Source organism: Streptomyces sp. SAS_272 (assembly GCF_052543235.1).
Map to the genome: position 1 here is coordinate 114,863 of NZ_JBMNDR010000002.1, position 56,934 is coordinate 171,796.

Genomic DNA, 56,934 nt, shown 5'->3' on the forward strand with positions numbered 1-56,934 from the left:
GAGGGTGAGAAACCGTCGGCTGAGGGTGAGAAACCGTCGGCTGAAGTGAGGCGCCGTCGGCCCCGGTGGGGCGCCGTCGGCGGTACGTTCGGCTTGGGCCGGTCTTGGACATCCTTGACCGGCCCATGGCCTGTATGCGGTTACGCCCGTAACTGGCGGAAGCAAGCATCTACGCGGGTAGTTGCCCCTCCTTCCCCACCAGTTCCTGGAGCCCCGAATGCCCCTCAACCCGACGAACGACCCCATGAACCGCCGTGAGTTCGTGCGGAAGTCGGCCGTCACCGGAGCGGCCGTGGCCGTGGCCGGCGCGGTCGGTTCCGGTACCGCCGAGGCCTCCACCGGGCCGCACGGCCATGCCCCGGCGAAGACCCCCCGCACCTGGTCCTTCTCCATCCTCGGCACCACCGACCTGCACAGCCACGTCTTCGACTGGGACTACTACACCGACGCCGCGTACACGGACGGCAAGGGCAACTCGGTCGGCGTCGCCCGGGTCGCCACGCTCGTGAAGCAGCAGCGCGAGGCGAAGGGGGAGGATCGCGTCCTGCTGGTCGACGCCGGCGACATCATCCAGGGCACCTCGCTGGCCTACTACTTCGCGCGCGTCGACCCGATCACCGGGACCCACGGCAGGAAGGGGCCCCAGCACCCCATGGCCGTCGCCATGAACCACATGCGCTACGACGCCGCCGCGCTCGGCAACCACGAGTTCAACTACGGCATCGACGTGCTGCGCAGGTTCGAGAAGCAGTGCCGCTTCCCGCTGCTCGGCGCGAACGCCCTCGACGCGAAGACGCTGCGGCCGGCCTTCGCCCCGTACACGGTGAAGAAGATCCGTGTCCCCGGAGCGCCCGACATCAAGGTCGGCATCCTGGGCCTCACCAACCCCGGCATCGCGCTGTGGGACAAGGACAACGTCAGCGGCCGGATGGTGTTCCCGGGGCTGGTGGAGCAGGCGAAGAAGTACGTGCCGAGGCTGCGCGCGCTGGGCTGCGACGTCGTCTTCCTGACCGACCACTCGGGCCTCGACGGATCCACCTCCTACGGTGACGCGCTCCCGTACGTCGAGAACGCCTCCAACCTCGTCGCCGAGCAGGTTCCCGGCATCGACGCGATCCTGGTCGGCCACACGCACGTCGAGGTGCCGTCGTACACGGTCAAGAACGCGGAGACCGGCGAGGACGTCCTGCTGTCCGAGCCCTACTGCTGGGGCTACCGGCTCAGCGTCTTCGACTTCGAACTCGAACTGCGCCACGGACAGTGGAAGGTGACCGGGAAGACGGCCCGGACCCTCGACCCCAAGGGGGTCGACGAGGATCCCGAGATCAAGAGACTGCTCCGCGCCGACCACGACCTCGTCGTGAAGTACGTCAACACGCCGGTCGGCACCTGCACGGCCGACCTCTCGGCGGCGGAGTCCTGCTGGAAGGACGTCCCCATCATGGACTTCATCCACGAGGTCCAGACGAGCACGGTGGCCGCCGGACTGTCGGCCGCCGACGCCGCCCTGCCCCTGATCTCCGTGGCCGCGCCCTTCAGCCGCACCGCGGACATCCCGGCCGGCGACGTCACCATCCGCGACATCGCCGGCCTCTACATCTACGACAACACCCTGTACGGCAAGAAGCTCACGGGCGCCCAGCTCAGGGACTACCTGGAGTACGCGGCGAAGTACTACCACCAGGTGCCGGCGGGCACGGCGGTCGACACCGCGACCCTCACCAACGCCAACAGCTTCTGGGACTACATGTACGACACGGCTGCGGGCGTCTCGTACGACATCGACATCGCGCAGCCCGAGGGATCCCGGATCAGGAACCTCACCCACAACGGCGCAGCGGTCGCCGACGACCAGGTCTTCGTCGTCGCCGTCAACAACTACCGCGCCAACGGCGGCAGTGGCTACCCGCACATCGCGGGGGCCGACATCGCCTACAGCTCCACCAACGAGATCCGGCAGCTGATGATCGACTACGTGACGGCGAAGGGTGCGTTGAACCCGGCCGACTTCGCCGTCGCCAACTGGAAGCTGACGCAGGCCGGAACGGCGGTCTTCTGACGGGTCCCGCGTCCGGACGGCACGGGGTGAGCGTCGCCCCCGACCTGGACGCGGAGGCGCCCCCCGTCCGCACGATCAGGCCGCCGCACCGGCGGTCACCGAGGTCAGGCGTCCGCCCGCCGGTGTCGGGCGGACGCCCTGTCGCACGTCCTCCTCGCCGCTCTCCCCAGGGGCAGGTGGGGAGAAATGCCGTATACGGGACTACCCTGAGGGTGACATCCGTGTGGGCCGACCAGAAGAAGGTGACTGCGATGCGCGTGATGCTCAAGGCGTGCATGGACACGGAGAAGGCGAACGAGGCCATCCGCAGCGGGACCCTGGGGAAGCTGATCCAGGAGTCGATGGAGCAGATCAAGCCCGAGGCGGCCTACTTCACCACCGACCACGGCAAGCGCACCGCCTACGTGTTCTTCGACATGCAGGACAGCGCTCAGATGCCCGTGCTCAGCGAGCCGTTCTTCCTCAACCTCGGGGCCGAGGTCACCTATACCCCGGTGATGAACGCGGAGGACGTCGAGAGGGGCCTGTCCCAGCTCGGCCGTTGACCGGCCGGCCGGCTCAACTGAAGACGATCATCGACCCCTGCGCCAGACTCCGTGTCGCCGCCGCGTGCAGCCCGAGCCAGACGTGCCGCTCGCGGGCGAAGGGGCTCGGGTCGTACGGCGCCGGAACAGCCGGCTCCTCCAACTCGGTGGGGCCGGCGGGCGGCTGGGGGGCCGTCGGAGGATTGGCCGGATCGATGCCGATGGACGGGGCGACGAACTCCAGTTCCCGGAGCAGCGACTGCGCGGAGCCCAGAGGGCCGCCGCCCGCGAGGAGTTCGTCGTTCGACAGCGGCTGCGGGAAGTCCACGGGGACGTACGCGCCCGCGTGGTCGTAGTGCCAGACCAGGTGGGACTGCTGGGCCGTCCCCTGGAACATCTCCAGCAGCTGCTCGTAGTCGCCGCCCAGCTCGTCCACCGGCGTCACCGGCAGCTGGCACACCTGGAGCAGGTAGACACGGCGCAGGAAGTGCAGGGCGTCGTAGTCGAAGCCCGCGACCGGAGCGACCTCGCCGGACAGGCCCGGCATGTACTGGTACACCGGAACCGGCGGGAGTCCCGCCTCCGCCAGCACCTTGTTGTACTGGGCGAGTTCGTCCGCGAAGGGATTGTCGGGGGTGTGGCACAACACGTCGACGAGCGGCACCAGCCACAGGTCACAGGCCAAAGAGAGCTCCTCACTCAGTACGTTGACCGGTCAGGGAAGACTAGTCGGTGCGGCACGCGTCAGCTCCCCTCGTGCAGATCCCATACCCACACTCCGGCCACCCGCCTCCCCGGCCGGCCGACCAGTTCGTCCACCGTCTCACGCAGCCGGTCCGCGTGCCGCCGAGGGGCCAGCACGAGCGCGCCCGCACGCCAGTACGCGAAGTCCTCGCGGGCCTCGGCGCGGGCCTGGGCGTCGACCACCGGGACCACGCCGGTCAGACGCACGTCGCGCAGCAGACTCGCCGTGAAGCGCAGCGGGACGCCGTAGACGCCGGTACGGTCGCCGTCTCCGGAGGGGCCGTTGAAGTAGCCGCCGGGCATCCGGAAGCCGAGACCGGACGCCGTCTGCCAGTGCAGGGCCTCGGCGTCCTCCGGTTCGGCGAGCGGCACCGGGACCAGCGTCTCGCCGGGCCGGACGTACGCCTTCCAGACGCCGTCCGCGAAGAACGCGGGCGTCTCGGCGCGCGGCTCGGATCTCAGCGGGGCGGGGACGAGGGGGAGCAGCGCGACGCAGACGGCGAGCAGCCCCGCGTACTGCGTGCCGAGCCGGCGGGCTCGGGCCAGCCGCTCGACCGCCAGGGCGAGCAGCGCGCCGAGCGCCGGGGCGCAGACCAGCGCGACCCGGCTCTCGATGACCGACTCGAAGAGCGGGAGGCCGGCCAGCGGGGCCCAGGGGCCGGGCACGGTGACGCCGGTGAGGGGCACGGCGATGTGCGGGCCGAGGGACAGCACCGCCGCGGCCACCGCGGTGCAGGCCAGCGCCTTGACCGCGGGCCGTCGCCAGAGCCGCGCGGTGATCGCGAACGCGAGCAGCACCAGCGGCCAGCCGTAGAAGGCGTTCTGCTCGGTGGGGTTCAGGGACAGCGCGTCGGCGCGGCCGGCGTCGCCCGCGATCAGCGAGCGCCCGGCGAACGAGACGAGCGCGCGCGGGGAGTTGGCGACTCCGGGCGCGGAGCCGTGGTCGATGCCGGTGTAGCTCTGCGGCCCGGAGAACTGCCAGGCCAGCGGATACAGGACGAGGGGCAGGCAGACGGCTGCGGCGATCGCGAGACCGTTCAGCAGCGGGCGGGCCGCAGTGCGGGCCACGTCGGGGCGGACGGCGCCGTAGGCCACGGCGAACAGGAGCATGCCCAGGGCGGCGAGCAGCAGGGACTCCTGGCCCAGGAAGAACTGGTAGGCCGCCATCAGACCGAGGACGACCGCGTCGCGGGTGGTCCGCTGCCCGGTCGTCAGCCGCAGGGCGCGCTCGATGATCGGCGGGATCATGAAGAGCACGACGAAGTTCGGGTGGGCGTTGGCGTGGCTGACCATCGGCGGGGCGAACGCGGCCAGCGCGGCGCCGGTGAAGGCGGCCGCCCGCTGCGTCACGAGCCGCCGCAGGATGAGCCGGTACCAGGCGACGGCGGTCGCGGCCAGGCCGAGCGTCATCACCAGGCTGAGCGTGACCGCGGGCCCGAACAGCAGGGTCACGGGTGTGAGCGGCACCGACAGGCCCGGCATCGTCGTGTTGGCCATCAGGTTCACGCCGCCGGGGAAGCCCTGGAGGTCGGTGAAGAGGGGGTTGCGCAGGTGGGCGACGTTGTCGGCGGTCACCGCGAAGAACCACTCCCACTGGTTCTGGTCCTGGAGGGAGTCGGTGAGCAGGCGGTGCGCCGGGTCGAAGAAGCGGCCGGAGAAGAGGGTGACGGCCAGCGCGAGGAAGAGGACGGCGGCCAGGACGTCCGCGGGTCTCGGCGCGGGGAGGCGCAGCCGGACGAGGTCGCGCAGGAAGCGGAGGTAGTCCGCCGGGCGGACCTTCGAGCCGGGCTGGTGCGACCAGTGCACGGGCACCTCGGCGACCGGCCAGTCCGCCTGCCGGAAGTGGCGCAGCACCTCCACGTCGATGGCCCAGCCGTCGAGGCGGGAGGCGGCGAAGGCGGTGCGGGCCTTGTCGCCGTCGAAGAGCTTGAACCCGCACTGGGTGTCGTACGTCCCGGGCAGCGTCGTCCGGCGTATGAGCAGGTTGCCGGCCGCGCCGAGGAGTTCGCGCATCCGGTGCTGGCGGCTGCCGAGGGTCGCGCCGGGGACGGCCCGCGAGCCGATCGCCGCCGCGTGTCCGTCGGTGAGCGCCTTCTCGAGTCGCGCCAACTCCTCGACGGGGGTGGCGAGGTCGGCGTCCGTGACCAGCACCCGGCGGCCCCGGCTGGCGGCGACGCCGAGGCGCAGGGCGTGGCCCTTGCCCCGGCGGCCCGTGCCGGAACCGGTGACGAGCCGGATGCGCGGGTCGCGGCGGACGGTGACGAGTTCGCGGGTGGCGTCGGTGGAGCCGTCGTCGGCGACCACGATCTCCCAGCTGCGCCAGGGGCTCCCGGGGGCGTCCAGGTGGCGGCTGACCGCGTCCAGGGTGGGGCCGAGCCGTCGCTCCTCGTTGTAGGCGGGGACGACGACGGACAGCGCGACGGCCGGGGCGGCGGGCGGCGCGGTGGGGGCGTGCACGGCAGGGGCGTCCGCCCGGCTCATCCCGCGGCCAGCCGCTCGATGAGGGTGATGGACTCGTCGTTGTACGCCGCGAGCATCCTGCGGGCGGCGGCGGTGTCGCGGTGGTACAGGGCGTCGATGAGTTCGGTGTGGCCGGACCACAGGAAGCCGCGCAGATCGCTCACCCGGCGCAGGTGCTGCACCGTGCACACCCAGGACTGCACGCGCAGCCGGTGCAGGAAGTCGGCGAGGTAGGCGTTGCCGAAGAAGGCGCTCAGCTCGCGCCAGAAGCGCAGGTCGTAGCCGATGAGGACGGTGAGGTCGCCGGCGGCGGCGGCCCGCCTCGCCTCCTCGCCGCGGCGGCGCACGGCGGCGATGGCGGCCGCGGTCCGCGGGTCCTCGAAGTCCCGCTGGTCCTGGCGGCCCCCGTCGAGGGCGATGAACATGCCCTCGATGATCAGGTTGCGCGCCTCGATCATGCCGCGGTAGTCCTCGACGGAGTACTCGTGGACCCGGAAGCCGCGGTGCTGGTCGGCGTCGAGGAGGCCCTGTGCCGAGAGGTCGACGAGGGCCTCGCGGACGGGGGTCGCGGAGACGCCGTACTGCTCGGCGATCTCCTTCACCGTGAACTCCTGCCCGGGCTGCAGCCGTCCCGCCAGCACCTCGTCGCGAAGCGCGTCGGCGATCTGCTGGCGCAGGGTGCTGCGCGTCACGGCGCCGTTGCCGGTGCTGCCGGGCATGGTCGAGGCGTCTCCTCGTCGGGTGCGGAAAAGTGGCGTGCTCGTCGTTATGTACGAGCACGCCACCTTACGCGTTCGACGAAATCAAGCCCCTTCGAGGGAATCCCGCGGACATCCCGCCGGTGTCCCGCCGGAACGCGTCGGGAATCCGTGGGACTCCGGGGAAGCGGGCCCCGGGGCGGGGCGCCGGCCGGGCCCTACTCGGTGAACTCGTCGGCCGCCGAGAGCGCCGTGTCGAGGGCCGCGAGTCCTTCCTTGACCTCCGACTCGGAGACGTTGAGCGGCGGCACGAAATGCGTGCGGTTCATGTTCACGAACGGCCACACTCCGGCCTTCCTGGCCGCCGCGCCGAACGCGGCCATGGCCGCGTTCGCCTCGCCGGTCGCGTTGTACGGCACCAGCGGTTCGCGGGTCTCGCGGTTCTTCACCAGTTCGACCGCCCAGAACATGCCGACCCCGCGCACCTCGCCGACGCTCGGGTGCCGCTCGGCGAGCGTCCGCAGCCCCGGCTCGACGACGGAGGCGCCGAGGCGCTTCGCGTTCTCGACGACGCCCTCCTCGGCCATGACCTCGATCGTCGCGACGGCGGCCGCACAGGCCAGCGGGTGCCCGGAGTACGTCAGACCGCCCGGGTAGGGCCGCTTGCCGAAGGTGTCCGCGACGGCGCCGGAGATCGCCACGCCGCCGAGCGGCACGTATCCGGAGTTCACGCCCTTGGCGAAGGTCATCAGGTCGGGCACGACGCCGGACAGGTCGGCCGCGAACCATTCGCCGGTGCGCCCGAACCCGGCCATGACCTCGTCGAGGATGAAGACGATCCCGTGCCGGTCGCAGATCTCGCGGACGCCCGCGAGGTAGCCGGGCGGCGGGACCATGATGCCGGCGGTGCCGGGGATGGTCTCGAGGATGATCGCGGCGATCGTCGCCGGCCCCTCGAAGGCGATCGTCGTCTCGAGGTGTTCGAGGGCGCGCGCGGTCTCCTGCTCCTCGGTCTCGGCGTAGAAGCGGGAGCGGTACAGGAAGGGCGCCCAGAAGTGCACGACGCCGGCCGTCGCGGTGTCGGAGGCCCAGCGGCGCGGGTCACCGGTGAGGTTCACGGCCTGCTGGGTGCCGCCGTGGTAGGAGCGGTAGGCGGAGAGCACTTTGGCGCGTCCGGTGTGCAGCCGGGCCATGCGCACCGCGTGCTCGACGGCGTCGGCCCCGCCGTTGGTGAAGAAGATCTTGTCCAGGTCGCCCGGGGTCCGCTCGGCGATCAGCCGGGCCGCCTCGGAACGGGCCTCGATCGCGAAGGCGGGCGCGAAGGTGGTCAGGCGTGCGGCCTGCTCCTGTATCGCGGCGACGACCTTCGGGTGCTGGTAGCCGATGTTCGTGTAGACGAGCCCGCTGGTGAGGTCGAGGTAGCGGTTGCCGTCGTAGTCCCAGAAGTACGACCCCTCGGCGCCGGCCACGGCGAGCGGGTCGATGAGCTCCTGGGCGGACCAGGAGTGGAAGACGTGCGCGCGGTCGGCGGCCTTCACGGCGGCGCCGGCCCGGGGGTCGGTCTGAGGGGTCATGTCAGTGAGCGTAAATGTCCGCGATGCGGAAGCGGTATCGGCGTCCTGTTCCGTGGACGGGGCGATTCCGCGACAGGTTGTCGGGCGTGGGGGAGCGGTGGCGGCGAAGGCGGGGGCGGGGGCGGAGGACGGACGTCGGAGGCCGGCGGGGAGCCGGGCCGGAAGGTGTTGACAGCAGACTGTCGAAATGACAGTCTGCTGTCATAAACCTCGAGGACGGTCGAGGTCCGAGGCCTCAGGAGGAGCCATGAGCGGCAAGCCGGTGCATCTCGCCGTGTACGACACGTTCGCCGACTGGGAGACGGGTTTCGCGACGGCCTACCTCGCCCGCGGCGGCCACCGGATCCGCACGGTCGGCGCGTCCGCGGCGACGCCGGTCGTCAGCATCGGCGGCCTGCGGGTCCTGCCCGACCTGGCGCTGGACGACGTACGGCCCGAGGACAGCTCCCTGCTGATCCTCCCGGGCGCCGACCTCTGGGACACCGCCGACGACCTCGCGCCCTTCGCCCGCAAGGCGCGGGAGTTCCTCGCCGCCGGCACCCCCGTCGCCGCGATCTGCGGAGCCACCGCCGGGCTCGCCCGCGAGGGTCTGCTCGACGAGCGCGACCACACGAGCGCGGTCTCCTTCTATCTGGCCGCCACCGGCTACCGCGGCGGCCACCGGTACACCGAGGCGGACGCGGTGACGGACGGCGCGCTGGTCACCGCCGGCCCGACCGAGCCGGTCGCCTTCGCCCGCGAGATCCTGCGCCTCCTCGGCGTGTACGAGGGCGAGGTGCTGGACGCCTGGTACCGGCTGTTCCACGACTCCGACCCGCAGGCGTACGCCGTCCTGGAGAACGCGACGGCCGGCCGGTGAGCGCGGAGCGCCAGGAGCTGCTGAGCCGCAGCGCCCTCGGGGTCTTCCGGCTCAACGGCCAGTTCCTCGCCGTCGCGGAGGGGCTGGCCGGACCGTCCGGGCTCTCCGCCGCCCGGTGGCAGGTGCTCGGCGCGGTCCTCGGCGACCCGCTGCCCGTGTCCGGCATCGCCCGCGCGATGGGCGTCACCCGGCAGAGCGTGCAGCGGATCGCCGACCTGCTGGTCGAGCGCGGGCTCGCCGAGTACCGCCCCAACCCCGCCCACCGGCGCGCCCAGCTGCTCGCCCCCACCGAGGCGGGGCGGGCCGCGGTCGCCCGCATCGGGCCCGGGCACGCGGCCTTCGCCGACCGACTGGCGCAGGCGTTCGGCGAGAAGGAGCTCGCCGAGGCCGTACACGTCCTGGAACGCCTGTCCAAGGTGCTGGACGGACTGGAGCAGCCCGTTACGGAACCGTAGACATCGCGCCGCACAACTCCCCGAACGGCCGGATTATTCTCGGCTGGATTGCACATGTCTCGATCACACATGTGCGGGAAAGGCGGCGCTGCGATGGAGAAGCTGGGCCAGGGAGACCCGCAGCGCATCGGCGGTTACCGGCTGCTCGCGCGGCTGGGCGCGGGCGGCATGGGGCAGGTGTACCTCGCCCGCTCGGACCGCGGGCGGACGGTCGCCGTGAAGCTGGTCCGGCCGGAGCTCGCGGCGCGTGAGGAGTTCCGGGCGCGGTTCCGGCAGGAGGTGCGCAACGCGCAGCGGGTCGGCGGGTTCTGGACCGCGCCCGTCCTCGACGCCGACACCGAGGCCGCCGTTCCCTGGGTCGCCACCGGCTATGTCGCCGGGCCGAGCCTCCAGCAGGTCGTGAGCCACGACCACGGTCCGCTGCCCGAACGGTCGGTGCGCATCCTCGCCGCCGGGCTCGCGCACGCCCTCGCCAACATCCACGCCGCCGGCATCGTCCACCGCGACCTCAAGCCGTCCAACGTGATGGTCACCATCGAGGGGCCGCGCGTCATCGACTTCGGCGTCGCGCGGGCGCTGGAGAGCGTGACCGGCGACAGCCGGCTGACGCAGACCGGCGCGGTGATCGGCTCGCCCGGTTTCATGGCCCCCGAACAGCTCCGGGGTGCACCGGTCACGCCCGCCAGCGACGTCTTCTGCCTCGGCTCGGTCATCACGTACGCCGCCACCGGCACCCTGCCGTTCGGCTCCGCCGACAGCGGCGTGCCCGCCCTGATGTTCCGCATCGCGGAGAACGAGCCCGACCTCGCGGGCGTCCCCGAGGGCATCGCCGACCTGGTCCGCGGCTGTCTGCGCAAGGACCCGGGAGCCCGCCCCTCCCTCGACCGCGTTCTGGAGCTCACCGGCGTCGACGACACCGTCTCCGACGGCCGCTCCCGCGACCCCTGGCTGCCCGGCGCCCTGGTCGCCCAGCTCGGCCGGCACGCCGTGCGGCTGCTGGAGGTGGAGGACCCGGAGGGCACGGACGCCTCGGCGGGCACCGCCCGGTGGAACCCCACCGCTCCCTTCGAGGCCGCCCCACAGCATTCCGGGCCGCGCGGCGACGCGCACGCGCCGGACCACCGGCCCACGCTGGTCGCGGGGCCCGGCGGCGTGCCGCAGCAGACGCATCCGTCCGGCGCGGGCCCCGCGCCGGCCCACCCGGCGTACGGCTTTCCCTCGCAGCATCCGCAGCATCCGCAGCAGGCCGCACCGCCCGCCCCCGGGTACGGCCACCTTCCGGCGCCGGGCGTGCCGGCCCCCTACAACCCGTACGCGGCGGACGCCGGCGGCACCCCGCCGTACTCTCCCTTCGGGACGGACGAACCCACCGGTCCCGAGGACCCGCCGGGCCGCAGCCGCCGCGCCACGGTCCTGCTCGTCCTGGTCGCCCTGGTGGTCGCGGTCGCCGCCGGCGGCTCGGTGTACGCGTTCATGAACGGCGACGGCGACAGCGCCGCGGGCCCGTCGCCCAGCCCCTCCGTCTCCCGCGCGGCGGGCTCCTCCTCGCCGCAGGACAGCCCGTCCTCGTCCGCCTCCGCCTCCGCGTCCCCGTCCGCGTCGCAGGACGGCGAGGTCCCGGCGGCCTACCTCGGTGACTGGACCGCCACGATCAGGAACGAGACCGGCACCAACAAGCGCCGGCTGACCATCTCGCAGGGCGAGGTGGGGGACACGGTGCTCGCCCTCGCCGCGGACGGCGACTCCTACCACTGCGAGTTCAGCGCCGTCCTCGCCGGGCGGCCCGACGGCGACGGCCCGCTGCGGATCGGCCCGTCCAAGGTCACCGCGGGCAAACCCCTCTCCTCCTGCACCCCCGGCGCCGCCTCGGAGGTCGCCCTCCTTCCCGACGGCAGCCTGCAAAGGGTCAACACCGGCACCGGGGAGAAACTGACGTACACCCGCGGCACGGGCGCGTCGAGCGGCTGAGAAGAGACGCGCGGCTGAGAAGGCACGCGCGGCTCAGGAGAGACGTGCGGCTCAGGAGAGACGTGCGGCTGAGAGAAGAAGTGCGGCTGAAGTTCGGCCAGGGACGCGGGGCTGCGAAGCGGCGCCGGGCGGCCCCGGGCGGGGCGGCCGCCTCTCAGGCCGTCGCGGATGTCAGCGGGGCTCCGGCGGGCGCTGGCGGGGCATGTTCGGCCGGGCGTTCGCTCCCGGCGGCGAGGGGAACCTGCCCGGGCCGCCGCCGGCGTCCACCCGTCCGCCGACGGCGACCGCCGTCTGGATGCCCAGCGGCGCGGGACCGGCGCGGAACTCCACCATCCAGTCGGCCGTCTCCGCGCGCACCAGGTCGGTGACGTCGTCCGAGAAGCGGCGCAGCACCGCCAGGCACCGCTCCGCGGCCTCGCTCGCCGTGCCCTCCGCCGGGCCCAGCACCTCCCGGACGCTCTCCGAGGCCCAGTCGAACTGCAGCACCTGCAGCCTGCGCTGCACGGCCTGCGCGGTGGCCACGTCCCGCATCCAGCCCGAGGTCACCCCGAAGAACCGGTCCACCGCCAGGCACGCCACCGCCAGCAGCAGCGCCAGATACCCCCAGGGCGCGACGCCGCCCATCACCCGGGTCAGGTCCAGCAGCGGCAGCGCGGCCCCGCACACCGCCCCGGCGGCCGCCCCGGTGCGCAGGGCCCGTGCGCCCCGCCGCTTCCACACCCGGTCGGCCAGGTACCAGGCGGCGGTCTCCAGCGCCCCCCGCTCCACCCACCGGTACAGCTCCTCCAGCCGCTCGGCGGGCTCGCCCCAGTCCCCCAGGGGGAACGCCCGTCCGGTCAGGTCGCCCGGCCGCAGCCCGGCCGCGCCGCCCTCGCCCCGCCCGTCCTGAGGCGGTCCTTCGGGCTGCATCTCCGGCTGCTGAGCCACCCGCACTCCCTCCCGATCCCGACTGTTCCGACCGATCGACCGATCCGGCCGCTCACGTTGCGTGACGCCCGCGGCGTGCGTGACAGCCGATGCTGATGTGCCGGACCTTTCCTACCTCCCAATGGGTGGCGAAGAGGAAGGTTTCGCCTCTTTTACGCCTGGAAGTGGGCCTTGATCAGGTATAGGACTCGCGCACAACTCACTCGAAAGAGTGCTGGGGCGACACCCGCACAGACCACGTAGGCTCGTGCCGAGCGGCAGGAAACCGTTCGCAGGTGTGCCCGACAGTCGTAGAACACAGGAGCTGATCGTGATTCCCGGTGGTGGCCAGCCCAACATGCAGCAGCTGCTCCAGCAGGCCCAGAAGATGCAGCAGGACCTGGCCCGCGCCCAGGAGGAGCTGGCGAACACGGAGGTCGACGGGCAGGCGGGCGGCGGACTGGTGAAGGCCACGGTGACCGGCTCGGGCGAGCTGCGCGGGCTGAAGATCGACCCGAAGGCGGTCGACCCGGAGGACACCGAGACCCTCGCCGACCTGATCGTCGCGGCCGTCCAGGCGGCCAACGAGAACGCGCAGACCCTGCAGCAGCACAAGCTCGGTCCGCTGGCCCAGGGCCTGGGCGGCGGCAGCGGCATTCCGGGCCTGCCTTTCTAGGGCCGGTCCGCCTTACGCGGACCGGCCTCGGCCGACTACCGTACGTACCGCAAGGAACCTCAGGAAGGACGGCAGTCCGTTGTACGAAGGCGTGGTCCAGGACCTCATCGACGAGCTGGGGCGGCTGCCCGGCGTCGGTCCCAAGAGCGCGCAGCGGATCGCCTTCCACATCCTGCAGGCGGAGCCGACGGACGTACGGCGGCTGGCGCACGCTCTCCTGGAGGTCAAGGCGAAGGTCCGCTTCTGTGCGACCTGCGGCAACGTGGCGCAGGAGGAGCTGTGCGGCATCTGCCGCGACCCGCGCCGCGACCCGAGCTGCATCTGCGTCGTGGAGGAGCCGAAGGACGTCGTCGCGATCGAGCGCACGCGCGAGTTCCGCGGCAAGTACCACGTCCTGGGCGGCGCGATCAGCCCGATCGAGGGGGTCGGTCCCGACGACCTGCGGATAAGGGAACTCCTCGCGCGGCTGGCCGACGGCACGGTCACGGAGCTGATCCTGGCCACCGACCCGAACCTGGAGGGCGAGGCCACCGCCACGTACCTCGCCCGCATGATCAAGCCCATGGGCCTGAAGGTCACCCGCCTGGCCAGCGGCCTCCCGGTGGGTGGCGACCTGGAATACGCGGACGAGGTGACCCTCGGTCGCGCCTTCGAGGGGAGACGACTCCTAGATGTCTGACGCCACGCTGCACGCGACCGGCCCCAACCCGGACGACTTCGCGGTCCAGATCGCGGACCAGGTGGAGAGTTTCCTGGTGGCCGTCACCGAGGTGGCCAAGGGCGACGAACCGGGCTCGGCGGTCCCCTTCCTCCTCCTGGAGGTCTCCCAGCTCCTGCTGGCCGGAGGCCGTCTCGGCGCCCACGAGGACATCGTCCCCGACGAGCGCTACGAGCCCGACCCGGGCTTCGAGCCGGACGCCGACGAGCTCCGCGAGAATCTGGCCCGCCTGCTGGACCCGGTCGACGTCTACTCCGAGGTCTTCGACCCCTACGAGCCCCGCAAGGCCCCCGTGCCGGCCCGGATCTCCGACGACCTCGCCGACGTGATCGCCGACCTGCGTCACGGCATGGTCCACTACCGCGCGGGCCGCGTCACCGAGGCCCTGTGGTGGTGGCAGTTCTCCTACTTCTCCAACTGGGGCTCCACGGCGTCGGCGACGCTGCGCGCCCTGCACTCGGTCCTCGCCCACATCCGCCTGGACCAGCCCCTGGAAGAGCTGGACGGCCTCGACACCGACCAGTCCCCCCTGGGCGACGAGACCCTGGAGTTCGAGGCGGGCCGCGTGATGGCCGAGGAGATCGGCGAACAGCTGGGCGTGCGGCCCCGCGCCTAGGGCCTCTGGCCGGGCCTCTACGGCCCGCGGCTGTGCTGTACGGCCCGCGGCTGCGCCCTACGGGACGGGCGGGTCCGTCAGATGGGCACGGCCGTCCCCGTGACGCCGATCCCGCTGTCCCGTCCGCCGGGCACGAAGACCGTGAGAGTGCTCGGGCGGCCCATGTCGGCGCCCTGATGGATGGTCAGGGTCGCCGGCGGTGAGACGAGTCCGAGCTCCCGCAGACAGCCGCCGAGGGCGGCGGCCGCCGCTCCGGTGGCCGGGTCCTCGACGACCCCGCCGGGCGGGAACGGGTTGCGGGCGTGGAAGACGGTGGGGGACTCCCGCCAGACCAGGTCGACGGTGGTCCAGTCCCGGCGTGCCATGAGGGCGGCCAGGGCGGGCATGTCGTAGTCGAGGTCGGCCAGCCGGCCGCGGTCCGCCGCGGCGATGACCGGATGCCAGGCCCCGGCGTAGGCCACGCGGGGCGGCAGGGCCGGGTCGAGCTCGTCGGCGGACCAGCGCAGTGCCGCCAGCAGTTCCGTCAGATCGTCGTCGGCGAGGGGCTCCGTGCGCGGGGTGACGCTCACCAGGGTCGCCACCGTGGTGCCGTCGTCGGCCAGGGCCGTGGTGACGGGAACCGTCCCGACGCCCGTGTGCAGGACCAGCGAGCCCGTTCCGTGCCGCTCGGCGTGGGCGACCGCCGTGGCGATCGTCGCGTGGCCGCAGAACGGCACTTCGGCGAGCGGACTGAAGTACCGGACGGCCAGAGCGCCGTCGTCGGAGGGCACGGCGAACGCCGTCTCGGAGTAGCCGACTTCGGCCGCCGTCGCCAGCATGGTCTTCTCGTCGATGCCGGTGGCGTCGAGCACCACGCCGGCGGGGTTGCCCCCGGCCGGGTCGGTGCTGAACGCCACATAGCGCAGAACCTCCATGGGGCGACCGTAGCGCTTCGTGGCGAGCGGGCGGGTGCCGTCCGAGAATTGGCAGGTTCTTGAACGTCCCCTGTACGGCGGCTGTACGGGCCCTAACCGGCCGGACGCGAATCTTGAGTCATCCAACAGCACCGAGCCGCACAGGAGTTGCGATGACCCGCACGACCCGCATACGCGTCGCCCTCGTCACCGCCGCCGCCGTCGTCACCGGGGCCACGGTGTCGGTCGGAGTCAGCGCGGCCGGCCCCGAGAAGCCCTCGAAGCCCAGCAAGAAGCAGATCGCCGCCCTGTTCGACGGCTGGAACGCCGCGCTGCAGACCCATGACCCGGACGTCGTGGCCGACCGCTACGCCAAGGACGCGGTCCTGCTGCCCACCCTCTCCAACAAGGTCCGCACCGACCGCGCCGGCATCGTGGACTACATGGAGCACTTCCTCCAGAAGAAGCCCGTCGGCAAGAAGATCGAGACGCACGTCAACGTCCTCGACGGCGACTCCGCCCTCGACAGCGGCGTGTACCAGTTCACGCTCACCGACCCCGCCACCGGCAAGAAGAGCGTCGTCGAAGCCCGCTACACCTACGAGTACGAGAAGCGCGGCGGCAAGTGGCTGATCGTCAACCACCACTCGTCGGCGATGCCCGAGAGCTGACCGCCCCGGATCACCCCGCCCGCGGCGCTGCCCGGAGCGTGAAGCACACGCGCAGGCCGCCTCCGGGAGCGTCCTCGAGGCTCACCGTGCCGCCGTCGTCCGTCACCAGCTGCCTGACGACGGCGAGGCCGAGCCCGGAGCCGGAGCGCCCGGTGAGGCCCTGACCGCGCCAGAAGCGGTCGAAGGCGCGGGACTTCTCCGCGTCCGACATGCCCGGACCCTCGTCCGCCACGGACATGACCACTTCGCCCGCCCCGGACTCCAGCCGGACGGTGATCCGCCCGCCGTCCGGCGACACCTCCAGGGCGTTCGAGAGCACGTTGTCCAGCACCTGTTCCAGATGACCGGGGCTGGCCAGCACAGACGGCCGGCCGTCGACACCACTCCCCCCGAGCGCGATGGTGACTCCGCGCTCGTCGGCGGCCGGTCTCCACACCGTCAGCCGTTCGGCCACGATGTCCTGCAACGGCAGCGGCTCCGCCGCCGTCACCTTCGCCTCGGCGCGGGCCAGCACCAGCAGGCCGTTCACCAGCCGGCTCATACGGACCACCTCCGCCGTGGCCTGCTCCACGTCCTCACGGACGAATTCGTCGTCCACCCCGTCCGCGATGTTGTCCAGCGACAGCCGCAGCGCCGTGAGCGGGGTCCGCAGCTGGTGCGAGGCGTCCGCGACGAAGATGCGCTGCGAGGCGACCAGGGTGTCCAGGCGTTCCGCGCCCTGGTTGAGGGTCCGCGCCAGCGTCTGGGTCTCCGGCGGGCCCGTCACCGGGGAGCGTGCGGTGAGGTCGCCGTCGCTGAACCTGCTCGCCATCGCGTTGAGCGCGCGCAGCGGCGCGGTGATCCGGCGGGCGGCGTACGCGCCGATCGCGGCCGCCGCGCCGAGGACGAGGACGGCGAGCCCGGCGCGGAAGCCCCAGATGCTCCACAGCCGCCGGGTCATGTCCGAGGTGGAGTAGACGATCCGAACGGCCGCCTCACCCTGCGCGGGCACGGTGACCGTCAGCTGCTCGCCCCAGATGAAGTCCGAGCCCCAGTCGGTGGTCGGCTTGTTCTCCCGCACGGCCCGGGTCAGCGCCGAACCCGCGGCGGGCGCCGGCAGGTCCGGGGCGCAGCTGCGGGTCGGGGTCACCTGGACCTGGCCGGGCGTCTTGCCGCCGTACGCGTCGGCCACCTCGGTCAGCGCCGTGCACGAGATGCGGTCGCCGTTGCCCAGCAGCAGCGCCATCGTGTTGGCCTCGCGCATGACGGACAGCTCGGTGTCGTCGCGCAGCTGCTTGGTGAGGGTGAAGGCGACCGGCACCGTGAACAGCAGGATGGCGACCGCGACCAGCAGGATGTAGCTGCGGATGAGCTGACGGTTCATGCGGACTCGGCGTCCTCGACGATCTCCAGCCGGAAGCCGACCCCGCGCACCGCCGCGATGGCCACGACCCCGGCGAACTTCCGCCGCAGGGCCGCCACGTGCACGTCCAGCGTCTTCGTCGGGCCGAACCAGTTCGCGTCCCAGACCGCTTCCATGATCTGTTCCCGCGACATCAGCGCGCCCGGCTCCTCGGTGAGGAAGGCGAGCAGGTCGTACTCCTTCGGCGCGAGCGCGATCTCCGCGCCGTCCACGTGGACGCGGGCGGCCTTGCGGTCGATCGTGAGGCGCGCTCCGTAGCGGTCGGCCGGGGCGTCGGCGGGGCGCGGCCGCACGCGCCGCATCACCGCGCGTATCCGGGCGATGACCTCGCGCACCCCGAACGGCTTGGACACGTAGTCGTCGGCGCCCAGCTCCAGGCCGACCACCCGGTCCGTCTCGTCGCTGCGGGCGCTGATCACGATGATCGGCACGCCGCCGCGCTCGCGCAGGGCCCGGCAGACGTCGAGGCCGTCGGTGTCGGGCAGCCCGAGGTCCAGCAGGACCACGTCGTAGGGGCCGGGGTGGGAGAGTGCGGCGGCGCCGGTGCTCACCCAGTCGACCGCGAAGCCGTACCGCTTCAGTCCGCGTCGGAGCGACTCGGCGACCGGCTCGTCGTCTTCCACCAGGAGTACGTGCACGTTCGCACACTAGTGCTCCACAGTCCTTGAAACTTAATTCACAGCTATCACCGGCGCGTAAGTGGGCAGGGACCCCCGGAGCGCGCGGCCGGCATCTCACCATGCGGTACCCCGGAGGTGGATTTCGGGCGCTCGTTAGACTGAGCCGACCGCAGTACAAGGGCGTATGTGCGGAAAGAGACAAACTGAGCGAGGAGCGCACGTGGGCCTTGTCGTGCAGAAGTACGGAGGCTCCTCCGTAGCCGATGCCGAGGGCATCAAGCGCGTCGCCAAGCGGATCGTGGAAGCGAAGAAGAACGGCCACCAGGTGGTCGTCGTCGTTTCCGCGATGGGCGACACGACGGACGAGCTGATCGATCTCGCCGAGCAGGTGTCACCGATGCCCAGCGGCCGGGAATTCGACATGCTGCTGACCGCCGGAGAGCGGATCTCCATGGCCCTGCTGGCGATGGCGATCAAGAACCTGGGACACAGCGCCCAGTCGTTCACCGGCAGCCAGGCAGGCGTCATCACCGACTCGGTCCACAACAAAGCCCGGATCATCGACGTCACGCCGGGCCGTATCCGGACCGCGCTGGACGAGGGCAACATCGCGATCGTCGCCGGGTTCCAGGGCGTCAGCCAGGACAAGAAGGACATCACCACGCTCGGGCGCGGCGGGTCCGACACCACGGCCGTCGCCCTCGCCGCCGCGCTCGACGCCGAGGTCTGCGAGATCTACACCGACGTGGACGGCGTGTTCACCGCCGACCCGCGCGTGGTGAAGAAGGCGCGGAAGATCGACTGGATCGCGTTCGAGGACATGCTGGAGCTCGCGGCGTCCGGCTCCAAGGTGCTCCTCCACCGCTGTGTGGAGTACGCCCGCCGCTACAACATCCCGATCCACGTCCGGTCGTCCTTCAGCGGACACGAGGGCACGTGGGTCAGCAGTGAGCCGATCGAGCAAGGGGACAAGCCGGTGGAGCAGGCCATCATCTCCGGTGTCGCGCACGACACCTCCGAGGCCAAGGTCACGGTCGTCGGCGTGCCGGACAAGCCGGGCGAGGCCGCCGCGATCTTCCGGACGATCTCCGACGCCGAGATCAACATCGACATGATCGTGCAGAACGTGTCCGCGGCCTCCACCGGCCTGACGGACATCTCGTTCACTCTTCCCAAGGCCGAGGGCCGCAAGGCCATCGACGCCCTGGAGAAGAACAAGTCCGGCATCGGCTTCGACTCGCTGCGCTACGACGACCAGATCGGCAAGATCTCCCTGGTCGGCGCGGGGATGAAGACCAACCCGGGCGTCACGGCCGACTTCTTCAAGGCGCTGGCCGACGCGGGCGTCAACATCGAGCTCATCTCGACGTCCGAGATCCGCATCTCGGTCGTGACCCGCGCCGACGACGTCAACGAGGCCGTGCGCGCCGTGCACAGCGCCTTCGGGCTCGACTCCGACAGCGACGAGGCCGTCGTCTACGGGGGCACCGGGCGTTGATCTCGGCAACGCGCCGACCGACGCTCGCGGTCGTGGGGGCGACCGGTGCGGTCGGCACGGTCATGCTGCGGATCCTGTCCCAGCGGGCCGACGTCTGGGGTGAGATCAGACTCGTCGCCTCGCCGCGCTCGGCCGGCCGCAAGCTGGCCGTGCGCGGCGAGGAGGTCGAGGTGCTGGCCCTGTCGGAGGAGGTCTTCGACGGGGTCGACGTCGCGATGTTCGACGTGCCCGACGAGGTCGCGGCGCAGTGGGCGCCCGTCGCCGCCGCCCGGGGCGCGGTCGTGGTGGACAACTCCGGCGCCTTCCGGATGGACCCCGAGGTGCCGCTGGTGGTGCCCGAGGTGAACGCGCACGCGGTGCGGGTCCGGCCGCGCGGGATCGTCGCCAACCCCAACTGCACCACCCTGTCGATGATCGTCGCGCTGGGCGCGCTGCACGCCGAGTACGGGCTGCGCGAGCTGGTGGTGTCCTCCTACCAGGCGGTCAGCGGGGCGGGCCGGGCCGGGGTGGAGACGCTGCGGCAGCAGATCGCCATGGTCGCCGGCACCGAGCTGGGGACCCACCCCGGCGACGTGCGGCGGGCCGTCGGCGACCGCACCGGGCCGTTCCCCGACCCGGTGGCGCTGAACGTCGTCCCGTGGGCGGGGTCGCTGCGCGCGGACGGCTGGTCCTCGGAGGAGATGAAGGTGCGGGACGAGACCCGCAAGATCCTCGGCCTGCCCAAGCTGCCGGTGGCCGTGACCTGCGTCCGCGTCCCGGTCGTCACCGGGCACTCCGTCACCGTCCACGCCCGCTTCCAGGACACGGTCACCGTCGAGGGCGCCCGCGAGATCATCGCGACGGCGCCCGGCGTCGTCCTCTTCGACAACCCGGCGGCGGGCGAGTTCCCCACCCCCGCCGACGTGGTCGGCACCGACCCCACCTGGGTGGGCCGGGTGCGGCGGGCCCTCGACGACCCGACGGCGCTGGAGCTGTTCGTGTGCGGGGACAATCTGCGCAAGGGGGCCGCGCTGAACACCGCCCAGATCGCCGAGCTGCTCGCGGCCGAGCTGTCCTGAGACGGCGGCCTCGGGCAGCTGTGCCGGGGAGCGGCCCCGGGGCCGGAGCCGGCCGGGGACGCGGTGCCGCACGGAGCCGCGCGCAATTGTAGGATCTTTCAACAATGTGAGCCGGTCGACGGTCCGAACCACTTGTATCGGACACCTTGGGCATCCGAAGATTTTCTCCCCGCTCTCCGCAACCGTGCGCAGGGCGGGGAGCGTCTTTGCCGTCACCCTCAGGGGTGCGCAGAGGTGTGAACGATCACAGGCGTCCCGGGCGTGGGGGCAGCGCACGGTGACGTGGTGGTCCGGGCGTGGGGACGCCCGTTCCTATGGGACACAGGGGAAGAGCGGGACACATGAGACGGGTACGCGTGACCTTGGTCGACGCAAACGTGACGCCGGACGCGTACAACCCCTCGGGGGGGACGTGCGTCCAACTGGCGTGGCAGAGGTACTCGAACTTTCATGCGCGCCCCGCGGCGCGGCCCTCGGGCCGCCGCTCGGCGTCCTCCGCCCGCGTGCGTCCGGCACGGCCGGCGGCCTGCCGGTGATCGCGCCCATGCCCGCAGCGCGGCCCACCCGCGTCCCCGGTCAGCGCGACGGCGTGGAAGAGGTCGAAGGCGCGGCGGCCGTCGGCACCACCGTCGACCACCTCACCGAGACCTACCGGGCGCACTACCGCTCGCTGCTCGGTCTCGCAGCCCTCCTCCTCGACGACACCGCCTCCTGCGAGGACGTCGTCCAGGAGGCCTTCATCCGCGTCCACTCCGCACGCAAACGCGTCCGCGAACCCGAGAAGACCCTCGCCTACCTGCGCCAGACGGTCGTCAACCTCTCCCGCTCCGCGCTGCGCCGCCGCATCCTCGGCCTGAAGCTGCTGTCCAAGCCGATGCCGGACATGGCCAGCGCGGAGGAGGGCGCCTACGACCAGCTCGAGCGCGACTCGCTGATCAAGGCGATGAAGGGCCTGCAGCGCCGTCAGCGCGAGGTGCTCGTGCTGCGCTACTTCGCGGACATGACGGAGGCGCAGGTCGCCGAGACCCTCGGCATATCCCTCGGCTCGGTCAAGGCGTACGGATCGCGCGGCATCGCCGCCCTGCGCATAGCCATGGAGGAGCCGGCGTGAGCGGGGAAGCCGAAGAGCGTGGCTCCCACGGGGGCCACGACGGTCACGAGCGCGACGAGCCCCTCGCGCGGCGGCAGCCGACGACCTCGCCGCGCACACACGAGCCGAAGCCATCGCACGCTGGGAACTCAACCGTGAACCACCGCCTCGACGACCAGGGCCCCGAAGGGCTCGACTCGGACGAGCTGGCACTGCGCCGGATGCTCCACGACGTCGTCCAGGAGATGGAGCCGCGCGACGGCGCCCTGGACCACCTGCGGCGAGCCGTCCCCGTCCGCCGGGCCCGCAAGCGGCAGGCGGCCGTCGGCATGGCGGCCGCGGCCCTCTTCCTCGGCACCGCCGTTCCCGCCGTGCTCCACGTCTCCAACGCGGGCGGCTCCGACGCCAACCCTTCGATCGCCGGCCAGGCCTCACAGGCGCAGGGGGGCGCGGATCAGGGCAAGAACCCCGACGGCGGCTCCTCGGGCAAGGTCGGCGACTCCTCCGGCGGCACCGGTGAACAGGGCAAGGGCGGCGCCACCGACTCCGGCCAGGGCAAGGAGTCCGCGGGCGGCGCCGCCTCCAGCGGCGCCGGGCCCGCCTCCTCGGCCCCGGCGACCGCGCCCCCCTGCACGCCCGACCAGCTCGAGGGCGGCGCACCCGCCGTCGCCGGCCCCGACGCGGCGGGCATCGTGTACGGCGCCTTCCGGGTGCAGAACTCCTCCGCCGCCGGCTGCAGCGTCCGCGGCGCCGTCGCCCTGTCCTTCGACGTCCAGGGCGCGGCCGACGCCGCCAAGATCACCGTGGTGGAGCACGCCTCCGGGGACGCGGCGGCCGGTCTGCCCGACCCCTCCCTGTACGTTCCGCAGCTCACCCTCGCACCCGGCTCCGCCTACGAGGTGAAGTTCGCCTGGGCGCCCTCCGAGACCTGCCCCACCACGGGCGGCTCCGGCGGCGACAGCGGCGGCACGGCGTCCCCGTCGCCGACCCCGTCCGACCCCAACCCCCCGGCCGGCACCACCGGCGAGACGACCTCCGGCACCGCGGCCCAGCTGTTCACCGAGGACGGCACGGCCGGCACCGCCGAAGGCAGCGTCGTCGTGGCCTACACGACCGGAGCCGGTGCGCCGACGCTCAAGGCGACGGTGCCGAACGCCTGCGCCGGGACGATCTACCGGACGGGCGTGCTCGCCTCGTCCTGAACCGCCGGCACGGCGACCTCCTCGGGGACGATCCCGAGGGCCGCGTCCCGGGCGGACTCCACCTCGCGGCGCAGCAGCCGGAACCACATGAACACCACGAACCCGGCGAAGACGAACCACTCGCCGGTATAGCCCAGGTTCTGGAACGCCTTCAGGTCGAGCCCGCTGTTCGGGGCCGCGCTCACCGGCACCGTCGTCATCGGCGCGTCGGCCCGGGCGAGGGTGATCCAGGCGTCGTACAGGTCGTACGGCACCAGGTTGACCAGGGACGCGGCGCTGATCGCGGCGGTCTGCCCGGCCGGCAGGCCGCCCCGGGCGCTCACCCCGTTGTCCCCGGGCTGCTCGGAGGCCTGCAGCGCGCCGGTGACGGTGACCTCACCGGAGGGCGCGGCCGGGGCCTTCGCGGCGTCGGCGGCGCCGGGCAGCCAGCCGCGCACCACGGGCAGCGCCTTGCCGGCGTCGGTGCGCAGCAGGGTCAGCACGTAGAAGCCGTTCCTGCCGTCCAGCTCCCGGCCCGGCACGAGCAGCTGGTCGCCGTAGCGTCCGCGTGCGGTGACCTGCCTGCCGGAGGTCTCCTGGTCGACGGGAAGCAGCTCGGCCAGCGGACGCGCCGCTTCCGTGCGGGCCGAGGCTGCCTGCGCCTTCGCCTCGCGATGGCCGTCCACCCGCGACTCGAACCGGCTCAGCTGCCACGATCCCATGAACAGGCAGAAGGGGATGGCCAGCAGCACGAAGACGTTGATCCCCCACCAGCGGGGCGTCAGCAGGAACCGGTACACGTCGTCCACGGTACGGGGCGGACGCGGGCCCCCGCCGGGCGGGGGTGAGATGAGCCCCGAGCGTGCGAACCAGGTGGGAAGTCGGTGGGAAGTCCTGCACAGGGTGACGAGGGTGGCGTCTCATTGCCTGCGCGGACGGGCAATATGGGGCCATGACTGAGAGCAACGGGTCCGACGCACCCGAGCCGTACGAGGAGACGCCGGACTGGGAGCAGCGGTTCCGCGCCGCGCGCGTCTCCCTGCCCGACTGGGCCGAGGACGCCCCCGACCACGCCCTTTTCGTGTCGAACGCGACCGGGACCTACGAGCTGTACGCCTGGGACCGCGCCACGGGCGAGCAGCGACAGGTGACCGACCGGGCCAACGGCACGACGGACGGCGTGCTCTCCCCGGACGGCGCCTGGATCTGGTGGTTCGACGACAAGGACGGCGACGAGTTCGGCGTCTGGCGCCGTCAGCGCTTCGAGGGCGGCGAGGACGAACTGGCCGCGCCGGGCCTGGACGCCTCCTACCCGGCAGGCCTGGCCCTCGGCCGTGACGGCCGCACGGCGATCGTCGGCCGCTCCACGGACGAGGAGGGCACCACGATCCATGTGGCACGGGTCGGCGAGCCCCCCTTCGAGCTGTACCGCCACCGCGAGTCGGCGGGCGTCGGGGACCTCTCCCACGACGGCTCGCTGATCGCCGTCGAGCACACCGAGCACGGCGACGCGATGCACTCGGCGCTGCGCGTCCTGCGTCCGGACGGCACCGCGGTCGCCGAGCTGGACGACACCCGGGGCGGGACCGAGGAGCTGGGCCTCGAGGTGCTGGGCTTCGCGCCCGTCGACGGCGACACCCGGCTGCTGATCGGCCACCAGCGCCGCGGCCGCTGGGAGCCCCTGGTCTGGGACGTGGCCACCGGGTCGGAGACGGATCTGGCCCTGGACCTGCCGGGCGACGTCAGCGCCGAGTGGTATCCCGACGGCTCGGGCCTGCTCGTCGCGCACAGCTTCGAGGCGCGCAGCGAGCTGTTCCGCTACGACCTGGCGAGCGCGCGGCTGGAGCGGATCCCGACCCCGCCCGGCACCGTCTCCGGGGCGACCGCCCGGCCGGACGGCAGCGTGGAGTACCTGTGGTCGTCGGCCGCGCAGCCGCCGGCGGTGCGCTCCACCGCCGGAGGCGTGGTGCTCGACCCGCCCGGGACGAAGTCCCCGGGCTCGGTCCCGGTGACGGACGTGTGGGTGGAGGGCCCCGGCGGCCGCATCCACGCGCTGGTGCAGAAGCCCGCGGGAGCCGACGGCCCGCTGCCCACCGTCTTCGACATCCACGGCGGCCCGACCTGGCACGACAGCGACGCCTTCGCGGCCGCGCCGGCCGCCTGGGTGGACCACGGCTACGCGGTCGTCCGCATCAACTACCGCGGCTCCACGGGATACGGCCGGGCCTGGACGGACGCCCTCAAGCACCGGGTGGGCCTGATCGAGCTGGAGGACATCGACGCGGTGCGCGAGTGGGCGGTGGGCTCGGGCCTGTCCGACCCCTCCCGGCTGATCCTCACCGGCGGGTCCTGGGGCGGCTACCTCACCCTGCTCGGTCTCGGCGTCCAGCCCGACGCGTGGACCCTGGGCATCGCGGCCGTCCCCGTCGCCGACTACGTCACGGCCTACCACGACGAGATGGAGGCCCTGAAGGCGATGGACCGCACGCTGCTGGGCGGCACCCCGGAGGAGGTCCCGGAGCGCTTCGAGGCCTCGTCCCCGCTGACGTACGTCGACAAGGTGCGGGCTCCCGTCTACATCTCGGCCGGAGTGAACGACCCTCGCTGCCCCATCCGCCAGATCGACAACTACGTCGAGCGCCTGAAGGCCCGCGGAGCGGTGCACGAGGTATACCGCTACGACGCCGGCCACGGCTCCCTGGTGGTGGACGAGCGCATCAAACAGGTACGCCTGGAACTGCAGTTCGCAGAAAAACACCTGGGCTGACGGCACCCCCTGGGCGGGCGGTGCAACGCAGCCCCTCCGGCGTTCGAGGAGCGGGGGCCCGGCGGCGGAGCCCCCGAGGACGGGACGGGGCGGGGCGGGACGGGACCGGAAGGGGCGGCGGGGGCGAAACCCCGCCGGCGAAGCCGGCGCCCTCCGCGCGGCGGGGGCGCGGGGGGCAGCGGGGGCCGCGGGGCCGGCTCCGAGGGCCCCCGTCGCACGACCGGGGGCGCCCGAGGGGGGCGGGGGCCTACCCCGCCGACCCCCCTCGCCGCCTGCGCCGCACCAATTCCGCCAGCCCCCGCCGAGTCGCCGCCAGCACCACCCGATCCGTCCCCCGCAGCACATACGTGTCCGGCAGATCCCACACCAGCCCCGACGCCGCGGCCACTCCCGCCTCACCCGCCCCGCGCTGCCCACCCGCCCCACGGGACCCGGCGTCCAGGGCCAGCACCCGCCAGTACCCCGCCCGGAACGCCTCCCCGACGGTCCTGCCCTCCAGCTGCGCGTGCCCGGCCACGTCCAGCGCGGCGAACAGCAGCACCCGCCGTTCCACCGGGATCGCCCCCAGGATCTGCCGCCCCATCATGGCCCCCGCGAACGACGGCGCGGCGAGGTGCGACACGCTCCGGCTGCGGGTCAGCGCCTGCGGATGGGCGGCCCGCAGGGTGCGGTACACGGCGGTCGCGAAGTCGTCGTCGTACAGCCGCAGCACCACCCGCAGGTCGGGCCGCAGCGACCGCGCGTACAACGCGGCCTCCAGGTTCGTGGTGTCGGAGCTGGTGACCGCGAGCAGCGCGTGCGCCCGGTGGATCTTCGCGGCCTCCAGCACGCCCTCCTGCGTGACGTCCCCCAGCACCACCGGCACCCGCAGCCGCCGCGCCACCGCGAGCCCCCGCGCCTCGGGTCCGGCCTCGACGCACACCACCGGGATGTTCAGCTCCCGCAGTCGGACGAGCACCCGGGTGCCGATCTTCCCGAGGCCGAGCAGCACGACATGCCCGCCCAGTCCCCTGGGCGGCCGGCGCAGCGACCCCGCGCCGCGGAAGGTCCCTAGCGCCTCCAGCACCGCCGCCAGCAGCACCGGCAGCAGCAGCAACCCCATCAGCCCGGACAGCAGCTGGAGGACCTGTCGTGCGGTGGAGGCCCCGATCGCCGGGTCGTTGACGGCGAACAGGTCCAGCAGCGTGAGGTACAGCGCGCCCAGCGGATGGATCCCGGTCACCAGCCACAGGGCCACCGCCAGCGCGAACACACAGCCGACCAGACCGGCCAGCGACCACCGCAGCCGCCGGGAGAACAGCGAGGCGAAGGGCGCCCGCACCCCGACTCCCCGCCCGGACGGCGGCGTCGGCCCCGCGGAGTAGGCGACCTGCTCCAGCACGACCGACCCCCGCCTGCCGGTCGCGGCCGCCTCCCGCACCGCGGCCGCGTCGGGCAGCAGCAGCGGCCCCTGGTCGCCGCTGGTCTCGGAACCGTCGGCGAAGGCCGGGTCGCCGCCGTTCGCGGACAGCAGCGCGAGCGTGGGACGGCCCGGCTCACCGGTCTCGCCCGGACCGTACGGCGGCCGCTCGACGGCCCGCAGCAGCAGCCCGTTCATCTGGACGACCTTGCCGGTGCCGACGACGGCGGTCGCGACGAGCGCGGGAGCGGCGGTGTCGGCGTCGGACAGCACGGTGGTCGACGCGTCGCCGCCGGCATACCCCGGGTGTCCCGAGCGCCCGGCGTCCCCGGAGCCCGGGTCGGCCGCGGCGGCCAACGCGGCTGCCTGGTCCAGGAGTTCCTCGATGTGCTGACCCAACCGCCGGTTGTAGAGCCGAAGGACGAGCCGCAGTCGGGGATTCAGCCGGCGCGCGGTCAGGGCGGCCCGGATGTTGGTCTCGTCGTCGTCGTACACCAGCGCCAGGGCGGCGGCCCGCTCCACGCCCGCCTCGGCGAGCACCGCCTCCGTGGCCTCGACGGCCTCCAACGTCCTCTGGCCGCCGGCGGGTTCACCCGGCGTTACGGGTGCGCCGGGTGCGACGGGTGTGCCGCCGGCCGCCGCCCGGTTGACGGCCGCGCTCACCACCCGGTCGAGTAACGCCGCCGACACCGCACGGGCCCGCCCGACGACCGGCGGCCGCACCGTGCGCTCGGACGGCGGCACGACGAGCGTGACCTGTTCCTCGTAGACGCCCCGCAGCTCGGCGGCGAGCCGGTGCGCCAGACCGTCGTCCCCGCACACCACCATGTGCGCACCCGCGGCGCCCGGCCCCGGCGGCTGACCCTGATTCGGAAGGCTCCCCACGAGGGAGAAGACTGCCTCACCGGTACGCGGGGTTCCACGGAGCCGGTGAACACCAGGTGCCGAACATCCGTAGGAAAGGGGAGGGAATGCCAGAAACAGGCAGCACGCGCAGGACGCGAACCGGCGACCGGGACATGCCGGGAACCGGGACCGGCGGCAGCGCGCACACGGAACCCGGAGGTGCCCGACCCGTGGCCATCGTCGAAGAGGCCCCGCCCACGGGCGAGCGCACCCCGGAGAGCCCCGAGGCGAAACGCCTCACCTCTCCCCTCGTCCTGACCGTGCTGCTGCTCCTCATGGTGCTGCTGCAGAGTCCGATCCGGCGTGCGCTGTCCGCTCCGGTGATGCAGAGCTGGACGACGGTGTTCGTGGCGGTGGTGGTGCAGGCGCTGCCGTTCCTGGTCCTCGGGGTGCTGCTGTCGGCGGCGATCGCGGTCTACGTGCCGCCCTCCTTCTTCGCCCGCGCCCTGCCGTCCCGGCCGGCGCTCGCCGTCCCGGTCGCCGGGGTGGCGGGCGCGGTGCTGCCGGGCTGCGAGTGCGCCTCGGTCCCGGTGGCCGGCGCCCTCGTCCGCCGGGGCGTCACGCCGGCCGCGGCCCTCGCCTTCCTCCTCTCCGCCCCGGCGATCAACCCGATCGTGCTGACGGCGACGGCCGTGGCCTTCCCGCGCAACCCCGAGATGGTGCTGGCCCGTTTCGTCGCCAGCCTGGTCGCGGCGTGCACGATGGGCTGGCTGTGGCAGCGTCTCGGCCGCACCGACTGGCTGCGGCTGCCGGATCACGCGCCGCACGAGGGGGAGACCAGGGGGGCCGCCTTCTGGGACTCGGTCCGGCACGACGTGATGCACGCGGGCGGCTTCCTGGTCGTGGGCGCGATGGCGGCGGCGACCCTGAAGGCCGTCGCCCCGCAGAGCTGGCTGCGCACCGCGGCGGACAACCCGGCGCTCGCCGTGCTGACCCTCGCCGTGCTGGCGGTGGTCCTCTCCATCTGCTCGGAGGCGGACGCGTTCGTCGCCGCGTCCCTCACCCAGTTCTCCCTCACCGCCAGACTCGCCTTCCTGGTGGTCGGCCCGATGATCGACCTCAAGCTGTTCGCGATGCAGGCGGGCACGTTCGGCCGGGGCTTCGCGCTGCGCTTCGCCCCGGCGACCTTCGCGCTGGCCATCGTGTCGGCGGTCCTGACGGGATGGGTGCTGCTGTGAACCGACAGGCCCAGTCGGCCGTGCTGTTCCTGCTCGGCGCGGCCCTGCTGCACGCCGGCGCCACCGACCTGTACCTGCGGTACGTCAAGGCGGGCCTGCGCCCGCTGCTGCTGGCGGCCGGCGCAGTCCTGATCGTCACGGCGCTGGCGACTGCGTGGTACGAGCGCCGCAGGGCCGGCCGGCGCCACGGCGAGGGACACGCGCACCCGGAGCCCCGCGTCTCCTGGCTGCTGATCCTCCCCCTTCTCGCGCTGATCCTCGTCGCCCCGCCGGCCCTGGGCTCGTACAGCGCGACCCGCACGGGCACGGCTCTGCAGGAGCCCCTGGCCTATCCGTCGCTGTCCGCGGCCGACCCGCTGCCGCTGAGCGTCGTCGACTACGCGGGCCGCGCCGTCTACGACCACGGCCGCACCCTCGCCGGCCGCACGGTCCGGCTGACCGGCTTCGTGGCCCTGGACCGAGACGGCACCCCCTACCTCGTCCGTATGGCCCTCAACTGCTGTGCGGCAGACGCCCAGCCGGTCAAGGTCGGCCTGACCGGCCGCATCCCGCCGGTCCTCCAGCCGGACACCTGGCTGGCCGTCACCGGCCGCTACACGCCCCGGACGGTCCATGACCCGGTCAACGGCGGCCCGATCCCCTTCCTCGAGGTGACCGACGCCCGTCCGGTCCCGACCCCGCGGGACCCTTATGACGAGTCCTGGAACAACTGAGCGTGCTCGCCTCGGCACCTTTGGGAACGTCCGGAACCATCCTTGACCGCCCGGGTCGGCGAACCCTTCCGCAACCCCTGGTGGCCGGGCGGTGAGCGCCGCATGATGGGGCCATGACGGCGGCCTTGCGTGCCATGGCACGACTGGTGAACTGGCGGGACCTCGCGGAGGACCGGCCCAGCTGCGGTACCGGCCGGGCGCTGCGCTCGGCCGGGGCGGAGATCGTGCACTTCCACTCCGCCCGCAGCGTCGATCTGCATCTCACGGCCCGCGCGATCCGCCGGTTCGAGAGCGACCTGAGACACTCCACCGCGATCCGGCTGCAGCCTGGCTCCCACTGGGTGACCGTCCGCCTGGAGTGCGAGACGGACATCGACCTGCTCATGACACTGGTCAGCGCAGCCCTCCAGGCACACCAGAGGCATCCGGCCGTCGGCGACGCCCCGCTCCCGCGCTGCAACGACCGCCGGGAGGCGACGCTCACCGACGAGGGCGCGGCCGGCGCGACGCCCCCGCCCTGCGTCCGGTGAGTGAACGGCTGCGGGACTGATGGGTTGCGGGTCTGCGGGTCTGCGGGTCTGCGGGTCTGCGGGTCTGCGGGACCGCGGGACTGCGGGTCGCGCGTCTGGTGAGCTGACGGCCCGTCAGATATGGTCCCCCTACCGTGCAGCGCGGTGCACTGCGCTGCCGTGCACCGCAGTGCGTGCCGTCACGGAAGGGTGAGCGCCATGGAGACCCGTTCGACCCGTCCTCCCCGCAGTCCGCAGCCGCCGGGGCCGCCCCGCTGGGTGGCCATGTTCCACAACGCGTCCTCGGCGTCCTGGCACCCGGCCGCCGAGTCCCCCGACCGCACCCCGGTGCTGTACGCGATCGGCGAGATGACCCAGGTCGGGCGCGCCCGCGGCGAGGAGGCGGCCGTCGAGCTGTGGGGCCCGGGGGAGAACGGGGAGTGGGCACGGTTCGACCCGGCCCCGTCGGCCCCGTCGGCCCCGTCGGCCTCGTCGGCCTCGACGGATCCGTCGGCCCCGTCGGCCTCGACGGTTCCTTCGGCTTCGGCGGGGGTGGCGCCGGGCGCGGGGCATGCCCGGCACGTGGAACGCATGGAGGACCGCCGGCACCAGGTGATCATGGCGGGCCTGAGCAAGGCCGGCCTCTACGACCTCGCGGAGGAGGACGTGGCCGCCGTCCGCACCCTGGTCGACCACGTCGACGAGGCCACACTGCGTCGGATCGCGCACTGGATGGCGGTGGCGGGCGGCCCGGTCGAGTGACCTGCCCGCCGGACGGTCAGGACGCTGCGGGCCCGGAAAGAGGGGCCCAAAGGGGCGTGTCCGGAGGGGCGGGCCCGGGGCGGGGCGACAAAAGACCCGGCCGCTGGCGACGGGGGATGCACCAGCGACCGGGCTATGGCCAAGGCTAACAAGGCTGCTGGTCCGGCGGGAGCCTCCTTCTCGGCTGCCTCGCCGTTGTGATCGGGATCACTGTCCTGGCGTGGTCGGGCCGACACCTTCTGTTCGATCCGGCGCGGCAGCCCCCTCCGGGCCCGGTCCCGGCCCCGGCCGGCGACAGACGCCGTCACGGCATGACACCCCCGTCCGCACCGTTGGTCACCGGTCCGCACGAGGGGAGGACCCGCAGCCGAACGCCGCGGCACGCAACCGCCGGACCACCGAGCACGGGCCCCGACGGTGAGCCGCGACGGCCGGGCGCCGGGCCGCCGGATCGCCCTGCCGCAGGGTCGCCGGCTCGCGGGACTGCCGGGAGCCGAGTCGCCCGGCCGCCGCATCCCGGACAGCCCGCCTCGCCCCGCCCCTGCCCGCCGAACCACCGACTCGCCGAGCTACCGACTCGCCGAGCCGCCGGCTGTGGGAACGGTCGCGGATCGGCGGGCGACGCCAGGCGGAGGGGACGGGGAGGCCGGTCCGCGCCTCGACTGCGGCGGCGACGAAGAAGCCGTCCACCGCCGGCGGCGTGGCGATCACACCGATACGCCGACGTCGCTCCCGCGCGCTCTCGCCGGCTCCCTGGTGCGGCGGGCCGCCGAGCGGCCGAGCGGCCGTGCCGCTGGGCCGCCGAGTCGCTGTGCCGCCAGGTGGCCGAGTCGCCGGAGGCCGGGTGCGGGGATACGTTGGATGACGGGCGCCGGTCGCCCGTCCGGCCCACAGTCCCACCTGTCGACGAGGACCGCACGGTCCGCCCCGCAGAGCGGGCGAACGACCGATGGCCCGCTGCCGGATGTGCCGGATGTGCCGGGACAGCCGGAGATCCGGACCCGCCGGACGGCCAACGGCCTGGACGGCCGCACGGGCCGACGACCGGGACGATCACCCGACCGGGACGATTACCGGGACGATCACCCGACCGGGACGACCGGGACAGCGGGAACCCCCGGGCGACCTCCTGCCTTCCCCCTTCCTCCCCTCCCCCTCCCCCTCCCCCTCCCCCTCTTCCTTCTCTTCCGTCAACGGCCGACGAGCCCCGTGTGGAGCGTCTGAGATGAGCGAGAGCATCACGACCCGTAACGGTCACGGCGACGACCGGCGCCACCGCACCCCGAGGGAGCGGGCCGAGCTCGGCCGGGCAGCGAGGACCGACGTACCGAGGTCCGCACACGCCGAGTTCACGCCGCCGCCGAAACGCACCGACCCGGTGGACGTCATCGAGGCGCAGTCCGCGCAGCGGGTCCCCGAGCTCGTCCCGATCCGCTACGGGCGGATGAGCGAGTCGCCGTTCCGGTTCTACCGGGGCGCCGCCTCCATCATGGCGGCGGACCTGGCGGAGACTCCGCGCACCGGCATCCGGGTCCAGCTGTGCGGCGACGCGCACATGCTCAACTTCCGGCTGCTGGCGTCTCCGGAACGCCGTCTGATGTTCGACATCAACGACTTCGACGAGACGCTGCCCGGACCCTGGGAGTGGGACGTCAAGCGGCTGGCGGCCAGCCTCGTCATCGCGGGCCGGGCGAACGGCTTCAGCTCCAAGGAGCGGGCGTCGGTGGTCCGGTCGGCCGTGCGGGCCTACCGCGAACGGATGCGCGGCTTCGCGGAGATGGGCAACCTCGAGGTCTGGTACAGCCGCTTCGAGGCGGACGAACTGCAGGAGACGTACGCTCCGGAGCTCGGCGCCAAGAACCGTGAACGCTGGCGGCAGGCCAGGGAACGGGCCCGGCAGCACGACAACCTGCAGGTCGTCGACAAACTCACGCACGTGGTCGGCGGCCGGCGGCTGATCGCGAACGACCCACCCCTCCTGGTCCGGCTGGCCGACCTGCTGCCGAGCGCGGAGAGCGACGTGATGGAGCGGGAGATCGGCAAGATCGTCGACGGGTACGTGGGGTCCCTGCAGTCCGACCGCAGGTTCCTCCTGCAGGGCTACCGCGTCGCCGACATCGCCCGCAAGGTGGTCGGAGTGGGCAGTGTGGGCACCCGCTGCTGGATCGTGCTGCTGCTCGGCAAGGACGACGACGATCCCCTCTTCCTGCAGGCCAAGGAGGCCGACGAGTCGGTGCTGGCCCCCTATGCGGGCGCCGGCGAGTACCGCACCCAGGGCGAGCGGGTCGTCGCCGGCCAGCGGCTGATGCAGGCGACCAGCGACATCTTCCTCGGCTGGGAACGCACCACCGGCCTCGACGGCCGCCGCCGCGACTTCTACGTCCGCCAGCTGCGGGACTGGAAGGGCATCGCCGTGCCCGAGAACATGTCGCCGAACCGGATGTCCCTCTTCGGCAGGCTCTGCGGCGCCACTCTGGCCCGCGCCCACGCCCGCTCCGGCGACCGTATAGCGATCGCCGCCTATCTGGGTTCCGGCGACGTCTTCGACCGCGCTCTGACCACGTTCGCGGAGCTCTACGCCGACCAGAACGAATCCGACCACCAGGCCCTGCTCCACGCCGTCGAATCGGGCCGGGTCCGCGCCGAGGCGGCCTGAGACGCCTGAGACGCCTGAGACGCGCGGATTGCGCCGGAGTGCGCCCGACGACGTCAACTCCCTTGAGCCCAGGGCGAAAACAATGTGCTGAAACCTTGGCCAAAGCATTACGCTCCCCCTGATTCACCGACTCAGGGGGAACACTCATGCGCGCAACCATGCGCCTCGCTCTGCTCGGCACCGGCATCGCGCTGGTCGCCACCGCGACCGGTGCCACCGCCGCCCAGGCGACCGACGGCGGCGCGGGCGACATCAGGATCGACAAGGTCGTCGTCAACGGCGGCAAGCCGGTCGTGGTCGGCACCACCAGGGTGGTGTCCGCCAAGGTCTCCGTGACCGCGACGGACGACTCCGGCATCGCCAAGACCACGTACATCAGCGCCTTCGGCCCGACGCCGAACTTCGCGCAGGTCTGGGACGACGACATCACGTGCGTCAAGAAGAGCGCCACCACGTCGACGTGCACAGGCACGCTGACGTTCGACCCGACGGCGGCCACCGGGTTCGTCGGCAACAGCGCGGCGGGCACCTGGAAGCTCGGCACGCTGGTCTCCGCGAACGACTACGACTACATCCACCGGGACGCGGCCACCACGTTCCGGGTGCAGCGCGACGCGCGGCTCACCACGAACGCCACGCCCGAGCCCGTCAAGAAGGGCAGGACCATCACGGTCACCGGCGTGCTGTCCCGGGCCAACTGGGACACCAACAAGTACGCGGGCTACGCCAAGCAGAAGGTGATCCTGCAGTTCCGTAAGAAGAACTCCAGCACGTACACCAACGTCAAGACGGTGACGTCGTCCGCGACGGGCTCCCTGAAGACGACGGTCAAGGCGACCCAGGACGGCTACTTCCGCTACAAGTTCGCCGGCACGTCGACCGCCCCGGCCGTGGCCGCCGCCGGCGACTACGTCGACGTCCGATAACCACCCCCGACCCAGCCCACACAGGCCCAGACGCAGACAGGCCCCCCACGCACCCGCGGGGGGCCTGTCCTGTGCGCGCTGCACGTGCACCTGGCCGTCTTCGACGGCGCCTTCTGCGGGCCGTGCCCTTCGCTGCCGCACTGCGCCGCCGCGGGGCCCAGACGGCCGTCTCCGCACGGATTCCGGAGACGGCGAGGAAGGCGGCGATCCACCGCCGGCTGACGGCCCGGCGGTCCATCAGGTCAATTCCGGCTGCGAAGCGAGGAAATAGGCCACATGCCACCCCGGCTGTTTTCCGGGACACGATTCGACGGCAACATGGTCAGGCATTTGAACGGCCCACTGTGCTGCCAAGTGAGATCGTCGGGGGTGTTGGTGAATCACGCGTGGCCGCCGTCCACCTTTCTCGGCAGGTTGCGGAATGCCACACGGGACGAACTTCTACGGCAGGGCACTCCGATCACCTATCCGCCGCATCGGACCCTGCTGCAGCAGGGTGACGACAGCCGGCACGTCCTGCTGGTCACGAGTGGTGTCGTGAAGGTGGTCGCCAGCACGGAGAGCGGCTACGACATGCTGCTCGCCGTCCGTATAGCGGGTGACCTGGTCGGCGAGATGGCGGCCTTCGAGGAGCGCCCCAGGTCCGGCACGGTCGTGGCGTGCAGCGACGTGACTGCCCGCATCATCCAGGTGCGGGCGTTGGAGACCTTCCTCGCTCACCACCCGGACGCCGTGCGGGCCGTCCTCCACATGCTGTGCGCCCGGCTGCGCTGGGCCAACCGGCGCAGGATCGACTTCCAGGCCTACGACTCGCTGACCCGACTGGCCCGGGTCCTGGCGGAGTTGAGCCAGGCCTATGCCCAGCCCGCGCCGGACGGTGACGGCAAGCGGTGCGACCTCGGGGTGACACTCACGCAGAAAGAGCTCGCGTCGTTGGCCGGCCTCGCTCTCAACACGGCCGAAAAGAGTCTGGCCGCCCTGGCCGCCAAAGGCCTGGTGGAGCGCAGTTACCGAAACATAACCATCTGTGACGTTCCGAAACTGCTTGAATTCGCCAAAGTCGTGGCCGACAACCCGTATTGATACGGGATCACTCCACGCGAACGCTCCTAGCCTCTCGGGCAGCACTTCGTGGGCCCTGTCCGCCCACGCCCAGCTCAGAGAGGAATGATCCGGTGCTTGAGTGGTCCGGGTTCTGTCACTGCGCCTGTATAGCCGTGGACGCGCAGGCCTACGGCAGCAAGAACGACCGAAGTCAGTCCGAAATCCAGCATGACCTGCCGCGATTGCTCGACCGAGCGGCCAGGGGCGCCGGCCTGGACCGTGCGCAGTGGCAGATCCAGCGCAAAGGCGACGAACAGCTCGCGGTGCGTCCCTTGGACGGCACCGAGCCACGGCTGGTCGACGACTACGTCCGCCATCTCGTCGCCGAGCTGCGCCGGTACAACGCCCAGCGCGTGCCCGAGGCCCGGATGCGTCTGCGGGCGGTGGTCCACCAGGGACTGGTGGAGATGGCCGAAAACGGCTTCGCCGGTTCGGCGGTGGTGGCCACGGCGCGACTGCTGGGCGCGGATCAGCTCTACGACGCCCTGGCCACGCACCCCGAAGCCGACCTCGTGCTGTTGCTGTCCGACGACGTCTTCCGGTCCACGGTGGCGGGCGGCCACACGACCCTGTCCACCGATGACTTCACCCGCGTCACCGTCCGAGTGAAGGAGTACGAGGCATCCGCCTGGCTGAGCGTGCCCGCACTCGCCGTACCGACCCCCGCGCCGCGTACACCCGGAACAACGGAGGAGGGGCGGTCCGCCTCCGCTGTTCCGGCGTCGGGTCCGCCCGCGGGGGACCGGCACGGACCGGCCGCCGCGGACCCGGCCGCCGCAGATCCGGTCGCCGGGGGAACAGGGATCAGCAACGAGTACCGGGCCGAGAGCATCAACGTCACCAACGTGGCGGGCTCCGTGGACGCCCGGGGCGCCGTCTTCGGCTTCGGGAGCGCCGGTGGCTGACGCTTCGGACCCGGACGAAGCGCCGGCCGTACCGCACGTGCCGGAGCCCGACGCCCCGCCCGAGGCCGCAGACGAGGATCTCGGCCCGGATACCGGCAAGGACATGGCCGCCGGGCGGCGCAAGGAGCCGGACGAGCGGGAGGACGACGACCGGGGCTTCGACGAACTGCGCCGCGTTCACCAGCTCGTCAACAACAACTTCTACGGCGTCGTCGACGCCTCCGGAGCGGCATTCGGCTTCGGCGCGGCGTCGTCCCCCGGACTCGCCCCCGGCACCATCGAGCGGGAGGAGGTGGACCAGGCCCTGCGGTTCTACGTCCCGCCGCAACCCTGCTTCGACGAGGCTCTCGGCAAGCTGCGCGAAGACGCCCTCGTCGTACTGACAGGCCAGGACAACAGCGGTCGGGGCACCGGGTCCCTCGCTCTGCTCAGAAGGATCCTGGGCGAGGACGTCGGGCCGCGCAGCCTCTCGCCGGCCAACGCCCTCGCCGACCTGGCCGCTTCGAAGGATCTCAAGCCTGGGCAGGGGTACGTCATCCTCGACTACGTCGGAGAGCGGCGTCCCGAGGCCGTACAGGCGTACGACATCGGGCGGTTGAGCGAGGAGCTCAGCCGCAAGGGGTCTTTCCTGGTGATCACGGCAGGTGACACGGCCCGCCGCCGGCTGGCGCTGCGGGACCATTGCGTGTCCTGGCAGGCTCCTGACCCGGAGGAACTGTTCGAGCACTGCGTGGCGCAGCTGCCGGACGCCGTCCTCGAGCCGGGAACCGAGAGGGAACTGCGGGAGCGGGTCAGCGAACAGCGGCGGCCGACGGACGTCGTCGCAGCGGCTGTGGTCCTGTCCCGGGACGGCGCGGAGAAGGCGCTGGACACCCTGCGGGACCGCTACCGGGAGCGGGTCCAGGAGTGGTTCCGGGAGCGGCCGAGTGCTGAGGACCTGCTCCCGCTCGCTGCCCTGGCCTTCCTGGAGGGCATCCCGGAGCGGACGTTCGAGAAGGAGTGCGCCGCCCTCGCCACGCATGTGCGCAACTGGGAGCAGAGCGGCGAGACGCCGATCGCGGAGCCGGACGGATCGACCGCGGCGCCGTCGGCCGGTGCGGTGGCCGGCCAGTCCCGCGCCCGGTGGCGAGAACGGGCGGTGGGGCTGGTGACGACCGAGCACAGGCTCGGCCCGATCCCCGGCGACGGGCGCAGTGAACGGTGTCTGGTCTTCACCTCACCCCGCATCCGCGAACTCGTCATCGCGGAGCTGCACGACCTGTACGGCTACGAGCTCTGGTATCCGCTGCGCCAATGGCTCGGCGAACTGGCCCTGCTGGGCGACCTGGACACCCGCACGGAAGTGGCCCGGGGTGTCGCGCTGCTGGCCCGGAACGCGCTCGTCGAGGTCGACGAGAGCCTGCTGACGGTGTGGTCCGAGGGGCTTACCAACCAGCGGGTGACGGCCGCGCTGACGCTCCAGTTCATGTGCGACGTCGAGCATCTCGCCCCACAGGCCCTGAGCACGGTCGTGAGCTGGGTGGACAACCGAGGCGCGGGGCGTGCCGTGACGGCGGCCATGGCGCTGACGGGTCGCCTGGGCTCGCTCTACCGCCTGGAAGCACTCAAATGGCTGTGGTTCCTGGCGTGCCGGGGCGAGCGGGTCGCCTTCTCGGCCCGCCACTCCCTGGTGCTGCTGCTGCAGACCGCGGAACGGGAGCCTGAACGCGCCCTGCTGATCCTCCGGTTCGTACGGACTGTGATCGTGAAGGCGCCGCCGGGTTCCCGGGAGCGGTCGATCGCGCTGAGGATCGCCGTCCAACTCCTGGAAACCACCCGGCTGGGAAGCGCCGAGCCCGCGACCGCGGCACTCCTGCGGAGCGTTCCGGACAGCGCCCGCCATCTCGCGTCGCTGTGGGCGGACGTCCTGCACAGCAGCAACCGCAGCCGGGCGGTGAGCGCGCTGTGCCGGACGCTGGTGCAGTTGCGCGACGACCCGTCCGTCACCGCTACCGTCCGCGAACTCGGCGAAGCCATGCGGAATGCCATGACCCCGAGGCAGTGGACCGCGCTGCGCCACCACCTGTCCCTCGCCCTCCGGCACCCCGACTACGCGATGCCCGATGCCGGCCGTCTGGTCCAGGTGCTCCTCGGATCACTGCGCGGCCAGGCGTCGGCGGACTCCCGGCGCTCCACCGCGTCCCTTCCTTCCAGCGTCCCCTTCCCTTCCGCTCAAGGAGGCCGAAGCAAGTGAACTACCCGGTCATAGCCGAGCACATCCTGGCCACGGTCCAGGGCGCCTGGTGGTCTCGACGTCGCCGTCGCGACGGCGTGCCTCCGCTGCCGCCCGGCGCGGTCCATGTCTTCCGGGTCGGCGGGAACTACCGCACCTTCTCCGAGGGCATGGTGTTCGACCCGTCCCACCCCGACGTCCTCGACGCCACCTCGGTGAGCCTGGTCGACACCCGGGCACGCCTGGTCGATGTGGAGCGCACACTGCCGTCGGTGAGCGAAGCGGACAACTTCACCCTGCGAGCGTCCTTCACCTGCCAGGTGACCGACCCGACCGTCGTCGCCCGGCAGGGGGTCATCGACGTCACCGTTCCCCTGCGTGCGTACCTGATGGGCGACTGCGACCTCCCGAGGGTGAGCGCCGGACACCGCGTGGAGGAGATCAACGCGGTGCGCACCGAGGCCGGCCACCGCATGACCGCCTACAGCGCGATCGTGCCGCCGCGTGTCGCCGGTATGAGCATCGAGTTCGTCAGCGCCGAGGTGCACGCCTCGCAGGAGCTGCGGGACTGGGAGCAGAAACTGCGCGATGAGCGGCGTTCCTGGGAACTCCAGCGTGGACAGCGCGACTTCGAGACCCAGGACGCGCTCCGGATCGCGGAACTGCTCTCCCACGGTTCCGACCACGTCGACGCCTTCGGCATCGCGCGCAAGGAGATCGACGTCACCGAGGTGGCGTCCCGCATCCACCGGATCGCCGAGGAGGAGTCGTCCCGCCGGCAGAAGGCCGAAACAGGGGAACGGGCCCACACGCAGTCACTGGAGACTGCGGAGGCGCAGATACGCCGCGAGATGCTGTTGACGCTGCTGCGACAGGCCGCCGGCAGCGACTACGTCGACTACCACCAGATGCTGGACCAGGTCCTGCGGGAGACGGGCGGTCAGCCGGTGCCCGGCATCGGAGCCGCCGCGGACCCTGCCCGCATGGTCGAGTCGGGACAGGCACGACCCGGCCGAGCGGCAGCGGCCCGGGACGGTTCGCGCGCCCCGGAGGGCGGTTTCGTCAAGGACGAGGACGATCTCGTTGACTGACATCCAGACCGACCGTACGACGACCTCGGCCTCCGGCCCGGCGGATGGTCCGGGCACCGGCGACGCGGCTGCCTCCCCTGCTGCGAACGGCCGGCCCGCTGCCCGCACCCCGGGCGGGGCGACCCCGGCCCGGACCACTGGTGAAGAGTCCCGTGACCGCGCCGCCGGCCGCCTCGGCCTCGACGCCGCACGACGTCTGCGCACCCTGACCGGCGTCGACGAGGAGCTGCTGGACAGGGTCGGATACGAGCGGAGCAAGTACACGGCCCTCGGCGGGGTCGTGCTCGGGACCTCTGTCATCGCGGCGTTCTCCATGTGGAACTTCGCGACGGAGGCGCTCGGCAGGGTCTCCGCAGCGGCGCTGGTCCCGACCGTCATCTGGATGCTGTTCGTGCTCAACCTCGACCGCTGGCTGGTCACTCCCCAGCCGAACGCGCGACGACAGGTCGGGCCCCTCCTCACGCGGCTGCTGATCGCTCTGATGCTCGGCGCGGTGATCGCGGAGCCTTTGGTTCTGCGTATCTTCCAGACGGCCGTCGAGCAGCATGTCGCGGACGAACGTACGCGTGTCGTCGACGAGCTGCGCACGAACCTGGTCCGCTGCAACCCCGTACCGTCCACGACGCGGATCGACGTTCCGAAAGGCTGCGGAACGACGTACATCCTCTCCTTCGGCGCGACGCCCGGCGAGCAGGCCGAGGAACTGGCCGCCCTGCGCTCGGACGCCGCCACGCTGCAGAAGCGCGTGGACGTGGACACCACCAGACTGGAAGCCATCGACTCCGAGGTACGCGACGAGTGCCGCGTACTGATCCGCATGGCCTCCACCGGCCTGTACCAACGGACGTCCGAGTGCCAGCGCCTGCGGGGCAAGGCGCGCGACTACCGGACCACCCATCACACCGGTGAGAACGAGAAACGGCTCGCCGGCATGCACAACACCATCTCCGGGATCGAGGCCGGACTGACCTCGTCACGCACCGCGTTCCTCAAGACCCGGGCCGACGGCATCGAACGGCGGCTGGACGCCGAACGCGCGAAGCAGAAGGAGATCGGCGCCCTGGAACGGATCCGGGCACTCGACGAACTCGCGAGCGGGAACGCGGTGCTGTTCGTCGGCATCTGGCTCGTCCGCCTGCTGTTCGTCCTGCTCGACGTGCTCCCCGTGCTGGTGAAGTACCTGAGCGGTGAGACCGCCTACGACCGGATGCTCACAGGCGAGAGCAACAGCGCGGTGAAGATCCACAGCGAGGAGGTACGGCTCGCCGAGCGCCAGGCCATGGCGAACTTCGAGATGGGACAGGACGCCATCGAACAGGAGGTCCGACGCCATCGTGTCGAGTCGGAGGCGGCGTTGCGGGAACACACGGCAACGATGAACATCCGGGTCCGACAGGCAGTGAACGCGCTGGAGGACGAGATCCGCCGCTCCTCGACGGTCTGACGTACCCGGCAGCGCCAGGAACACAGCACCACGGCCGTCCCGCACCCCGGGGCGGCCGCCTGACACCGACGGACAGGAGGGGGAGGCATGACCACACCCGGAGGCGGCGCCGACACAGAGCCCGACAACCACGACGACACCGGCGCGGCGCCCGACCGGGGCGCGGAACTCGCCAGGATTCTGCTGTCCGAGGCCCGTGAGGAGCTCGCGAGGGCCGACAACAAGGCCGGCCTCATACTGGCGGCCATGGGCGCGACGCTGACCGCCCTGTTCGGTGCGATCGGCAGCGGCCTCATCGCCCCACGGCACTACCCGGTCGTACCGCAGCTCCTCCTCTGGGTGGGCTGCGCCGCCTGTGCACCGGCCCTTGTCCTGCTGGGCCTGGCCGTGACACCACGGCTCGGAAGCCCCCACCACTCCCGAGGCCACTACTTCGGTGACGCGCGGCTGGCCGTGTCGCTCGCCCACCTGGAGCGGACGGTGCGCCGAACCGACCCCATGTCCCGTGATCTGAGCCAGCTCGCGATCCTGTCCCAGATCGTCTGGACCAAATACCGCTGTGTCCGCCACGCACTGGCCTGGGGCACGGCGTTCTTCACGTTCACGCTGGTGGGCATCGTGACGGGAATGTCGCTCTAGTTTCACGATGTTTCCCGGTGTTTCCCGGTTTCTCCCTTCTGGCTGTTGCCCATGGGCACAATGTGAACGGGCGAACCTGCTGATCGACGAGGGTTCCTGTTGCACCGCGGAGGGGTTCGTGCCGTTCTTCATACCGATCGTGCTCATCGGCGTCGGTGTGGCGACCGGCGGCAGCGGGGTCGCCGTCGGCGGCAAGGGCGTCTACGACCTCAGGCGTTCGAAGGCCCGGCAGGAGGAGGCGGGCCAGGTCTACGAGCGACGCCTGGCCCAGGCCGAGGACGCACTGGCAGCAACGAACACCGCCCTGGAGACGCTGGGCGAGCAGCAGAGGCAGGCGCTGGTCGATGTCGTCCTGCGCATGGGCGACTTCTTGCGTCGCCACGAGCGGCAGGTGCGCGAGAGCGAGCGGTTGCTGGTCGAGGGCATCGACGCCACCATGACCAAGGTCCCGGGGCTTCATGGTCTCGATGTCGACGCGATGGCATGGATCGGCGGGGCTCTGGGCTCTGCGGCGGCAGGCGCGGGAGCGGGCGTCGGGATCACGGCGGCAGCGAGCAGCTTCGGAGTCGCGAGCACCGGCGCGGCGATCTCGGGCTTGGCGGGCGCCGCGGCCGAGAGCGCGACCCTCGCCTTCCTGGGCGGTGGTTCGCTCGCATCGGGCGGCGGCGGGATGGCTCTGGGAGCCACGGTGCTCAACTTTGTCACCGTCGGACCCGCTCTGCTCGTCGGTGGACTGCTCGTCAAGGGCCAAGGAACCAAGGCGCTCACCCGGGCCAGGGACTTCGAGGCAAAGATCGCCGTGGCGGTCGCTGAACTCGACGAGACCGGCGCCCGCCTGAAGGGCGTCGACGCCCGCTCCGCGGAATTGCGCGAGTTGCTCGCGGACCTCACCTGCAGGGCGCTCGAGGCGCTGGACCTCCTCGAGTCCGAGCCGTTCGATCCGCCGAAGCACGCCGCGCGCTTCCAGCGGGCCATGACACTGGTCATGGGGGTCCGCGACGTTGCGGCGACTCCGATCGTCGACGCCGAGGGCGAGCTGGACGAGCGCAGCGCGGACCTCACCATCAGGTACCGACCCTTGATCGAGGAGACTCACGATGCCTGACCAGCCCAAGGTGCATGTCGGCAAGGTCTTCGAGGCGGCCAGGGGCCCCCTACGCGCGATGGACGGGTTCGCCGCGCTGAACCAGATCGTCGAGGCCGCCCGTGAGTGCATCCACGTCCATGAGGTCGAGAGCACCAAGCGAGCCCGGATCGAGGCCTACGAGGCCACGGAGGTCGCTCGGATCCGGGCCGCCGAAGCCATCCTCAAGGACTACTTCGCGCAGGCGTTCGCGGAACGGCGCCACCTCTACGAGGAGATGTTCGCCCGCCTCGACACGGCACTCGAGGACGGCAACGGCGAAGTGCTGCACACCGTCGTGCGTGGGATCGTCGACATCGCCAAGAGCTCTCCGCTCGCGGACATCGGAGACCTCTCCCAGGTCCGCGCGGCGCTGGACGACCCGGACCAGGTCTGGGACCTGTGACTGACGGCATCGCCGCATCAGGACCAGGGTTTCCCGCACAACCGACCGGATCGGTCCGTTCCCTGTCGGACGGTGCGCCGGCCCTCGCCCTCCGGCCGCAGGCCGCCGTCCGAGGCAGCCGCGTTTAGCTGTGCTGCTGTGCTGCTGTGCTGCTGTGCAGCAGTCACCAGGCCACCAGGCCACCAGGTCACCAGGTCACCAGGTCACCAGGTCACGAAAGCTGCCCGCCCAAGTGCAGTGCGTCAAAGACCATCTCGTCGACGGCCGAGACCCGGTCCCGATCGGCGTACCGGAACCACGCCTTCTCGGCGATCTCCCTCGACGGGGTCAGCTCACCGCGGTGATCGGCGGTGTAACAGATCATTCTGAAGGGGCCGTGATCCGGATGGCCCTCGCCGATCTCGAAGGTTCCGAAGTGCACCATGGAGCCGGGGTCGATCACCGCCCGTAGTTCTTCGTCGATCTCGCGCACCAGGGTCTCGCTGTCGGACTCGCCGGTCTCACGGTGACCGCCCGGGAAGTAGAAGCGATCTCTGCCGTGACTTCGTGTCACCAACACGCGATCGCCTCGAACCAGCACCCACGCCACCTTCTCCGGCACACCGTCGCCATTCGCCATGGCCCGGGACCGTAGCGCAGGCCGCCGTCCGCGTCAGCACGGTCCTCGGCCCTACGACCAGCCCTGTGACCAGCCCTATGACCACAGCCCTGGAGAAGACACCTTCCCCGCGCCAAGCTCCGCACGTCCGTCCGTCCGTCCGTCCGGCCGCTCCGCATGACCCGCTGACGGGCAGCGCGCCTGATGCTCACTCGCCGACCCGCGGCCCACTCCCGGCCCCCAGCAGGGAGACGGGAGCGGTACGGCGGCGATCAAGTGATCTTGCGACTCGTGGGACACCTGGGACGGCTGTGAAGGAGGAGGTCTACCGGAAGCAGATCCGGCCCCTCATCCAGACCGGGGCCGTCGCCGGGGACGGCATCTTCGGCGCCCGCTCGCGCCGGTAGTGCGGCTGGTCAGCCGCAGGAGCACCCGACAGCGGCCGGGGCCTCGTCGGTGGCCTGGCCGGTGCAGCAGGCGTCGCCGGTGGCGTCGGGGTCGGCGCTCTTGCCGAGGGTGTCGGCGTCGGCCTTGACGACGTAGACCTCCCACGGTTCCTTGCCGGGACCGTGGACCCACACCTTGTCCTGGAGGGCGTAGCAGCAGGAGGTGTCGTTCTCCTCGAAGGTGGCCAGGCCGGCGTCCTTCAGGCGGATGGTGGCGGCGTCGACCTGGTCGGTGGAGTCGACCTCGACGCCGAGGTGGTCGAGGCGGGTTTCCTCGCCGGGCTCGCCCTCGATCAGTACGAGCTTGAGAGGGGGTTCGGCGATGGCGAAGTTGGCGTAGCCCTCGCGCCGCTTGGCCGGTTCGATGCCGAAGAGCTTGGCGTAGAAGGTGATCGATGCTTCGAGGTCGCTGACGCGCAGGGCGAGCTGGGCACGGGACATGACATGACTCCGATCTGCTTGCATTGATGTCTGTCGATATAGAGCTTGCGCCTTGGATCGAGAAACGTCAACATAGAAGAATGCGGAAGCAGGAACTTGTGGTGATCGGGCAGAGCGACGGCCCCGCGGGCTGCTGCCCCGGACTGGCCACCGGCCCGCTGGATGACGTCCAGGCGGCCGACCTGGCGAAGGTCTTCAAGGCGCTGGGCGACCCGGTCCGGCTGCGGCTGCTGTCGATGATCGCTTCGCGGTCGGGCGGCGAGGTCTGCGTGTGCGACCTGACCCCGGCCTTCGAGCTGTCGCAGCCGACGATCTCGCACCACCTCAAGCTGCTGCGGCAGGCTGGTCTGATCGACTGCGAGCGCCGGGGCACGTGGGTGTACTACTGGGCGGTGCCCGGCACCCTGGACCGGCTGTCCGCGTTCCTGGCGACCGCCCAGACGGCTGAAGCGAGCGCGTGAGCGCATCGCTCGGCCGCCGGACCCTCGCTGAGGCGGTGGGGTCGGCCGCCCTGGTCGCGGTAGTGGTGGGCTCCGGCATCCAGGCCACGGAACTTACCGATGACATCGGCGTCCAACTGCTGGCCAACTCCCTGGCCACCGTATTCGGCCTGGGGGTGCTCATCGCGCTGTTCGGGCCGGTCTCCGGCGCGCACTTCAACCCCGTGGTCACGCTTGCGGCCTGGTTCACCGGCCGCCGCACCCCCGACGGGCTGGCCCTCCGGGACCTGGCCGCCTACCTTCCCGCACAGACGGCCGGGGCGATCGGCGGCGCCGTCCTGGCCGACGCCATGTTCGCCGAGCCGCTGGTCCAGTGGTCCACCCATGACCGCTCCGCCGGTCACGTGTGGCTCGGCGAACTCGTCGCGACCGCCGGGCTCGTCCTGGTCGTCTTCGGCCTCACCCGCACCGGCCGCGCCCAGCTCGCCCCTGTCGCCGTGGCCTCTTATATCGGCGCGGCGTACTGGTTCACGTCCTCCACGTCGTTCGCCAATCCGGCCGTCACCATCGGGCGCGCCTTCACGGACACCTTCGCCGGCATCGCACCCGCCTCGGTCATCCCGTTCATCGTGGCCCAGCTCGCCGGTGCCGTCATCGGCCTCGGCTTGGTCGCCGCCGTCTTCACCCACCCCGCACCGGCCCGGACGAGCGCTGTCATCACCGACGGCGAACCCGAACTCGCCGCTCCCTGCCCGACCCGCCCAGAAAGACACCCGTGATGTCCACTCCTGACGCGCGCCCCTCCGTCCTGTTCGTCTGCGTCCACAACGCCGGACGCTCCCAGATGGCCGCCGCCTTCCTCACCCACCTGGCGGGCGGCCGTGTCCAGGTGCGCTCCGCCGGTTCCGCCCCCGCCGACACCGTGAACCCGGCCGTGGTTGAGGCCTTGACGGAAGTGGGCATCGACATCTCGGCCGAGGTCCCCAAGGTGCTCACCGTGGAGGCCGTCCAGGCGTCCGACGTCGTCATCACCATGGGCTGCGGCGACACCTGCCCGGTCTTCCCCGGCAAGCGTTACCTCGACTGGGAGCTCCCGGACCCGGCCGGGCAGGGAGTCGAAGGGGTCCGCCCGATCCGCGACGAGATCGAGAAGCGCGTCCGCGGCCTCGTCGACGAGATCAGCCCGGCGGCCCAGCCATGAGCGCGGTGGGCGGGGTGCGCATTGCCGAGATGGGGGCTGAGCACGCAGACGCCGTTCTGACGATCTACCGACTCGGCATCGACGAAGGCAACGCCACCTTCGAGACCACCGCCCCCACCTGGGAAGAGTTCGACGTCGCCAAGCTGCCCCGACACCGTCACGTCGCGCTCGACGACACCGGCGGGGTGCTGGGCTGGGTCACCGCGGTGGCGGTCTCCGACCGTTGCGCCCATGCAGGCGTCGTCGAACACTCGGTGTACGTCCACCCGGCCGCACGCGGCCGTGGCATCGGAGGGGCCTTGCTCCGCGCCCTGATCGCGTCGACCGAGGCAGCGGGCGTGTGGACGATCCAATCAGGCGTGTTCCCCGAGAACACCGCCAGTCTCGCTCTCCATGCGCGGGCCGGGTTCCGCGTCGTCGGCACGAGGGAGCGCATTGGCCGGCAATGCGGCGTGTGGCGGGACGTCGTGCTGATCGAGCGTCGCAGTAGAGCCATCTGACCGCCCACGTGAGCCTGGACACGGGGGAGCTGCACATCCGTCATCAGCTTCAGCGCGTCCGCCGGCGTCTCCTCCACACCGACACGGCCAAGACGGATGGACTCGGCCCAACTGGCCTACCTGTCAGCGTGCCGAACAGCGTTCATGGAATCCGTGGAGCTGATCGACGAGGCCATCCATCTCACATCGGCCTTTCAGCTCGCGGGTTTTCCCCACGTCATCGGCACCCTCTGGGAGATAAACGACGAGGTGGCCTCGCATATGGCAGCTGACTTCTATGCTGAGCTCGGCGGGGTCACCGACCAGCATGGTGGCCTCGACACGGATGCGGCGGCCCGTGCTTTGCACCACACTGTGCGCAAGGTCCGTGATCGCTATCCCAAGTCCCCCTACCTCTGGGCGGCCCACCTGCACGCAGGGATCTGAACGCGGGCGGTGTCGCCGCTGAGACGCGGCATCACATGCATACTGCTGTCGATGCCGCTCGCACCTTGGTCTCGACTGATCGTGAGTGCGCGGTGATCGGGTGTCCGTGACGCGGATCTTCCGCGATGGACATGTAAAAACTCCCCAGGCTATGGCTCACATTGTGGTGGACGGGGTCCAACCAGGCCGAGGTCCGACAGGACTTGGTGAGCCAGTTCGAAGGGCTGGTTGCGGGGGCCGTGGGGGACGGAGGCGGCGGATTCGAAGCCGCGCTGTGCGGCGAGGGCTCTGGGGCCTACCAGTCCGGTGAGCCGGTAATGCCGCCAGAGGGGAATCGGCCGGCGGGCATCGACCACGATGAGGTCGGGGCGACGCCAGACGACCAGCGCCCAGGCTCCCCCGCCGGAGTCCGAGCCCGAGTCGTCGGCCCAGGCCCCGACGAGGGGCGCATCCTCGGCGGCACCGACTGCTTCGAGTGCCACGAGCGCGGGGTTGCTGAAGCGGCCGGTGACATGGAGAAGGAGTCGTCCGTGGCGGTGTACGTCGCGCCCCTTCTCGGTGAGGGACCATACGGCGTCAGCGAGGGGATCGTCCTGGACGACGTCCGACGCGACATCGAGCACGGCGGCCTGGTCGACGGCTGGGCCGAAGGCTGTGTCGAGCAGCGCCGTGTATTCCGCGACGTACGCGGAGTCCACTGCGGGAAGCAGGTGACCGACTGCCTGGGAGGCTTCGTTGAAGGCGAGTGTCTCAGGGGTGATCTCGTAGCGTGGGGCGTGGCTTCGTAGCACGGCGAGGGCGACTGCGGCGAGGCTGCCGACCTGCGGCTCGATCCGCTCGGGGAGATCGTTTCGGTTCAGTGCGCGAACGGCCCGAGAGAGCAGTGGCAGCCAGTCGGTGTGTCCCGGGGGCCAGGCGCCTGCCGCGACGGTCCACAAGGTCAGCCGGACGACGAGCATGCGCTCCGGAGGGCCCAGTTGGGGAGAGAGGGCGACGAGGCGCTCCACCCAGCGCCGGTATCTACGGCGGACTTCCTGGTCGGCCTGCCGGAGGTCGGGCAGGATGATGGCGTTCGCTTCGGCACAGGCTGCCTCGGGGTCGTGTTCTGCTGCCACGGCCTCGGCGTCGTCATCGTCGAGGGCGGCTTCGATGTCGTCGGTGAACCGCTCGTCCCAGGAGACGGGCAGCAGGTCCTGAAAGGGCGTGCTGTTGTCGGTGGGCAGTGGGAGCCCCAGCGCGAAGCGAGTGAGCGGGTGTCCGATGCGTCCGGTGCATTCGTCCAGGTAGCTCTCCCAGCCGTCCTCGTCGCCGTCCAGCGGGGCCGTCGCGGCCGCACCGCTGGTGCTGCTGCTCGCGGATACGCCCGCTGGGGTGGGGGTCAGTCCCGTACGGAGGGTTTCCAGGTCGCCCAGGAATCGTTCGGCGAGCCGGGGGTCCGCGAACAGGTCGGGTGGCCGTGTCGTGGGGGTCTGGGACTGGGCCGGGGTCATTCGGCGCAAGGCGCGGTCAGGGTCGACGACGAACACGATGTTGCCGAAGCTTGGTACCCCGTCGCTGTCGAGGACGACCAGGCGCACACGGCTGCCCGCATCCGCCGGAGCCGTCACCGTCAGCGTGGCCTGTCCGGACGGGATTTCGGCGATACGCTCCCATGCCTCCGGCGGTGCCGCGGCCTGAGACAACTCCAGGTGAGCGGTGTCGGGGAGAGGCCGGGCCACGCTGATCTCCAGGCCGTCCGGTACGCGTAGAGCACCGAGCAGCAGTGGCCCACTGCTGGCGATGGGGCGGGGAAGGGGCGGGACCGTGTGCAGCCGGGCGGCGGGCTCGTCGCTGCCGTCCGGAAGGAGGGTGGCGGTGATGGGAGCGATGATGCCGAGTTCGCAGTTGCCGCCGTCGCCCTGGGAAAGCAGCAGAGCCGCGGCGGAGAGGTTCGGGCTGCCGGTCAGGGCCCACCGCTGCCCCTCGGAGACCCACTCGACGAGTTTCCCATGGCGGTACCGCTGGTCGTTGTCGCTGATGACGCGTCCGTCGTACTCCTTCACGAGGGCGGCGACCGACGGACCGTCGAGATCACTGAGCCCGGGCTGGTAGGCGAGGGTGAACCGGCTCGGACGGAAGCGTTCGAGCAGCCGCCGCAGTGCCATCGAGCGCCGGTCGTAGAAGGGCGCGAACACGGCCAGTTCGTCGACGGGCCCCTGCGGCAGCTGATCGATGATCGGCGAACGCAGACTGCTGACGACGCGGACCTGCGACGCCGCAGGTGTCCTGTCGCGGTGGAGCCGGTCCAGTAGCGCTGCGACCCGACCCAGCGCCTGTGGCACTCCGGCGGAGAATCTCACCCATTCCGGTAGGCCGCGCAGCCATGCCGACAGCTCCGGAACCGCGGTGGGACTCTGCTCACCGTCCACCCGCAGAACCGTCCACAGTTCGGCGTTGGCCTGCCACCCGGCCAGCGTGGTGTTGCCGGAGCCGAGGGCGATGGTGGCGTGTTCCGGTCCGGCGAGGACGAACAGCTTGGGATGGAAAGCGGGACCGTAGGCGTATGCCAGACCGGCGAGGTAGCTGCGGCCGGCCCGCCGGACGGAGCGGGGATCGTTCCGGGCCATGGAGACGTCTCCCACCACCGTGACGCGTGCGCCGGTGGCCTGGGTGACGCCGAGGGCGACCTCCTCGAAGAAGCCGAGATCGGCGGTGAAGCTGAGGAAGAGTGCTTCTTCCAGGTTCCGCCCGCCCGCGCGCTCCTCGTCGAGGATGAGGGTCAGCGGAGAGGCGAACGCGGTTGGTGGCTCCACCACGACCGGTGCCGGCGCGGTCTCAGTCAACGAGAGCCCTCCCGCTACTGGTCACCGACCAGTGCTGGTCGTCGTAGTGCAGCACGCCGCAGGTGGCCAGGACGGTCCCGAGCTGGTCCAGCCGTAGCCCGACGTCACCGCGCCCCTCCTGGCTCGTCCGGTACAGCAGCCCGCCCCGCTCGTGCAGCCGGGTCGGTAACCACAGCGTGCCGTCAGCACGTCGGCGGGCCTTGGCCAGCGCGATCCGCTGCGACCGCGCCACCAGGTCGTAGGTGAGTCGGCGGGCGACATCGCGCAGTCTCATGGGCCGCGCCTCGTCAAGCCGCCGCTGGACCCATTCCGGGCCGAGTTCGACACCGCGTTGGCCAAGGAACGCGTCCTGGACCCGACCGGTGAGTTCGGCCACCCGACGGGCACTGGTGGCAAGCACCCGCAGTTCGGCGAGGGGCAAGGGATCACCCGCCCACCTCAGGTCGTGCTCGGCGGGCAACGGCGCTCCGGACGTGCTCTGCGTCGCGGGGAGGGAGGACAGGAACGCGTCCACCGTCATGTCGGGAAGCTCCGCTGCAAAGCGGTCGGCCACTTCCTCGATCGGCACCAGCCCGTCGACCTGCTCCACGAGCCAGGACCACAGGCGGCGCCACGCTCCGACGGAGTAGTTCCGCAGCACCGCTCCGCGCCAGGCACCGGCCGCGTCGATGCCGCAGGTCACGGGATCGGTGGTCAGGAAGTCGCCGAAAGCGAGCACATGGCCGATGTCGCGGGTGAAATATCGGACGGGATGTGTGGCGACCACACGAGCCAGAAGCTGAATCGTCTGTCGTCGCGCTGCCGAGCGGGAACCTGCTTCGGCCGGTGCACCGGGCTTGCACATGAGGTTCGCCAGCCACACCCCGTCAGGATGCTCACCGCCCACACACACGCACAGCCGGTCCCCGAAAGAGGCGAGATCATCCACGTTCAGCGTGTCCTCGGCGGTCAGTTCGAGCAGCCCGCCCAGCCCAGCTCGTAGTGCCCCGGTCTCCAACCGCGGTCCGGGAACCGGCATGGGGCCCGCACCGAGGATGCCGAGCGCGACCTCGGATCCGGCGTACGGTGCCCAGAACCCCCACGAGTTGCCCACATACCCGTCCTTGCCCGGGACCTCGGCCTCGGACATGGTGACCGTGCCGGCGTGCAGCCGCCGGGCCAGGGCATCGACCCCGTGAGCACGCGGCAGCCACTCCAGAGGCTGCGGATGATGCGCGAACGACACAGCGGCCAAAGCCACTTCCGCGCGGCGCAGCAGAGTCTGGGCGGCCGAGACCGTCAGGTCTTCCGCATCGGCTTGCGCCGCGATCAGCCCGTGCAGTGCGTAGTAACGCCCGTGCGGCGTCTGCGTGGTCACCCCGGGGACCAGGTGATCGACCATGCGCGCCACATGCCGCTCCACCGAGAGCGGATAACGGCCCGCGGCGACGTCCAGTCCGGGGCGGCTCCAGCCGGGTCCGTCCACGAGCTCCGGTGTCTGCCCCTTCTCGCCGACGGCGGCCATGCGCTCAACCATCGGACCGAGAGCGGTTGAACACCGCTGGCCGGTAGGTGCCCCGCGCAGTGAACCCTTTTCGGCAACACGGACCGCGGCTGTGCTCGACCATTTCCCGCTGCCACCCCCCTCAGCGCTGTTCAGTCGGGAAACTGATCCGTCATTCTGTCGCATCTCTCGGGGGAGTGGCACTTCGGATGTGAATCACCCAGCTGGACGAGACAGCTCGATGCGGCGACTCTCATCAGGGTCTGATAACCGCCATTATCAAATGAAAAGGGATGTGAATTGCATCAGACGCGAGAACTCGCCTCTCCGCGATAGGAGCCGCCGGAGCAGGCAAGATCCGGCTGCTCGCCACGTGGGCGAGCCGTCCAGGAGCTCCTTGAGCTGCGTCGCAGCACCCCGCGTGACCTGCCAAGACCTCAGTCGTTCTCATCTAATGAACGATTCATTCGCCCTACTCGCGGCGTGTTGGGGGTTGGCGTGGGCGGTTCTTCATGGGGTGTGCCGGGGGCGGCACCGACGCTGTTCATCGTGGGTGGTGCACCGCTGTTGCATCCGGAGACTCAGGTCTTCGAGGGCATGCTCGCGGGGTGGCGGGACCAGCAACTGGCCCGAAATCTGAGCAAGAGAACGATCGAGGACCGCCTGTCGGCGGTCCAGCGGTTCCAGCGCTTCACCAACGAGTGGCCGTGGACTTGGCGCCCGGCCGATGTGGAGGAGTACACCGCCCACCTCAGGAGCGACGGTCGGGAACGGTCCCACTCCACCATCCGCGGGTACCACGGCCACGTCCGGCTGTTCCTGGAGTACGCCGCCGACCCCCGTGGACGGCCGTCAGCGAGCGACTCTTCGGCACCCATCCGTCTCAGGTGTTCTTCGAGTGGAACACGGCCGTGCACGCGGCAGAGTACGAAGGCCGTCCCGGACGGCGTGCCTTGACGAAGCAAGAGCTCCAGCAGTTCTTCGACTACGCCGACGATCAGGTGGCCGCGGCCCGCACCTCGGGCCGCAAGGGCTGGCTGCCGGCCATGCGTGACGCGACCGCGATGAAGGCCACCTACGCCTGGGGGCTGCGGCGTCGTGAAGTGATCAAGTTGGACCTGGCGGACCTGGGCCACAACCCGCATGCTCCCGAGTTCGGTGATCTCGGCGTCGTCTACGTCCGTTGGGCAAGGCGTCAAAGGGCTCCGCGCCCAAGCGCCGCAGCGTTCTCACGGTCTTTCCCTGGTCGGTCAAGGTCCTTGAGCAGTGGGTCGGCAGCTACCGGACTCTGTTCGAAACCGCTGCTGGCAACGGTGCCCTCTGGCCGAGCGAACGATCACCGCGCCTGGACATGGGAGCACTGGGCGACCGGTTCGCCTCCTACCGAGACGCGCTCGGCCTGCCGCGAGGGCTGACCCTCCACTGCCTGCGTCACTCGTATGTGACGCACCTGATCGAGGCCGGATACGACCCCCTGTTCGTCCAGCAGCAGGTCGGACACTCCTACGCCTCCACCACGGCGCTCTACACCTCGGTGTCATCGGACTTCCGAACCCGGACGCTGCGCAAGGTTCTGGACGGCACGATCAGCCGCGCCATCGGCGCCGCGACTGGAGAGGGACTCGGATGATCAGGCGGTTGGGTTACCACTGGCACCTGCGGAGGATCATGGCCGCACACAACATCTGGAAGACCACCGAGCTCATCCCCCTCCTGCGCGAGCGAGGCGTCAACCTCTCCACAGCACAGGTCTACCGGCTAGTGACGGACCGGCCGGAGCGTCTGTCCCTGCCCGTCCTTGCCGCGCTCTGCGACATCCTCGATTGCTCCCCGGCCGACCTCATCGAGCCCTACGTCGAAGCCGACCGCCGCAAACGCACCGCCGGCGAGGCCGCCGTCATCGAGATCAACTCCGACTTCCGGCCCGAACGCGCCCGCATCATCGAGGACTAAGAGTGCCCGCACCGCGCAAGTACACATCCGACCCGAGCCGTTGGCCGGCCTGTGGCCGCTGCGGCTCCTGCTACCCGGCAAGTCAGCAGTGGTCTGAAGGCACCGTCTGCTACTACTGCGTCCGCGCCGCCCGCAACCTCCAAGGCACCTGCGCCGCATGCGGCCACACCGGCATCCTGCCCGGCCTCGATCCGCAAGGTCGCCCTGTCTGCATCCGTTGTTGCGACGTGCCGATCGAGGTCCAGTGCAAGAGATGCGGCGAGGAGAACCTGGCCAACGACAACAACGTCTGCTGGCGCTGTCTGCTCTCGGACCGAATCAACAAGCTCCTCGCCGGCCCCGGCGGCGCGATACCCGAGGATCTTCAGGCACTGGCGCAAGCCATCATCGGGATGCCCCGGCCGAACAGCGGGTGGGCTTGGATCCACATGAACCGACGCGTGCCTGATCTCCTGCAAAGACTGGCCAGCGGCGACATCATCCTCAGTCACGAGGCTTTCGACTCCTTGCCGCGGTCCAGGACGGTCGAGTACGTACGCGGCCTTCTCGGCACCCATGGATGCCTGCCTTGGCGCGACGAGAACCTGGTCGCCTACGACCGCTGGCTCGCGGCAAAAATCGACGCCATCGCGGATGCCGACCAGCGGAAACTCGTCGAACGCTATACCCGATGGCATGTCACGCGACGCCTTCGGGATGGCTCCCGCCAAGGGCCTGTGACCGCGAACTCGTTCCTGCGCGCCAAGCAGCACACCACCCTTGCCATCCAGTTCCTTCAATGGCTGGCGGACCGGGGGCGACAGCTCAACGAGTGCACCCAGCACGATGTCGACGCCTGGTTCGGTGGCGGCACCAGTACCCGCGGCCACGCCAACAACTTCCTCTACTGGGCCATCAAGCAGAGGCTGGTCCACAAGATCGCAGTCCCCTGGCAACCACACGGCAACGGCCCCCTGGCCAGCGAGAAGAACTACGTCGAAGCACTTCGCGCCCTCCTCCTCCACGAAACTCTGCCCACCGCGCACAGGGCCATCGGCATCATGCTCGTCCTGTTCGGACAGCCGGTCTCCAAGATCGTCACCATGCGCATGGACGCATTCCGTGAAGGCCAAGACGGGCTACAGGTCAAACTCGGCAAGGACTGGACGGACATCCCGGAACCGGCTGCCGCTGTGATCCGCTTCCACCTCGCCTCACGCCCGGGCCTCAGCACGGCGGCGAATCCGGACTCCCCTTTGGCGTTCCCCGGCCGGATGCCCGGCCGAACGATGCACGTCTACTCCGTCGCGACGATCCTCCGCGAAAACGGCATCCCCGCCATGGCGACGCGCTCCAGAGCCTGGATGCAGATGGTCCGACAAGCCCCTCCATCCGTCCTCGCCGACGCCCTCGGCATCAACCCCAAGACCGCGATGCGCTACGCCGAACGAGCCGGAACCGACTACCTCGCCTACGCGACCCTGCAAAGGCCCGCAGATATCAACGATGGATAGCGGCCCTGGCCCTCTTCAGTTACCTGCCAGTCACGCCTACAAATCAGCCTTGGTGAGGAGCACTTCCGCCTGTTCCCGGGTAAGAATCGGCGGGGCCGGTGCTGGTGCGGGACACGTGTGTGGGTTGCGGCGGGACGACAGGATCCACTCCGCGAGGGGGCTGTCGGTCTCCACGCTGGCCACGATCCGCTCACGCAGGGCCAGCGGGGTGTCCGGGCGGGCTGCGATCACGTTTCGGACAAAGACGTCCGGGTCTTCTGCCAGCAGATCACGCAGACCAGTAGGCAGGTCCGGATGGGCAGCGGTGGCCTCGCGCACGGCGGAATCTGGGTCGGTAGCCAGGTCCAGCGACGGGGCTGCGTAGGGGACAGCGGCGGCACGGGTTACAGGGTCAGCAAGCAGACCTGGCAGCAGGTCTGCCGGCGGGGAGTAGGCCGAGGCGCTGTCCCTACGGACGTTGGGATCGGCATCCGTCAGCAGAGCCCTACGCACCCAGTCCGGGGCATCGCGCCAGTGCTGGATGATCGACGACCGCACACTGGGCTCTGGGTCTGAGGCCAGGCGGGCCAGCAGTTCCGGCGACAGGTGGTCGTTCATCGCGAGAAACGACCGTACGGAGGGATCCGGATCGTCTGCCAACCGGGCCAGAAGCCCTGGCGGCTCGTCCGCGACGCTGGCGGCGACCCCGCACCGGACCGACGGCTCCGCGTGCTCCGCCAGGCGGGCCCTGACGTCTGCGGGTACGGAGGTGTTGGCCGCGAGGGAACGTGCGGAGCCGAGTTTGACGATCTCTTCGATCAGCTGCTCGGTCAGGTCCCGACGCCTCAGTGCCATCGAGCGGCGGGCCGCCGGATGCCGGAGTAGACGCCACACCAGGTCGGAGGGGAGGTCTTCTTGGGCCGCCAGCCCGCTCAGTTCAGCATCCAGATCCATGGACGGCAGGCTAAGCGGCTGCACGGAGATCCGTGCCACAACGCCCTAATCCCTCAAGCCACCCCACCCACCCACATGTCATGACTGTCTCAAGAGAGGCTTAGTCACCCCTCACGAATAGCCGTCATTACCAACAGATGCACTCCCGTTGTCGGGGTCGGCGTATCTTCTTGCGGCGTCGGGCGGGAATCTGCTGCAAGCGGAGCCGTGACGTGAGACAAGGCCCAGCCTGGTTGCCGAAGCGGCTGATGCGACGATAGATGAGCGGGGGAGGGATGCGCACAGTGGTCACTGCTCTGCCGGACCCGGCACTCAGCTCCCAGGGCCGCTGCCCCTCCTCGTGTCGATGGCCGACATCGCGACTTTCGCCCGGGTGAAGCGCCCTGTCGTGTCCACCTGGCGTCGACGTCACCCGGACTTCCCCGCCGCCATGTCCGAGAACTCGGGACGGCCGCTGTTCGACGGCGCGCAGGTGACCGACTGGCTGATCGCCTCCGGCCTTGGCAACGCCGCCCCGCAGGAGCTCCCGATCCGAGCTTGCCCTTTCGGCATCATCGCGCTGCGGGACCGTTTCACGCCGCGGCAGCTGGTCGAGACGCTGGGCAGCTCGCTGTGCCTGCGCCGGCTCGACGGCCGGCCACTGGCCGACGATGCGAACCTCTCCCCGGCCTTCCCGCCCGACGCCGAAGCCGACGAGGCCCTCTGGTCCGCGCTGCTGCGCCGAGCCGAACGGATCGATGCCGAGGACGATTTCGTACTCCGCGAGCTTCGCGCGATCGACGCCACAG

At 71.2% G+C, this 56,934-nt stretch carries 53 protein-coding genes and 1 pseudogene (1 of these 54 running past the window's edge); 39 read left to right on the plus strand and 15 right to left on the minus strand.

Annotated features, from left to right (window positions below):
• Nucleotides 1-217 precede the first annotated feature (217 nt).
• Together ACN6LD_RS02125 and ACN6LD_RS02130 are read left to right on the plus strand one after the other, a co-directional pair.
• Entirely contained in the window at nt 218-2,059 is a 1,842-nt protein-coding gene (locus ACN6LD_RS02125; protein WP_445042362.1) for a bifunctional metallophosphatase/5'-nucleotidase, read from the plus strand.
• Between the two features lie 251 nt (nt 2,060-2,310).
• Nucleotides 2,311-2,604: a hypothetical protein gene (locus ACN6LD_RS02130; protein WP_057577892.1), complete on the plus strand. Its 294-nt coding sequence runs from the start codon at nt 2,311-2,313 to the stop codon at nt 2,602-2,604.
• 13 nt (nt 2,605-2,617) lie between these two features.
• On the opposite strand, the gene ACN6LD_RS02135 is transcribed toward ACN6LD_RS02130, so the two are convergent.
• The 4 genes from ACN6LD_RS02135 to ACN6LD_RS02150 form a co-directional block, all read right to left on the minus strand.
• Nucleotides 2,618-3,268 (minus strand): hypothetical protein, encoded by a 651-nt coding sequence (locus tag ACN6LD_RS02135; RefSeq protein WP_319188091.1) that lies wholly within the window; start codon nt 3,266-3,268, stop codon nt 2,618-2,620.
• A 59-nt stretch (nt 3,269-3,327) separates the two neighbouring features.
• Nucleotides 3,328-5,808, minus strand: coding sequence for a glycosyltransferase (locus tag ACN6LD_RS02140; protein ID WP_445042363.1), 2,481 nt, complete (start codon nt 5,806-5,808; stop codon nt 3,328-3,330).
• Nucleotides 5,805-6,506 (minus strand): GntR family transcriptional regulator, encoded by a 702-nt coding sequence (locus tag ACN6LD_RS02145; protein WP_319188087.1) that lies wholly within the window; start codon nt 6,504-6,506, stop codon nt 5,805-5,807. The genes ACN6LD_RS02140 and ACN6LD_RS02145 overlap by 4 nt, the downstream gene beginning before the upstream one ends.
• A gap of 197 nt (nt 6,507-6,703) precedes the next feature.
• The gene (locus tag ACN6LD_RS02150) at nt 6,704-8,059 is read right to left on the minus strand and encodes an aspartate aminotransferase family protein (RefSeq protein WP_319188086.1); all 1,356 of its coding nucleotides are present in this window, start codon (nt 8,057-8,059) and stop codon (nt 6,704-6,706) included.
• Nucleotides 8,060-8,306: 247 nt separating this feature from the next.
• Between ACN6LD_RS02150 and ACN6LD_RS02155 the strand changes: the two genes are divergently transcribed.
• From ACN6LD_RS02155 to ACN6LD_RS02165, 3 genes are all read left to right on the plus strand, one after another.
• The gene (locus ACN6LD_RS02155) at nt 8,307-8,918 is read left to right on the plus strand and encodes a DJ-1/PfpI family protein (protein ID WP_319194349.1); all 612 of its coding nucleotides are present in this window, start codon (nt 8,307-8,309) and stop codon (nt 8,916-8,918) included.
• Nucleotides 8,915-9,373, plus strand: coding sequence for a MarR family winged helix-turn-helix transcriptional regulator (locus ACN6LD_RS02160; protein WP_319194347.1), 459 nt, complete (start codon nt 8,915-8,917; stop codon nt 9,371-9,373). Before ACN6LD_RS02155 ends, ACN6LD_RS02160 begins: the two co-directional genes overlap by 4 nt.
• A 93-nt stretch (nt 9,374-9,466) precedes the next feature.
• Complete coding sequence (locus ACN6LD_RS02165) at nt 9,467-11,341, plus strand: protein kinase domain-containing protein (RefSeq protein ID WP_445042364.1); 1,875 nt, start codon at nt 9,467-9,469, stop codon at nt 11,339-11,341.
• A gap of 171 nt (nt 11,342-11,512) precedes the next feature.
• Here ACN6LD_RS02165 and ACN6LD_RS02170 read toward each other — a convergent pair whose 3' ends face one another.
• On the minus strand, nt 11,513-12,250 hold the full coding sequence (locus tag ACN6LD_RS02170; protein ID WP_445042474.1) for an SLATT domain-containing protein: 738 nt from the start codon (nt 12,248-12,250) through the stop codon (nt 11,513-11,515).
• A gap of 328 nt (nt 12,251-12,578) precedes the next feature.
• Between ACN6LD_RS02170 and ACN6LD_RS02175 the strand changes: the two genes are divergently transcribed.
• The 3 genes from ACN6LD_RS02175 (at nt 12,579) to ACN6LD_RS02185 (ending at nt 14,257) form a co-directional block, all read left to right on the plus strand.
• Nucleotides 12,579-12,923: a YbaB/EbfC family nucleoid-associated protein gene (locus ACN6LD_RS02175; RefSeq protein WP_319170935.1), complete on the plus strand. Its 345-nt coding sequence runs from the start codon at nt 12,579-12,581 to the stop codon at nt 12,921-12,923.
• A gap of 79 nt (nt 12,924-13,002) precedes the next feature.
• On the plus strand, nt 13,003-13,602 hold the full coding sequence (gene recR, locus ACN6LD_RS02180; RefSeq protein ID WP_057577883.1) for a recombination mediator RecR: 600 nt from the start codon (nt 13,003-13,005) through the stop codon (nt 13,600-13,602).
• A complete protein-coding gene (locus ACN6LD_RS02185) occupies nt 13,595-14,257 on the plus strand; it encodes a DUF5063 domain-containing protein (RefSeq protein ID WP_319194343.1) in 663 nt (220 codons plus the stop codon). Before recR ends, ACN6LD_RS02185 begins: the two co-directional genes overlap by 8 nt.
• Nucleotides 14,258-14,334: 77 nt before the next feature.
• On the opposite strand, the gene ACN6LD_RS02190 is transcribed toward ACN6LD_RS02185, so the two are convergent.
• Complete coding sequence (locus tag ACN6LD_RS02190) at nt 14,335-15,171, minus strand: PhzF family phenazine biosynthesis protein (RefSeq protein WP_319194341.1); 837 nt, start codon at nt 15,169-15,171, stop codon at nt 14,335-14,337.
• A gap of 152 nt (nt 15,172-15,323) precedes the next feature.
• On the opposite strand from ACN6LD_RS02190, the gene ACN6LD_RS02195 reads away from it, so the two are divergent.
• On the plus strand, nt 15,324-15,821 hold the full coding sequence (locus tag ACN6LD_RS02195; RefSeq protein WP_319194339.1) for an SgcJ/EcaC family oxidoreductase: 498 nt from the start codon (nt 15,324-15,326) through the stop codon (nt 15,819-15,821).
• A gap of 10 nt (nt 15,822-15,831) precedes the next feature.
• On the opposite strand, the gene ACN6LD_RS02200 is transcribed toward ACN6LD_RS02195, so the two are convergent.
• Together ACN6LD_RS02200 and ACN6LD_RS02205 are read right to left on the minus strand one after the other, a co-directional pair.
• A complete protein-coding gene (locus ACN6LD_RS02200; protein WP_319194337.1) occupies nt 15,832-17,184 on the minus strand; it encodes a sensor histidine kinase in 1,353 nt (450 codons plus the stop codon).
• Nucleotides 17,181-17,861 carry a response regulator transcription factor gene (locus tag ACN6LD_RS02205; RefSeq protein WP_319194335.1) on the minus strand — a complete coding sequence of 227 codons (681 nt, stop codon included), beginning with the start codon at nt 17,859-17,861 and terminating at the stop codon, nt 17,181-17,183. The genes ACN6LD_RS02200 and ACN6LD_RS02205 overlap by 4 nt, the downstream gene beginning before the upstream one ends.
• 202 nt (nt 17,862-18,063) lie before the next feature.
• On the opposite strand from ACN6LD_RS02205, the gene ACN6LD_RS02210 reads away from it, so the two are divergent.
• The 4 genes from ACN6LD_RS02210 to ACN6LD_RS02225 all read left to right on the plus strand — a co-directional run bounded on the left by ACN6LD_RS02210 (nt 18,064) and on the right by ACN6LD_RS02225 (nt 22,691).
• Nucleotides 18,064-19,341, plus strand: coding sequence for an aspartate kinase (locus tag ACN6LD_RS02210; protein WP_266725111.1), 1,278 nt, complete (start codon nt 18,064-18,066; stop codon nt 19,339-19,341).
• On the plus strand, nt 19,341-20,399 hold the full coding sequence (locus ACN6LD_RS02215; protein ID WP_319194351.1) for an aspartate-semialdehyde dehydrogenase: 1,059 nt from the start codon (nt 19,341-19,343) through the stop codon (nt 20,397-20,399). The genes ACN6LD_RS02210 and ACN6LD_RS02215 overlap by 1 nt, the downstream gene beginning before the upstream one ends.
• A 427-nt stretch (nt 20,400-20,826) precedes the next feature.
• On the plus strand, nt 20,827-21,510 hold the full coding sequence (locus ACN6LD_RS02220; protein WP_415924948.1) for a SigE family RNA polymerase sigma factor: 684 nt from the start codon (nt 20,827-20,829) through the stop codon (nt 21,508-21,510).
• Nucleotides 21,511-21,644: 134 nt separating this feature from the next.
• Nucleotides 21,645-22,691 carry a hypothetical protein gene (locus ACN6LD_RS02225; protein WP_445042365.1) on the plus strand — a complete coding sequence of 349 codons (1,047 nt, stop codon included), beginning with the start codon at nt 21,645-21,647 and terminating at the stop codon, nt 22,689-22,691.
• Here the strand turns inward: ACN6LD_RS02225 and ACN6LD_RS02230 are convergent.
• On the minus strand, nt 22,661-23,470 hold the full coding sequence (locus ACN6LD_RS02230) for an SURF1 family protein (RefSeq protein WP_319194328.1): 810 nt from the start codon (nt 23,468-23,470) through the stop codon (nt 22,661-22,663). The genes ACN6LD_RS02225 and ACN6LD_RS02230 overlap by 31 nt on opposite strands.
• Nucleotides 23,471-23,622: 152 nt before the next feature.
• On the opposite strand from ACN6LD_RS02230, the gene ACN6LD_RS02235 reads away from it, so the two are divergent.
• Complete coding sequence (locus ACN6LD_RS02235; protein WP_319194326.1) at nt 23,623-25,437, plus strand: S9 family peptidase; 1,815 nt, start codon at nt 23,623-23,625, stop codon at nt 25,435-25,437.
• A gap of 247 nt (nt 25,438-25,684) precedes the next feature.
• Here ACN6LD_RS02235 and ACN6LD_RS02240 read toward each other — a convergent pair whose 3' ends face one another.
• Complete coding sequence (locus tag ACN6LD_RS02240) at nt 25,685-27,664, minus strand: NAD-binding protein (RefSeq protein ID WP_319197701.1); 1,980 nt, start codon at nt 27,662-27,664, stop codon at nt 25,685-25,687.
• A gap of 248 nt (nt 27,665-27,912) precedes the next feature.
• Here ACN6LD_RS02240 and ACN6LD_RS02245 point away from each other — a divergent pair, with 248 nt between their 5' ends.
• The 14 genes from ACN6LD_RS02245 to ACN6LD_RS02310 all read left to right on the plus strand — a co-directional run bounded on the left by ACN6LD_RS02245 (nt 27,913) and on the right by ACN6LD_RS02310 (nt 43,410).
• Nucleotides 27,913-28,920, plus strand: coding sequence for a permease (locus tag ACN6LD_RS02245; protein ID WP_319197703.1), 1,008 nt, complete (start codon nt 27,913-27,915; stop codon nt 28,918-28,920).
• Entirely contained in the window at nt 28,917-29,633 is a 717-nt protein-coding gene (locus tag ACN6LD_RS02250; protein ID WP_445042366.1) for a TIGR03943 family putative permease subunit, read from the plus strand. Before ACN6LD_RS02245 ends, ACN6LD_RS02250 begins: the two co-directional genes overlap by 4 nt.
• Before the next feature lie 113 nt (nt 29,634-29,746).
• A complete protein-coding gene (locus tag ACN6LD_RS02255; RefSeq protein ID WP_319197706.1) occupies nt 29,747-30,163 on the plus strand; it encodes a luciferase domain-containing protein in 417 nt (138 codons plus the stop codon).
• A 198-nt stretch (nt 30,164-30,361) separates the two neighbouring features.
• Nucleotides 30,362-30,904 carry a hypothetical protein gene (locus ACN6LD_RS02260; RefSeq protein WP_445042367.1) on the plus strand — a complete coding sequence of 181 codons (543 nt, stop codon included), beginning with the start codon at nt 30,362-30,364 and terminating at the stop codon, nt 30,902-30,904.
• A gap of 1,225 nt (nt 30,905-32,129) precedes the next feature.
• The gene (locus ACN6LD_RS02265; RefSeq protein WP_319191351.1) at nt 32,130-33,560 is read left to right on the plus strand and encodes a DUF2252 domain-containing protein; all 1,431 of its coding nucleotides are present in this window, start codon (nt 32,130-32,132) and stop codon (nt 33,558-33,560) included.
• Nucleotides 33,561-33,706: 146 nt separating this feature from the next.
• The gene (locus ACN6LD_RS02270; protein WP_319191349.1) at nt 33,707-34,486 is read left to right on the plus strand and encodes a calcium-binding protein; all 780 of its coding nucleotides are present in this window, start codon (nt 33,707-33,709) and stop codon (nt 34,484-34,486) included.
• A gap of 414 nt (nt 34,487-34,900) precedes the next feature.
• Entirely contained in the window at nt 34,901-35,569 is a 669-nt protein-coding gene (locus ACN6LD_RS02275) for a Crp/Fnr family transcriptional regulator (protein WP_319191347.1), read from the plus strand.
• Between the two features lie 92 nt (nt 35,570-35,661).
• Nucleotides 35,662-36,495, plus strand: coding sequence for a hypothetical protein (locus ACN6LD_RS02280; RefSeq protein WP_319191345.1), 834 nt, complete (start codon nt 35,662-35,664; stop codon nt 36,493-36,495).
• Nucleotides 36,488-38,728: a hypothetical protein gene (locus tag ACN6LD_RS02285; RefSeq protein WP_445042368.1), complete on the plus strand. Its 2,241-nt coding sequence runs from the start codon at nt 36,488-36,490 to the stop codon at nt 38,726-38,728. Before ACN6LD_RS02280 ends, ACN6LD_RS02285 begins: the two co-directional genes overlap by 8 nt.
• Nucleotides 38,725-39,798, plus strand: coding sequence for an SPFH domain-containing protein (locus ACN6LD_RS02290; protein WP_319191342.1), 1,074 nt, complete (start codon nt 38,725-38,727; stop codon nt 39,796-39,798). Before ACN6LD_RS02285 ends, ACN6LD_RS02290 begins: the two co-directional genes overlap by 4 nt.
• A complete protein-coding gene (locus ACN6LD_RS02295) occupies nt 39,791-41,242 on the plus strand; it encodes a DUF4407 domain-containing protein (RefSeq protein WP_445042369.1) in 1,452 nt (483 codons plus the stop codon). Before ACN6LD_RS02290 ends, ACN6LD_RS02295 begins: the two co-directional genes overlap by 8 nt.
• An 87-nt stretch (nt 41,243-41,329) precedes the next feature.
• Nucleotides 41,330-41,881 (plus strand): Pycsar system effector family protein, encoded by a 552-nt coding sequence (locus tag ACN6LD_RS02300; RefSeq protein WP_319191338.1) that lies wholly within the window; start codon nt 41,330-41,332, stop codon nt 41,879-41,881.
• Nucleotides 41,882-41,999: 118 nt separating this feature from the next.
• Nucleotides 42,000-42,986, plus strand: a complete 987-nt coding sequence (locus ACN6LD_RS02305; protein ID WP_445042370.1) for a hypothetical protein — start codon at nt 42,000-42,002, stop codon at nt 42,984-42,986.
• Entirely contained in the window at nt 42,979-43,410 is a 432-nt protein-coding gene (locus tag ACN6LD_RS02310) for a hypothetical protein (protein ID WP_319191334.1), read from the plus strand. Before ACN6LD_RS02305 ends, ACN6LD_RS02310 begins: the two co-directional genes overlap by 8 nt.
• Before the next feature lie 211 nt (nt 43,411-43,621).
• Here ACN6LD_RS02310 and ACN6LD_RS02315 read toward each other — a convergent pair whose 3' ends face one another.
• Entirely contained in the window at nt 43,622-44,029 is a 408-nt protein-coding gene (locus ACN6LD_RS02315) for an NUDIX hydrolase (RefSeq protein WP_319191332.1), read from the minus strand.
• A gap of 258 nt (nt 44,030-44,287) precedes the next feature.
• Here ACN6LD_RS02315 and ACN6LD_RS02320 point away from each other — a divergent pair.
• Nucleotides 44,288-44,415, plus strand: a pseudogene (locus tag ACN6LD_RS02320) (site-specific integrase); the annotation flags it as partial.
• Between the two features lie 9 nt (nt 44,416-44,424).
• Here the strand turns inward: ACN6LD_RS02320 and ACN6LD_RS02325 are convergent.
• On the minus strand, nt 44,425-44,895 hold the full coding sequence (locus ACN6LD_RS02325) for an ArsI/CadI family heavy metal resistance metalloenzyme (protein ID WP_319191330.1): 471 nt from the start codon (nt 44,893-44,895) through the stop codon (nt 44,425-44,427).
• 80 nt (nt 44,896-44,975) lie between these two features.
• On the opposite strand from ACN6LD_RS02325, the gene ACN6LD_RS02330 reads away from it, so the two are divergent.
• From ACN6LD_RS02330 to ACN6LD_RS02350, 5 genes are all read left to right on the plus strand, one after another.
• Complete coding sequence (locus tag ACN6LD_RS02330) at nt 44,976-45,356, plus strand: ArsR/SmtB family transcription factor (protein ID WP_319191328.1); 381 nt, start codon at nt 44,976-44,978, stop codon at nt 45,354-45,356.
• Complete coding sequence (locus tag ACN6LD_RS02335; protein ID WP_319191327.1) at nt 45,353-46,114, plus strand: MIP/aquaporin family protein; 762 nt, start codon at nt 45,353-45,355, stop codon at nt 46,112-46,114. Before ACN6LD_RS02330 ends, ACN6LD_RS02335 begins: the two co-directional genes overlap by 4 nt.
• Nucleotides 46,114-46,536: an arsenate reductase ArsC gene (locus tag ACN6LD_RS02340; RefSeq protein WP_319191326.1), complete on the plus strand. Its 423-nt coding sequence runs from the start codon at nt 46,114-46,116 to the stop codon at nt 46,534-46,536. The genes ACN6LD_RS02335 and ACN6LD_RS02340 overlap by 1 nt, the downstream gene beginning before the upstream one ends.
• On the plus strand, nt 46,533-47,036 hold the full coding sequence (locus ACN6LD_RS02345; RefSeq protein ID WP_319191324.1) for a GNAT family N-acetyltransferase: 504 nt from the start codon (nt 46,533-46,535) through the stop codon (nt 47,034-47,036). The genes ACN6LD_RS02340 and ACN6LD_RS02345 overlap by 4 nt, the downstream gene beginning before the upstream one ends.
• Nucleotides 47,037-47,132: 96 nt before the next feature.
• Nucleotides 47,133-47,462, plus strand: a complete 330-nt coding sequence (locus ACN6LD_RS02350; RefSeq protein WP_319191322.1) for a CHAT domain-containing protein — start codon at nt 47,133-47,135, stop codon at nt 47,460-47,462.
• Nucleotides 47,463-47,611: 149 nt separating this feature from the next.
• Here ACN6LD_RS02350 and ACN6LD_RS02355 read toward each other — a convergent pair whose 3' ends face one another.
• Both ACN6LD_RS02355 and ACN6LD_RS02360 read right to left on the minus strand, forming a co-directional pair.
• Nucleotides 47,612-50,284 (minus strand): hypothetical protein, encoded by a 2,673-nt coding sequence (locus tag ACN6LD_RS02355; protein ID WP_445042371.1) that lies wholly within the window; start codon nt 50,282-50,284, stop codon nt 47,612-47,614.
• A complete protein-coding gene (locus ACN6LD_RS02360; RefSeq protein WP_445042372.1) occupies nt 50,277-51,674 on the minus strand; it encodes a hypothetical protein in 1,398 nt (465 codons plus the stop codon). Before ACN6LD_RS02360 ends, ACN6LD_RS02355 begins: the two co-directional genes overlap by 8 nt.
• Before the next feature lie 690 nt (nt 51,675-52,364).
• Here ACN6LD_RS02360 and ACN6LD_RS02365 point away from each other — a divergent pair.
• From ACN6LD_RS02365 to ACN6LD_RS02380, 4 genes are all read left to right on the plus strand, one after another.
• Nucleotides 52,365-52,724, plus strand: a complete 360-nt coding sequence (locus ACN6LD_RS02365; RefSeq protein ID WP_445042475.1) for a phage integrase N-terminal SAM-like domain-containing protein — start codon at nt 52,365-52,367, stop codon at nt 52,722-52,724.
• A gap of 226 nt (nt 52,725-52,950) precedes the next feature.
• Nucleotides 52,951-53,397 carry a tyrosine-type recombinase/integrase gene (locus tag ACN6LD_RS02370; RefSeq protein WP_445042373.1) on the plus strand — a complete coding sequence of 149 codons (447 nt, stop codon included), beginning with the start codon at nt 52,951-52,953 and terminating at the stop codon, nt 53,395-53,397.
• On the plus strand, nt 53,394-53,720 hold the full coding sequence (locus ACN6LD_RS02375) for a helix-turn-helix domain-containing protein (protein WP_319191314.1): 327 nt from the start codon (nt 53,394-53,396) through the stop codon (nt 53,718-53,720). Before ACN6LD_RS02370 ends, ACN6LD_RS02375 begins: the two co-directional genes overlap by 4 nt.
• Nucleotides 53,721-53,722: 2 nt before the next feature.
• A complete protein-coding gene (locus ACN6LD_RS02380) occupies nt 53,723-55,213 on the plus strand; it encodes a hypothetical protein (RefSeq protein WP_445042374.1) in 1,491 nt (496 codons plus the stop codon).
• A gap of 36 nt (nt 55,214-55,249) precedes the next feature.
• On the opposite strand, the gene ACN6LD_RS02385 is transcribed toward ACN6LD_RS02380, so the two are convergent.
• Complete coding sequence (locus ACN6LD_RS02385; protein WP_445042375.1) at nt 55,250-56,185, minus strand: hypothetical protein; 936 nt, start codon at nt 56,183-56,185, stop codon at nt 55,250-55,252.
• Nucleotides 56,186-56,519: 334 nt separating this feature from the next.
• Here ACN6LD_RS02385 and ACN6LD_RS02390 point away from each other — a divergent pair, with 334 nt between their 5' ends.
• On the plus strand, nt 56,520-56,934 hold the 5' portion of the coding sequence (locus tag ACN6LD_RS02390) for a hypothetical protein (protein WP_445042376.1). 389 nt of this gene lie beyond the right edge of the window; 415 of the gene's 804 nt are visible here — the first part of the coding sequence; its start codon is at nt 56,520-56,522; its stop codon lies off the right edge, out of view.

Coding starts and splice junctions, on each gene's coding strand:
- ACN6LD_RS02365 (WP_445042475.1), top strand. CDS start 52,365: ATGCTCGCGGGGTGGCGGGACCAGCAACTGGCCCGAAATCTGAGCAAG.
- ACN6LD_RS02165 (WP_445042364.1), top strand. CDS start 9,467: ATGGAGAAGCTGGGCCAGGGAGACCCGCAGCGCATCGGCGGTTACCGG.
- ACN6LD_RS02125 (WP_445042362.1), top strand. CDS start 218: ATGCCCCTCAACCCGACGAACGACCCCATGAACCGCCGTGAGTTCGTG.
- ACN6LD_RS02330 (WP_319191328.1), top strand. CDS start 44,976: ATGCGGAAGCAGGAACTTGTGGTGATCGGGCAGAGCGACGGCCCCGCG.
- ACN6LD_RS02240 (WP_319197701.1), bottom strand. CDS start 27,664: ATGGTGGTGTGCGGGGACGACGGTCTGGCGCACCGGCTCGCCGCCGAG.
- ACN6LD_RS02345 (WP_319191324.1), top strand. CDS start 46,533: ATGAGCGCGGTGGGCGGGGTGCGCATTGCCGAGATGGGGGCTGAGCAC.
- ACN6LD_RS02170 (WP_445042474.1), bottom strand. CDS start 12,250: ATGCAGCCCGAAGGACCGCCTCAGGACGGGCGGGGCGAGGGCGGCGCG.
- ACN6LD_RS02315 (WP_319191332.1), bottom strand. CDS start 44,029: ATGGCGAATGGCGACGGTGTGCCGGAGAAGGTGGCGTGGGTGCTGGTT.
- ACN6LD_RS02140 (WP_445042363.1), bottom strand. CDS start 5,808: ATGAGCCGGGCGGACGCCCCTGCCGTGCACGCCCCCACCGCGCCGCCC.
- ACN6LD_RS02195 (WP_319194339.1), top strand. CDS start 15,324: ATGACCCGCACGACCCGCATACGCGTCGCCCTCGTCACCGCCGCCGCC.
- ACN6LD_RS02375 (WP_319191314.1), top strand. CDS start 53,394: ATGATCAGGCGGTTGGGTTACCACTGGCACCTGCGGAGGATCATGGCC.
- ACN6LD_RS02190 (WP_319194341.1), bottom strand. CDS start 15,171: ATGGAGGTTCTGCGCTATGTGGCGTTCAGCACCGACCCGGCCGGGGGC.
- ACN6LD_RS02300 (WP_319191338.1), top strand. CDS start 41,330: ATGACCACACCCGGAGGCGGCGCCGACACAGAGCCCGACAACCACGAC.
- ACN6LD_RS02235 (WP_319194326.1), top strand. CDS start 23,623: ATGACTGAGAGCAACGGGTCCGACGCACCCGAGCCGTACGAGGAGACG.
- ACN6LD_RS02340 (WP_319191326.1), top strand. CDS start 46,114: ATGTCCACTCCTGACGCGCGCCCCTCCGTCCTGTTCGTCTGCGTCCAC.
- ACN6LD_RS02185 (WP_319194343.1), top strand. CDS start 13,595: ATGTCTGACGCCACGCTGCACGCGACCGGCCCCAACCCGGACGACTTC.
- ACN6LD_RS02145 (WP_319188087.1), bottom strand. CDS start 6,506: ATGCCCGGCAGCACCGGCAACGGCGCCGTGACGCGCAGCACCCTGCGC.
- ACN6LD_RS02325 (WP_319191330.1), bottom strand. CDS start 44,895: ATGTCCCGTGCCCAGCTCGCCCTGCGCGTCAGCGACCTCGAAGCATCG.
- ACN6LD_RS02260 (WP_445042367.1), top strand. CDS start 30,362: ATGGAGACCCGTTCGACCCGTCCTCCCCGCAGTCCGCAGCCGCCGGGG.
- ACN6LD_RS02155 (WP_319194349.1), top strand. CDS start 8,307: ATGAGCGGCAAGCCGGTGCATCTCGCCGTGTACGACACGTTCGCCGAC.
- ACN6LD_RS02265 (WP_319191351.1), top strand. CDS start 32,130: ATGAGCGAGAGCATCACGACCCGTAACGGTCACGGCGACGACCGGCGC.
- ACN6LD_RS02150 (WP_319188086.1), bottom strand. CDS start 8,059: ATGACCCCTCAGACCGACCCCCGGGCCGGCGCCGCCGTGAAGGCCGCC.
- ACN6LD_RS02255 (WP_319197706.1), top strand. CDS start 29,747: ATGACGGCGGCCTTGCGTGCCATGGCACGACTGGTGAACTGGCGGGAC.
- ACN6LD_RS02310 (WP_319191334.1), top strand. CDS start 42,979: ATGCCTGACCAGCCCAAGGTGCATGTCGGCAAGGTCTTCGAGGCGGCC.
- ACN6LD_RS02200 (WP_319194337.1), bottom strand. CDS start 17,184: ATGAACCGTCAGCTCATCCGCAGCTACATCCTGCTGGTCGCGGTCGCC.
- ACN6LD_RS02130 (WP_057577892.1), top strand. CDS start 2,311: ATGCGCGTGATGCTCAAGGCGTGCATGGACACGGAGAAGGCGAACGAG.
- ACN6LD_RS02270 (WP_319191349.1), top strand. CDS start 33,707: ATGCGCGCAACCATGCGCCTCGCTCTGCTCGGCACCGGCATCGCGCTG.
- ACN6LD_RS02350 (WP_319191322.1), top strand. CDS start 47,133: ATGGACTCGGCCCAACTGGCCTACCTGTCAGCGTGCCGAACAGCGTTC.